A 49,638-nucleotide genomic window follows, 5' to 3' on the forward strand; every position below is an offset into this window, starting at 1 on the left:
GATGTCGATGGTGCACTCGCGCAGCGCCCAGCGCTTGCCGTACTTCTTGCCCAGTTGCTGGGCCTGCAGGACAGCGGTCACGCTATGTCCTCCTGTGCAGTGGTGCGAAAGGTGGTCAGGAACAGGGCCTCGATGCTTTCCTCGTCGAGGCCGGCCCGGCGGGCCTTGGCCAGCCAGCGCTGCAGCTCCAGCCGCAGCGGGCCGTGCGCCGCCAGCGAGGTGCCGGTGAGCGTCGCCGTCACGAACGTGCCCACCCCCGGCCGGGCGGCGGCCAGGCCCTCGTGCTCGAGCTCGCGGTAGGCCTTGAGCACGGTGTTGGCGTTGATCGCCAGGTGCGCCACGACCTCCTTGACCGTCGGCAACTGGTCGCCCTCGCGCAGCAGGCCGAGGCGCAGCGCATGCCGTACCTGCTGGACCAGCTGCAGGTAGGGCGAGAGGCCGGACTTCGCATCCAGATGGAACTCGATCACCGATGTCTCCATTTATCTAGCTTCCTAGTACTTTAGATCGTCCCATGTATGGCGCTGGTTAAGAAGCTCCCGGCGGGAAGCTCCGGCGGCGGCCTGCGTGCGGCGAAAAATGACACAAATACGATTCGCCGTCGAGAAAGTCATGCACTTCACGTCCGTAGGGTGAAAGAACTCGCAGGTGATCGTGGACGGGGCAGGATCGGCATGCTGGGGGAGGACACGCCGTACCCGATGCTGGTGACGGACGCCTCAGGCATCATCGAGCAGGCGAACGGGGCCGCCCGGTCGCTGTTCCACCGCGCGGCCGGTGACACGTCGCCGGCGTGGGTCGCCCCGGCGTGGTTCGCACCTGGCCGGCGCGGGCCGATCGGCGAGCGGGTGTTCGAGGCGCATTCGGTGTACGCGGACGCCGGGCGCGTCACCTGGTGGCTGGTCGACGTCACCGGACAGCAGCAGGCCATGGAAGCGCTGCGGGTCGAGCGGGACTCCGCCGTCTCCATGGTGGAGGTCGCCAGCGAGCTGCTGTCCTCACTCAACCTCGACCGCTGCCTGGAGGCGACCGCGCGCCTGGCCGTGCGGCATCTCGCCGACGCCGCGTGGGTCGTCATGCCGGTGTCAAGCCGCCGGTACCAGGTCACCTGCTGCGATTCGGGCGGCGAGGCCGTACACACGAGCCTGAACGTCGACCCGCGGACACTGCCAGGGCTCCTCGAGGCCCTGCAGGGGATCCCGCCGAGGCCGCCCCGCTGGATCGAGCCCGCGCAGGCCCCCGGCTGGGTGGTGCGTGACGGGAACGGCGAGGTCGGCTCCGTGGTGGTGATCGCGCTCCCCGGATACGGGTTGCCCGTGGGCGCGCTCGTCCTGTCGCGCCGCTCGGCCGCCGGCTTCTCCCCGCGCGAGGAGGTGTTCGCGCGCCTGTTCGCCGGGCGGGCGGGCACCGCGATCTCGATCGCCCGCGTGTACGCCGAGCAGGCGGCCGTCGCCGAGACGCTGATGGCCGACCTGCTGCCGCCGGTGACGCCGCACCTGGACGGCGCCGAGGTGGCGGCCCGCTACCGGGCGGCGGGCGACAGCGCGCGGGTCGGCGGGGACTTCTACGACGTGCATCCCGCCGTCGGCTCGGGCCGGGAATCCCTGGTGGTGCTGGGCGACGTCTCCGGCAAGGGGCTGGAGGCCGCCGTGATCACCGGCAAGATCCGCAACACGCTGCGCGCCCTGCTGCCGCTGGCCGACGACCACCAGCGCGTGCTCGAGCAGCTCAACGACGTGCTGCTCGCCGGTGACGGCCTGCGCTTCGTCACCCTGGTGCTGGCCGCGGTCGAACGCCGCGGCACGCGGCTCGCGCTGCGGCTGACCAGCGCCGGGCACCCGCCGCCGATGATCGTGCGCAACGACGGCCGGGTGGACGTCGCCCGTACCGAGGGGACCTTGATCGGCATCCTGGAGCAGGTCAGCAGCGTCACCGAGACGGTGCTCCTGCGGCCGGGAGAGATGTGCCTGCTCTACAGCGACGGCGTCATCGAGGCCAGGGGCGGGCCGCTCGGCGACGAGATGTTCGGCGACGAGCGGCTGCGGGAGGAGCTGCGGCAGTGCGCCGGCATGCCGCCGGACGCCCTGGCGGAGCGCGTGCAGATGCTCGCGTCGCAGTGGGCGGGCGAGGGGGAGCAGGACGACATCGCGATCGTCGCCATCGGGGCGCCGCGCGCGGCCCCCGCGGCAGGAGGGCGGCCGGTGTGAAGGACGACATCGAGCGGTACGTCGGAGCGCTGGAGGAGGCGGCGACGGCCGGCGACGAGTACACCGCGATCGACACGGCCCGGGCCGCGCTCGACGCCGACGTCCCGGCGGAGACCGTGCTCCTCGACGTCGTCGCCGTCGCGCAGGCCCGCATCGGCCAGGACTGGGCGGCCAACCGCCTCACGGTCGCCCAGGAACACACGGCCACCGCCGTCAACGAGCGCGTCCTCACCGTCGTGGCCCACCATCCGGCCGCACGGGACCACCGTTCCGAGCCGTCCAAGGGGCGGATCACCGTGGCGTGCGTGGCCGGCGAGTGGCACACGTTCCCCGCCCGGCTGCTGACCGAGGTGCTGCGGCTGCGCGGCTGGCGGGTCGACTACCTGGGCGCCCACGTGCCCACCGCGCACCTGATCGTGCACCTGCACCGGACGGCCCCCGACGTGGTCGCGCTGTCCAACTCGATCGCCACCCGCCTGCCCGCCGCGCACGCGGCGATCATCGCCTGCCAGGCGGCGGGCACGCCCGTGCTCGCCGGCGGCGCCGCCTTCGGCCCCGACGGCCGTTACGCCCAGCTGCTCGGAGCCGACGCCTGGGCACCCGACGCCCGCACCGCCGCCGACCTCCTCGACGGGCCGCTGCCGCACCGGCCCACGTCCGGGCTGAGCGTCGGCGGGCCGGCCCACCTGGCCGGCCACGAGTACAGCCAGCTCACCGCCCGCGCTCCGGACCTGGTCAGAAGCGTCATGGAAGAGCTGAGCCGGCACGTCCCTGAGGGGCAACCGGGACACACCGCCGAAGACGTCGCCTACATCGTCGACTTCCTGAGGACCGCCGCGTACGTGGACGACCCGGACCTGTTCACCACCTTCATCGGCTGGATGGCGCAGCTGCTCGGGTCGCGCGGCGTACCGGAGCGCGTGCTGGCCGCCGCCCTGGACGCGATGGACGCCCACCTCTCCGACCTGCCGCAGGCCCGCGCCACCCTGACGCGGACCCGGGCGACGCTCCGCCCGGCCGGCTAGTGGGTCGGTGACGTCAGCCCGTAACGGGCCACGACGTCGTCGAGCCGGCCTGGTCGCCGTAGGTGAGGCCGTACCTCGTCGCGAGTTCGGTGAATTCGGGCGTCTCGTGGAGCCCGCCGCCGGGGCCTACGACGACCTCGTCGGCGCCGGACCGGAAGCCGATCTGGCCTTCGAGCACGATGGAGTGCTCGTCCTCGCGCGTGTGGCGGGTGCGGCGCGGACCGACTCCCCGTCACCGGGATTGGACCACCCTGACGGCCGGTGTGTTGCGGAGGTTCATGACGTCCTACCCTTCTACGGCTGGTCCTGCGGTGGGGCGGGGCATCCGCTGATGAGCGGCAGCCACAGCACGAACTTCGCCCCGCGCGACGAGTCCCCGACCGTGAGGGTGCCGTGGTGGGCGTGCGCGATGTCGCGGGAGATGGCCAGGCCGAGACCGCTGCCCCCGGGGTCGCGGCGGCGGCCGTCGTCGAGGCGGACGAACCGTTCGAAGATACGTTCGCGGTGGGCGGGCGGGACGCCGGGTCCGTCGTCGGCCACGGTGACCACGACCCCCTCGTCGGCCGGCGCGACGCTGACCTCGACGGACGATTCGGCGTGCCGCTGAGCGTTGGACAGGAGGTTGTCCAGCACGCGGATCAGCTGCATGCGGGAGCCGCGGATCTCCAGCCCGGCGGGCGCGTGGACGGCGATCGGCACGCTCCCGGACTGCGCGCGCACCTCCGCGGTGACGAGTTCGCCGAGATCGATCCTCTCCGGGGGCAGCGGATCGCTGGCCCGGAGGCGGGCGAGCAGCAGCAGGTCGTTGACGATCTCCTCCAGCCGCCCGGCGGTGACCAGCGCTCTCTGCAGCGCGTCCCGGGCGTCCACGTCCTCGGGGTAGAGCAGCGCCTCCTCCAGCTGCGTGCGCAGCCCGGCGATCGGGGTGCGCAGCTCGTGGCTGGTCGTGGAGGCGAACTGGCGGAGCTGTTCCACCGCGCCCTCCAGCTGGCTGAGGGTCTGGTTGGCGGTGGTGGCGAGCCGGGCGATCTCGTCGTTGCCCTGCGGTTCGGGCACGCGCATGCTGAGGTCGCTCACCGTGATCTGCGACATCCTGGCCCTGATCGCCTCGACGGGGCCCAGCGCGCGGCCCACCAGCACCCATGCGGTCCAGGCCGCGATGCCGGTGATCAGGGCGATCCCGGCCGCGATGGCGTATTCGAGGCGGTGGGTGGCCAGCAGGTCCGGTTCCGGGGTGCCGGCGTAGACGACGCTCGCGTTCTCGTCCGGGGTCAGGCGGATGGCCTGCAGCAGGATGCAACGGTCGTTCGGCGGGCACTCGGTGTGCGGCTGGAAGCGGGCGTCGGGCGGTGGCCGGAGCCGGCTGAGCGGGACCGTTGACGACGCCTCCCGGCTGGAGTTCGTGACCCGGTGGTGCACGTCCACGACCTGGATGAGGTCGACGGGCGGGTTGGCCGGGATCGGGTGCGGCACCAAGCCGCTGCGGGCCACCGGGCTCCACTGGCTCGCCACCCGTTCTGCCAGGCGGAAGGAGTCGGACTGGACCCGGTAGCGGATCGCGAGGTCAAGGGTCGCGCCGAGCACCACCAGCACACTCATCGCGAACAGAGCCGCGATGAATGTGCACCGACCCCGGACGGAACGCGGGCGTGGAAGGAGTGACATGTCATCTCCGTACGGACAGAAGTTGTCGAACCGATGTATGTGCCACCACGTCAGCCACTCGCCTCCACCAGCCGCTCGGCCACGGTGTCGAGCAGTTCCCGCGAGGACCTGGCGAACCTGCCGACGCCCTCGTCCTCGAGCACCTGGAACGTTCCGGCCAGGTCGACACCCGCTTCGGCGAGCCGGTCGAAGACCTCCCGCGCGCGTGCGGCGGTGCCGGTGCCGATGGCGTCGAGCCGCCGGTCGACCTCGGTGTCCACCCTGGAGACGAAGAACGAGGCCACCGACGAGATGTGGCCGAGGCGAAGGCGATGGGCCCTGGCCTGTTCGAGGCCGGTGAGGAGGGCGTTGACCACGGCGCGGTACCGCTCGGGCGAGAAGACCAGCGTGACGTTGACGCTGATGCCCTCGGCCAGCGCTGCGGTGACGGCCGGCAGCCCTTCCCGGGTCGCCGGGATCTTCACGAAGATGTTGGGCCGGTCCACGGCCTGCCACAGCTGCCGCGCCTCGGTCACCGTCCCCTCGGTGTCCCGGGCCAGGCGGGGGCCCACCTCGATGGACACCCGGCCGTCCCGGCCGTCCGTCGCGTCGTGGACGCCACGGAGGAGGCCGGCGGCCTCGCGCACGTCGGAGGTGGTCAGCTCCCGGGCGGCGGTGTCCGGGTCGGCGCCGGCGTCGGCCAGGCGGCGCAGGTGCTTGCCGTAGTCGTCGCCGCTCGACAGCGCGGTGGCGAAGATCGTCGGGTTCGTCGTGACCCCGACGACGTGGTGGTCGCGGATGAGCCTGGCGAGACTGCCCGAGTCCAGCCGTTGCCTCGACAGGTCGTCCAGCCAGATGGACACCCCGGCCGCGGCCAGCTCGGCAAGTCGGTCATTACAGGTCATAACTCTTTTCCTTCCCCTTTGGCGACACCAGCTCTCGCCTGGTGACGAATGCGTAGTTTCGTTACAGTCAATGGGTGTAACGAAACTGCGAGCTTCGGCCATTCCCGCTTGTGTTACAGTTACTTGCTGTAACGTATCTCGAGGCGGAGGCGACCATGGACGCGCAGCGGGCGAGCTCCGGGGGCCGGCCGCGTGACGCGGCCATCGACGAGGCCATCATCCTGGCCACCCGTAAGCGGCTCGTGCGCGACGGCTACGCCAGGATGACGATCGGCGACATCGTCGCCGACGCCAAGGTGACCCGGCCCACGCTCTATCGCCGCTGGAAGAACAAGTTCGACCTGGTCGTCGACGCGCTCGACTACGGCTTCCGCAAGCAGCGCGACATGCACGCCGTCGACCTCTCCGGCCTGGAGCCTCGCGAGGCCCTCGTCGAGGCCGTCCGGCGACTCGACCCGGCCTGCTACAACCCCGACGCCATGGTGCTGATGGGCAACTTCGCCGGCGAGCTGCCCCGCACCCCCGAGCTGCTCGAGATCCTGCGCACGCACGCCGTCGAGCCCCGTCTCGCGCTGGTGGAGGAGGTGCTGCGGCAGCTGCGGGACCGTCAGGTGTTCCAGGCCGCCATCGACGTCCGGACGATCGCGATGATGTGCTTCGGCAGCTACTTCGCCGCGTTCTACGCGGGGGAGCCGAGGGAGGAGATTCCCGAACGTGTCGTGGCCGTGCTGTGGCCGGCCATGGCTCGTGCGTGAACCCGTAGGTCGGGCGGCGCGGGCAGGCGCGCTCGGGCGCGCGGTGAAATTGACCTCTTGTCACGGGCCGGCTCTCGAATAATGATGTGAGCAATCGGAAATTTGTCAAAAGCTCCTCATATATCGGGGAGCATGCGGCAGCGTCTCCGAACCCTTCCGTCCCACGTCAACCCCCATGCGGCGGGTCAACGGCGGCCCGCAGCAGGCTTCTGCCAGCCACGTATCTCGGAGGTTTCCTGGTCATGCCTGCCCTCCTTCTGCCATCGCGGCGGCTTCGCCGGGCCTTGCTCGCGGCGCTCGCCGCCGTCGCGCTGGCCCTGTTCCCAGCCGCCCAGGCGTGGGCGGCCGCGCCGGTCCCGGGCGGCGTGCCGCCCCGGCCGCCGGCCCCCGTGGCGCCCGACCCGTCGCTCCAGGCGCATCCGCTGGCGGCCGCACCCGGGCCCCTGGACAACCCGCTCAAGGGCTTCGCCCGCTTCTACTGGCCAGGGGCCGACCAGAACACCGGCTACCCGCACTCCCTCACGTGGAGCTATTTCGGCCTGTCAGAGCTGATGACCGACCCGGCCGACTGCTCGAAGTACAACTGGTCGATCCTCGACAGCGCGCTGAACGAGATCGCGTCGTACGGCAACCAGGCCGCCGTGCGGTTCTACCTGGAGTATCCCGGCGGCTCCGGGACCCACCCGGCCAACGCCATCCCGCGCTGCTTCGACGGGCACGTCACGTACCGGACCAACACCTACTGGGGCACCACCAGCCCGGACTACGACAGCCCGTACCTGCTCGACGCACTGGGCGACTTCATCGCGGCCTTCGGCGCCCGGTACGACGGCGACCCCCGCATCGGGTTCATCCACCTGGGCCTGATCGGGCTGTGGGGCGAGTGGCACACCTGGCCGTTCGACACCGACACCAGCGGCGACACCCATCCGAACTTCATGCCGACCGACGCGCACGCCGCGCAGATCCTCCAGGCGTACGACAACGCGTTCAACCGGACCAAGCTGGAGATGCGCTACCCCGATTCGGCGGCCGGCGCGGGGACGAACCGGGACATCGGCTACCACGACGACTCCTTCTGCTACAAGGAAGGCTCCCCGCTGGCCGGCGTCACGCTGCCGCGGTCGCTCGGCGGGGCCAGTTACGCCCAGCTCGAACGGGCCCTCAGCCACGGCGCGGAGAACAAGTGGATCACGGCTTCGATGGGCGGCGAGGTCCGGCCCGAGATCCAGTCCTCGGCGTTCGCCTCCTGGCCCGGCGGCTCCGGGCAGGTCGACAACATGAAGGCGTGCATCGAGCTGGAGCACACCACCTGGAAGATCAACGAACAGAGCCAGAGTTACGCGGCCGGCGACCCGAACGTCGCGGCGGCCGTCCGCCTCATGGGGTACGACCTCACCGTCGACAACGCGTACTTCAAGGACACCGCGAGCGGCACCACGAACGTGGGCGTACGGATCAGGAACAACGGGGTGGCGCCGTTCTACTACCCGTGGACGGTCACCCTCGGCCTGAAGAACAGCGCCGGGACCGTGGTCAGGACCTTCGACACGTCCTGGGACCTCCGCACGGTCATGCCGCTCAAGATCCGCGCGTTCCCCGACTGGGGTGTGGGCCCGGACCCGACCTATCTGGACCACGGCTACCCGCAGTACTTCCAGACCGGCGTCAACCTCTCCGGCGTCCCCAACGGCGGCTACCAGTGGGTCCTCCGGGTGAAGAACCCGCTGGAGACCGTCTCCGCGAACGCCAAGAGGCTTCGCTTCGCCAACGCCACCCAGGGCGCCGACGGCTGGCTCGGCCTCGGCCCGGTCACCGTCGGCAGCGGCGGCGGCCAGGACACCACGGCGCCGACCGCGCTCACCGGGCTGACCTCCCCGTCACGCACCGCGAACTCGGTCACCCTGTCCTGGACGGCGGCCACGGACAACGTCGGCGTGGCCGGATACCGCATCTACCGCGGCACCACCCAGGCCGGGACGTCGGCGACGACCTCCTTCACCGAGACCGGGCTGAACCCCGCGACCTCCTACACCTACACCGTCAGGGCCTACGACGCCGCGGGCAACACCTCCGCCGCGTCGGCGCCGGTCACCGTCGTCACCCTCCCGGCGACGTCCGCGGGCCTGGTCGTGGACGACTTCGACGGCAACCCGGCGTACCCGTCCGCCGCCCGCAACGACCTCGGCAGGTGGACCGGCGGGAACTGCTTCCTCAACGGCGGCGGCTCCGGCGCCGTGTCCGGCGGGGCGCTCAGCCTGCGGTACGACAACTGCGGCTGGTTCGGCAGTGACGTGTACACCGACCTGTCCGCGTACACGCATCTCGTCGTCCGGATCAAGGGCGCGGCAGGGGGCGAGCAGGCCCACTTCCACCTCAGTCTCGGCGGGGCGACCAAGGCCTTCGGCGACTTCACGCTCGACGGCGGCGGCCATCCGGCCATCACCACCGCGTACAAGGACATCAGGCTTCCGATGTCCGCGAACGGGATCAACCGCGCGTCCCCCGGACAGCTCGCGATGGGCTTCTGGTACGGCGGCGACAGCACCGTCACCATCGACTCCCTCTCGTTCGAGTGACCCACCGGGAGGCCGGGATCGGGCTGCCGCTCCCGGCCTTCCGGGCCGCCCCGACCGTCTCAGCGGGCCGGCGTACCGTTCGCGGCGACGCGCTGCCCGGCCCCGCCCCGGCCTCGCTCGCCACCGCCCTGCTCTTCGGCTCTGCGGCGCTGGTTCCGCGGCGGGTGCCCCCCGGGCGGCAGGGAGGGCCTGACGCCGGTCAGGCGGCGCGCCTGCCCAGGTCGCGCAGCTGGTCGGGGGTCAGCGCGGAGACGTTCTGGTCGATGGGGGAGTCGGTGTACTGGTGGATGGTCCAGGACTTCCAGTCGGCGGGCGGGGTGAGCGCGCCCTTGGCCCTGCTGTAGTGGGCGACCCACAGGGGGTAGTCGGCCAGGCCCTTGCCGTACGTGTCGGCGAAGTTCCAGCCGCTGTAGAACATCGGGGTGATCCCGGTCCTGGCCTTCACGTGTGCCAGCCACGCCTTGGCCCAGGCGTTCACCTGGGCGACGGACCTGTCGTCGGTCGTCTCCAGGTCCAGGACCAGCAGGTCGCCGCCCTTGGCGGGCTGGGCGTTCACCACGGACAGGAAGTGCTCGGCCTCGGCGATGGGGTCGTTGCCGGGGTGGCCGAAGTGGTACGCGCCGCGCACGATGCCCTTGTCGCCCAGCTCACGCCAGTGACGGGCGAACGAGGCGTCGCGGAAGCCGGTGCCCTCGGTGGCCTTGATGATGCCGAACTGGGCGGGGCTGGCGGCCCAGTCGTACTGGGGCTCGTAGTTGGAGATGTCCAGGCCGTACGTGAGCTGCTGGGTCCTGTGCTGGGCTGCCTGCACGGTGGCGCCGTGATCGGTGGGCGAGGCGAGCACCGTACCGGTCGCGCCGGTGACGGCGGTGGTAGCGGCCAGGATCACGCCTCCGACGGCCAGTGCGAAGAGCTCGGCGGGGCGGCGGTTCCTGACGATCGCGGCGAGCTGAGGCTTGAGCATGGGGATGTCGACTCCTTCTTCCATGCCGCCTACCGGGTTAGCTGACGGGTTCGGGACTGGAAGTCGCCCCTACGGGCGCGGCTCGGGCCGGCGTCCGATTCACCCCGGAAAGTGGATCCCCGGCTCCGCGGGGTCGCGGATTCGGCGGGCGCGGCGGACCGCGCCCAGTAAAGGTACAGATCTCCCTAAAGTGGGAGCAAGTACGGCAAAGCGAAGGCCCATGTTCGTCGGCGGGAACCAGCCCGAAAAGCCGCGCCGGCAAGGGTTTCCGGGGCTGGGTAAAGTTTCCGGCGCCGCCCTGGTCGCCGCCCCGGAACGGCTGTGACTTGTGATACTCGTGATGCGACCGCTTTTGCCCTCCTAAACCCCGTCCACCATGCTGCTTGGGTAAAGAATTCTGTCGCGATCGCCTATGTCGCAGGGGATCCTGTTGCCTTTCCCAGGGCCCGGCTTGCATCTTTCTATGCGATTCGCTTACCTTTGAGGACTCAAGGCGTACGACCTGACGACAAGCACTTGTCGCGTGACGCCGTTCATTTGTCGAGACCGCGTCTCACCAGCACGTACGTGCAGGGATGTGTGACGCGGCCCGCCGAATCCGTGAATGCAGCGGAACCGGGGACCCACTTTTTTCTGGGGTGAATCGGCGCGCTCTGATCCGAGCGCACCGTAGGGCACTTCCACGCCCGAACCCGTCAGCTAACCCGGTAGGCGGCATGGAAGCGAGGAGCAATCCAAGTAATGGCCAAGTACACCCTTTCCCGTGCCCTGAAGCCCGCGAGCCTCACCCGGTTCGCCGTCGGGGCGGCCGTGGCGGCCGGTGCCGTTCTCGCCGCCGGTCCGGCCTTCGCCGCCGACGACTCCTCCCAGGCGCAGAAGTCCGCGGGTCAGGTGTCCGCGCAGTCGGTGCTGAAGGTCGCCGAGTCGCAGATCGGCGTGGCCGAGAACGCCGCGGGCGGTGGCACCCCGTTCCACAGCTGGTACATGTCCTCGCCCCGGGCGCAGGAGACCATCACCCGTGACGGCGGAAGTGTACGGGCCTACGCCAACGCTCCGTGGTGCGCCATGTTCGTCTCCTGGGTCGGCGAGAAGGCCGGCGTCCGCCCCACCATGGGCTGGGACGCCTACACCGTCACCTACGCCAAGTGGTTCCAGACCAACCAGCACTGGGGCACGATCGCCAAGCCCGGCGCCGTCGTCTTCTTCGACTGGAACGGCAAGAGCACCACGGGCATCGACCACGTGGGCCTGGTCAAGCAGGACAACGGCAACGGCACGATCACCACGATCGAGGGCAACACCGGCAACGGCAAGGTCGAGCAGCGCATCCGGCCCAAGTCCCAGGTCGTCGGCTACGGCTACCCCCAGTACAAGGCCTGATCCCAGGTAGGCCGCACGCTCCTTGCCAGGTGCGATGGCCAAGGGACACCGGGTGGTGCAGGAGAGATCCTGCGCCACCCGTTGTGTTTGCTCCGGGAGAGCCGGGCTACGCGTGCTGCCGATACCAGTCGAGCGTCGCGGCCCCCCTGCGGAGTGCGGGATGACGTCGGAGGTAGGGCAGACTCCTACCCGTGGACGCGACGGTACGGAAGATCATCCAGGACCTGAACGAGGCCGCGGCCCGGCACGACGCCGCCCAGCAGGACAGGCTGGACCGGTGGCGGGTCCTGGAGCCCGACGCCGGGGAGTTCCTCTGGTTCCTCGCCCAGAGCATCGATGCGCGCACCATCGTCGAGATCGGCACCTCCCGCGGCGTGTCCACGCTGTGGCTGGCCGACGCGGCCCGGGCGGCCGGCGGTCACGTCCTCAGCCTCGACACCGACGCCCAGGCCCAGGCCCACGCCCGGCGTACGACGGCCGAGGCGGGCCTGGCCGACCACGTGGAGTTCCGGGTCGCCGACGGCGGCGCCGTCCTCGCGGACCTGCCGGACGGGGCGGTGGACCTGCTCTTCCTCGACGCCGAACGCCCCGAGTACCCGTCCTGGTGGCCCCATCCGTACCGCGTCCTGCGCCGGGGCGGCATCCTCGTGGCCGACAACGCCCTGTCCCACCCCGAGGAGATCGCCCCCCTGCACGACCTGCTCCGGCAGGAGCCCGGCCTGACGGTCAGCACGATCAACGTCGGCAAGGGCGAACTGGTCGCGCTACGACGCTGAGGGTGCCGCGTACGTCCGCTCGTGCGTCAGAGGGCCAGTGCGGTCATGAAGGCCATGCTGGCCGCCATGCCGGCCGAGCACGCGTTCTGGCTGAGCGTCCTGCGGTCCGGGCTTCGCCCGGGGAGAAGGTGGAGGAGCCGGGCGCACGTCCAGGCCACCCCGATGACCAGGGCCACCGCGGTCAGCGATCCGCCTCCGTGGGAGTGCGCCGGTGAGGAGGCGCCGGCGGGCGTGGGGTCGTTGAACGCCGTCAGGACCAGGAGGAGGGACATGACCACGAAGTCCTGGATGTGGTGACCGGTTTCCGCGCGGCGGGAGGGGGAGCCGCAGAGCCAGCCGGCGGTCAGCAGGGCGAGCACCCCGGCGGGGAGGAACAGGCCGCCCAGGTGCCCGAGCGCCATGCCGAGCGCCATGACGACGTGCGGCCATCTCCTGGCGGGCCGGGCGAAGGGCAGCAGGGCCGGGGCCAGGGCCAGGGCGCAGCCGACCGCTATCCCCACCGTGTGGAGGACGGCATGCATCAGGAGGTCTCGCCCAAGAGGTACGCGCGGGTGTCCATGATGCACTCCTTGCCGTCGTCGGATGGTTACACCCCTCTGGACAGGACAGGTAGGCGAGCTGTGACAGGAATGCGCTCCCCGGGTGACCCCGACGCGTTCGGGGAGGGCCGCAGCGAGCGTCGCGGCCGGCCCTCCCCGTGCTCGGTGGCTTCCTGAGGCTCAGCGGTTGACGGCGCAGGCGTCCCTGTTGAGGGAGAACCGGCTCGGCAGGGACGTGTCGCCCGTGTGGCGGGCGAGGTAACCCATGGTGACGCTGCCGCCGGGGGCGATGGCGCCGTTGTGGGTGGCGTTGACCGCGGTGATCATGTCACCGCTCTGGGTGAGGTCGGTGTTCCAGTCAGAGATGACGGTCTGTCCCCGGGAGAGGGGGAACCTCAGCGTCCAGCCGTTGATCGGCGTGCTGCCGGTGTTGGTGATGGTGAGGTCGACGGTCATCCCGCCACCCCAGGTCTGCGTGGTGTACGCGATCCGGCAGGTCGGCTTGGCGTGTTCGAACGTGATGCGGTGCAGGCCGCCGGGAAGGTCGTTGACGACGTAGAGCTCGCCCTCCGGTGTCGCGCCGAACGCCGTGACCTGCGTGGGCGTCTGGCCGATCTCGGCCTGGTCGTAGCCGCCGGCACCGTTCGCGCGCAGCGCCCACACGGTGGAGTAGCAGTAGTCGGTGGCGATGTAGGTGCCGCCGACCAGGTGGGCGAACTGCTCGCCGTGGTACACCTGCCCGCCGATGACCGCGCAGCCGCCGGTGTGCGGGGAGTAGGTGAAGACGGGCTTGGTGTACGCGGCGCCGGAGCGGCACTGGGCCTGGTCGAACACCTCGAGCCCTTCGTAGCAGGACCAGCCGAGGTTCGCGCCCGCCTGCCGTCCGGCCGGGATGTGGTTGATCTCCTCCCATCTGCCCTGGCCGACGTCGGCGATCCACAGCGAGCCGTCCGCGGGGTCGACGGAGAAGCGCCAGGGGTTGCGCCCGCCGTACATCCAGATCTCTTCCCGGGCGCCCGCCACGCCGACGAACGGGTTGTCCTCCGGTACGCAGTAGGCCAGGTCGCCGCAGCTCCGGCTGACGTCCACGCGCAGGATCTTGCCCAGCAGCGTGTCCAGGCGCTGCCCGCTGTCCAAGGGGTCCCCGGCGCCGCCGCCGTCGCCGATGCTCATGTACAGGTTGCCGTCGTTGCCGAAGGTGATCTGGCCGCCGTTGTGGTTGTCGAACTCGGCGTGCTCCTGGGAGAGCAGCGGTTCGAGGCGGGCCTCGTCCAGCCGGTACCGGGCCAGCGTCACCGCGCCGTCCGGCAGCGCGGTGTAGGCGAGGTACAGGTCCTGGCTCTCGGCGAAGTCGGGCGCGAGGGTCATGCCGAGCAGCCCCCGCTCGTTGCCGGATTCGTCCACCGACGCGGTGATGTCGATGATCGGGGTCTGCCCGAGGCCGGTGTCCGGGTGGTAGACGCGTACGGTCCCGCGCTTCTCCGTGATGAACAGCCTGTTCGTGCCGTCGTCGGGCGCGGCGATGGCGGTGGGGCGGCGTAGCCCGAAGGCGACCTGGGTGCTGGTCGCGTTGATCTCTTCCAGTGGCACCTGGGCCGAGCTGTCCACGACGGATGGGGAGGTGGCGGCGGCGACGGGTGGGGTGAGTGCGTTCACGGGGGCGAGCAGTGGCAGGGACAAGGCGAGCAGCACGGGGGCTGCCCAGCGTTTTCCTGGCATGTCGGACTCCAGAGGCCGGGGCTGCGTCCCGACCGGACGGTATCCGCTCGCCCGCCGGCCCATCCAGCGCGGCTCCGGCCGCGGAAACGGCACCAGGCTGCCGCGGCCGCAGGCGTACCCTCTGACCGGCGGCGATGCGAGAGAGCCCCGGCCAGGCCCCGGCCCCGGCCGATGAAACGTACATTTGCCCGGACCGCGAGGCGCTCGCGGTCCGGGGTGCGGTCAGCGTCAGCGGGAGGCGCGCGGCTGACCGGCGGCGTGGGCTTCGGCGGTGGTCTTGAGGTCGCGCAGCCACGCTTCGAGGCCCCCGCCGAGGGCCGCGGTCGCCGTGGGGATGTCCGCTTCGACCTGCGCGCCCGTTCAGGTCTCCGCGGTGTGTACGCGGACCCCGCCCTTGACCCTGGTGAAGGTCCACAGGTGGACCCCCTCGTCGATGCGCAGCCCCGCACCGATCGCGGGTCCGCTCCACAGGATGCAGGAGTTGTGCTTGAGCTGCCGGACGGTGGAGGTGATCTCCAAGGTGGTGGCGGGGGTCGTGGGCGTGGCGGGCGCGGGGGTGGTCCACCGGAACTGCGAGCCCTTCCGCAGCGGGCCGGGGGTGAGGCGCTTCATCGTCAGGACGGGGGCCTGCCAGGCCGGCCAGCGCTCGACGTCCGTCTGCAGCTTGAAGACGGTGCTGAGCGGCGCCTTGATCACGATGTCGGACTCGTAGCGGATGCGGGCGGTGGCGTCGACGCCGTGCCCGCGGCACTGGGACGCGCTGCCGGGGGAGGTGGCGGCCTGGGCGGCCGGGACGGTGCCGGCCAGGACGCCGGCGAGGGTCAGGGAGATCGTCAGTGCGGCGGCGCCGGCGCGGGTCCGCTGGACGGACGGCTTCGGCGAGCTGTGCTTCGACATGGTGTGCCTCTTTCGTTTCGCTACAAGCTCTCGTGTTCGTTAGAAGTTGTAACGCATCGGCGTGGAGAGTGTCAATAAGGTTCGTGATAGCTTCTAACTGAACTTGGAAGCTGTAGCAGCGTGGGAGCTGAAAGGTGGCGGACCATGGGCGAAACGGGCACGAAGGCCCCGCGTGAGCGTTACCGCGATCAGGTGCGCGCGGAGATCAAGGAACGCGCGTGGGAGCAGATCGCCGAGGCGGGGGCGTCCGCGCTGTCCCTCAACGCGATCGCCAAGCGGATGGGCATGAGCGGGCCCGCGCTCTACCGGTACTTCGCCGGCCGCGACGAGCTGATCACCGCGCTCATCAGGGACGCCTACCGGAGCCTGGCCGACACCCTCCGAGCGACCGCCGCCTCCGGCGCCGACGTGGCGGGGCTGGCACGTGCCCTGCGCGCATGGGCGCTCGACGATCCCCAGCGCTACCTGCTCATCTACGGCACGCCGGTGCCCGGCTACCACGCGCCCGACGAGATCACCGGCATCTCGTCCGAGATCATGGCGACCCTGCTCGACGCCTGCGTCGCACTGCCCGTCGAAAGCCCGGCGACGCCCTTCGACGAGCACATCGAAGATCATCGGCAGTGGGCGGACGGGCACCCCGCCCCGCCCGCGGTCCTGCACCGGGCCCTGTCCTGCTGGACCCGGCTGCACGGCGTGCTGTCCCTGGAACTGGCCGGCCACTTCGCCGGGATGGGCTTCGACCCCGCGCTCTACTTCGAGGCCGAGCTGGACGATCTGCTGACCGGCTGACCCGCGCCGGTGGGCCGGAGCGCGGGCTGCCCGTCTACTGCCGGGTCGAGGACATTCCCGGTTACGAGACCGCCTGATCCGCCGCGGGCGCCGCGTCCGTCAAGGGTCAGGCGGAGTCGCGGACGACGAGGACCGGCTCGAAGATGCGCGAGGTCACCGGCCGTCCCGGTTGCTCGATGTGGGTCAGCAGCATGCGGGCCATCTCGGCGGCCATGTCCTCCACCGGGTGGCGGATGGTCGTGAGCGGGGGGCTGCAGGCGGTCGCCGCGCTGCTGTCGTCGAAGCCGACCACGGCCACGTCGTCCGGCACCCGGCGGCCGTGCTGCCGAAGGGCGAGCAGGGCGCCCTGGGCCATCAGGTCGTTGGCGGCGAAGACGCCGTCGAGGTCGGGATGCTCGGCCAGCAGGCGTTCCATGGCCGCCTCGCCGCTGTGATGGGTGAAGCCGCCCTCGGCGCAGGGGATGTAGGGGTGGCCGTGCACGGCCATCGCGTCCCGGAAGCCGGTCAGGCGGGACTGGCTGGCCGGCACGTCGAGGGGGCCGGAGATCGTCGCGACGCGCCGGCGGCCGCGCGCGACGAGACGGCCGGCCGCGAGCTCGGCCCCGGCCCGGTGGTCGACGTCGACGTAGCTGATCGGGATCGGCTCGGCGGGCCTGGCGAAGAGCACGGCCGGCAGCCCGGCCTCGACGAGGAGCCGGGGGAGCGGGTCCGCCGCGTGGGTGGAGACCAGGAGGGCCCCGTCGGCGTTGCCGTGCCGCAGGTGGGTGAGGACCTGGGCCTGGATCTCGGCGGTCTCGGCGAACATCAGGATCGGATGGATGCCGCGCGGCCGCAGGAAGCTGACGATGCCGCCGACGACGCGGCCGAAGAACGGGTCGGTGAAGACCTGGCTCGGAAAGGGGGCGTCCTCGCCCTCACCGCCCGCCCCGGAGACGACGAGGGCGATGGCCCCGGTGCGGCGCGTGACGAGGGAGCGGGCCGCGTGGTTGGGGACGTATCCGGTGGTGGCGATGGCCCGCCTGACGGTCTCCTGGATCGCGGGATCGACGTTGCGGATGCCGTTGATCACACGGGAGACCGTGGCACGGGAGACTCCCGCCGCGCGGGCCACGTCCTCCAGGGTGATGGACGAGCCCGATGCCGGCGAGGGATCTTGCCTCATCAGCCCTTTATAGCACAGAGGCTGGAGAGCGCTCTCCAGCCTCTGTGGCGGCTCCGGACCTCAAGGCCGGGGAAGCTCGAAGTCCTCCGTGAGGGCGGCGCCCCGGTGCGGCTTGTACAGGTCGTAGCCGCGCGGGTTGCACTGGAGGCCGCCGTTGATGCAGTGGGTCACCAGCGCGTCGAGGATCGCCGGGTCGTCCCAGGCGTTGAAGAAGTCGTAGTGCCAGGTGTAACCACGCCCGCTGGACAGGCGCGCCTGGGACAGGTCGCCGTCGGCCGGGAAGGCGATCTTGAATTCCAGCATCGGCACCGCCACCGGGTGACTGGCCGGGCAGTAGCCGCCGGTGGGGTAGGACATGTGGCCCTTGTGGTCGGCGCTGTCCAGGCGGACCCCGTCCCAGCAACTCGGCGCCTGGTAGCGGACGTTCACCTGGGTGCCCGGTACGCACGAGCGCGGGATGTCCCAGCTGCGCGAGATGTCCCCGCACTCGAAGCCCTCCACGGCGCCGGGGGAGTCGCGGAACTCCTCCAGGGTCGCGGCCGGGTTGCCGACGACGAAGCGCAGACCCTGGGGGAAGGGCTGCACGCGCCAGTACTCCAGGATGCCCGACTTGTAGTAGATGACCTGGTGGCCGGTCGGCTGGATCAACTGGTCGCCCTTGTAGAAGCTCGGGAACCAGTAGGCCGACCGGTCGTGCGGGTTGGTGCACGAGGTCCCACCGGCGAGGAGCGAGGAGGCCGTGCTGCTCGCGTTGGTCGTGCGGTTGCCGACGAAGGTGTGCATGTGCGAGGCGCCGGGCAGCCCCGGATAGACGATCGGGTCGTCGGGCCGGTTCGCCGTCCACGAGCAGTTGGCCTGGAACTCGTGATGGGTCACCTCGTCGGTGAACGTGGGTTTGGGCCTCGGCGTGGTCGTGGCGCCGCCGCTGCCGTAGATCTGCATCTCCCACAGGGAGTAGCCGTAGCCGGTGCCGCGGGTGGTGCCGTACATGCGGACGTAGCGGCCGGTGCCGGTCACGTCGAGGGTCTGGGTGCCGCCGGTGCCGGTCGTGGTGGTGTAGGCGTCGGTCCAGGTGGTGCCGTCGCCGGAGGTCTGGATCCTGAATGCTCTCGCGTACGCGTTCTCCCAGGTCAGTACGACCCGGTTGATGGTCGCAGGGGCGCCGAGGTCGACCTGCAGCCATTGCGGATCGGCGGCGGCGCTCGACCAGCGGGTGCCAGGGAGGCCGTCCACGGCGGCGCCGGCACCGTGACCGCCGCCCTCGACGGAGGAGGCGGTCGCCGGCCGGCCCTGCGAGAGCAGGCTGTCCGCCGCGACGGCGGGGACGACGGCGGCCAGACCGGCCGCGGTCATCGCGACCGTGGCGGCCAGTGTGGTGAACACCGCCCGCAGGCGGAGCCTGGCGGGACTTCGGGAAGGGTGCATGGTCTCTCCTCCGACGGGGGCCGACAGGTCGGAGAGCGCTCTCCTGAAGACTGACCGCTCGGGTGAGCCCCTGTCAAGCGCGCGACGACGGCCGGGCCGGCCGGTTGGCTGCGTTTCGCGCTTGTGAGCTGGACGTTTCGGGTCGGTGAAGAAATGGGCCTTGACGTCGTTTCATGGCGGGAGGACTCTCCTCTACGGAGAGCGCTCTCCCGCAACACCCCCTGTCGCTAGGAGAGGTCGTGCGTCCAACTCGCAGTTCCCTGATCATCGCCGTGCTGCTGGGCCTGGTCGTGTCCGTGTCGGCCTTTCCCCATCCGGCGGCGGCCGACAGCCTGCTCTCGCAGGGCAAGCAGGCAACGGCCTCGTCGGTGGAAGGGGCCGCCCACGGCGCCGCGGCGGCGGTCGACGGAGATCTGACGGGCACCCGGTGGTCCAGCTCGTTCAGCGATCCACAGTGGTTGCAGGTCGACCTGGGCGCCCCAGCGACCATCAGCCGGGTCGTCCTCGTCTGGGAGAGCGCGTACGGCAAGGCGTTCAGGATCCAGACCTCCGGCGACGGCACCACCTGGACCGACGCCTACACCACCACGACCGGCACCGGCGGCACCCAGACCCTCGACGTGACCGGCACCGGCCGCTACGTCCGCATGTACGGCACCACCCGCGGCACCGGCTACGGCTACTCCCTGTGGGAGATGCAGATCTACGGCGGCGGAGCGGACCCTGACCCCGACCCGGATCCCGGCACCTGGACCGAGGTGTGGAAGGACGACTTCACCGGCCCCGCGGGCACCTCCCCGTCGGCCGCGCACTGGATCCTGCGCACCGGCACCTCCTACCCCGGCGGAGCCGCGAACTGGGGCACCGGCGAGGTCGAGACCATGAGCGCCGCCACTGCCAACGTCTCCCTCGACGGCAACGGCCACCTGAACATCAAGGCGATCAAGGACGGCGCGGGCCGCTGGACCTCCGGCCGGATCGAGACCCAGCGCACCGACTTCGAGCCGAGGCCGGGCGAGCTGCTGCGGTTCAGCGCCCGGCTCAAGCAGCCCGACGTCGTGAACCCCCTCGGCTACTGGCCCGGGTTCCGCGCCACCGGCGCCGCCTACCGGGGCGACTACACCAACTGGCCGGGCGTCGGCGAGACCGACATCATGACCGGTGTCAACGGCCGCGACCAGCTCGCCAACACCCTGCACTGCGGCACCGCCCCCGACGGCGTGTGCAACGAGTACACCGGCCGCAGCAGCGGCTTCGCCACCTGCGGGGGCTGCCAGACCGGCTACCACGAGTACACGCAGGTCATCGACCGGACCCAGACCGACGAGGAGATCCGCTTCTACCTCGACGGGCGGCAGACCTGGGTCGTGCGCGAGAGCCAGGTCGGCGTCACCGCCTGGCGGGCCGCCGTGCACCACGGCTTCTACCTCCGCCTCGACCTGGCCATCGGCGGCTCCCTGCCGAACGCGATCGCGGGCGTCACGACGCCGGCCGCCGACACGTCCTCCGGCGGCGTGCTGAGCGTGGACTGGATCGCGGTCTCCCGGCAGACCGGCTCCGTCGCCGCCGCGATGACCGACCCGCCCGTCCCCGCCGGGCCGAGCGTGGTCGCGGTGGCCGGTGCCCAGGGCGACTGGCGGCTGACGGTGAACGGCGCACCGTACCTGATCAAGGGGATGACGTACGGCCCGCCGCAGGCCGCCGCCGGCGGCTACCTGCGTGACCTGAAGGCCATGGGGGTCAACACGATCCGCACCTGGGGCGTCGACGACACCCACACCCCGACGCTGCTGGACACCGCCGCTCGGCACGGCATCAAGGTCATCGTCGGGCACTGGCTGAACCAGGGCGCCGACTACGTCAACGACACCGCGTACAAGACCAGCGTGAAGAACGAGATCGTGGCCCGCGTCAACGCCCTGAAGAACCGCCAGGGCGTGCTGATGTGGGACGTCGGCAACGAGGTCATCCTCACCATGCAGGACCACGGCCTGCCGGCCGACGTGGTCGAGCAGCGGCGGGTCGCGTACGCCAGGTTCGTCAACGAGGTGGCGCAGGCGATCCACGCCGCCGACCCGAACCACCCGGTGACCTCGACCGACGCCTACACCCACGCCTGGACCTACTACAAGGCGCACTCCCCGGCGCTGGACCTGCTCGCCGTCAACTCCTACGGCGCCATCCACACCGTCAGGCAGGACTGGATCAACGGCGGGCACACCAGGCCGTACATCGTCACCGAGGCCGGCCCGGACGGCGAGTGGGAGGTGCCCGCCGACGTCAACGGCGTGCCGGACGAGCCGGGCGACCTGGAGAAGCGGGACATGTACACCGCGAGCTGGAACGCCGTACGCGGCCACGCCGGGGTCGCGCTCGGCGCCACCGAGTTCCACTACGGCCTGGAGAACGACTTCGGCGGCGTCTGGCTCAACACCACGCCCGGAGGCTGGCGCCGGCACGGCTACCACGCGCTCAAGCAGGCCTACACCGGCCAGGCCACGGGCAACACGCCGCCGGAGATAGCCTCGATGACGGTCGGCTCGCAGACCGCCGTGCCGGCCGGCCGCACGTTCACCGTCGAGGTCGCCGCGTCCGACCGGGACGGCGACCTGATCCGCTACAACGTGATGCTCAGCGACAAGCACATCACCGGCAACCGCGGCTTCGCCGCCGCGCGGTTCACCCAGACCGGCCCCGGGAGGTTCTCGGTGACGGCGCCGGAGCGGATGGGCGTGTGGAAGGTGTACGTCTACGCCTTCGACGGCCACGGGAACGTCGGCATCGAGCAGCGGTCGGTCCGGGTGGTGCCGCCGGTCGTCGCCGGGACCAACCTCGCCCGCGGCAAGCCGGCCACCGCCTCCACCTACCAGCAGACCGGCGACGGCGGCCCCTTCACCCCCGATCGGGCCACCGACGGCAGCTTCACCTCCCGCTGGGCCAGCGAGTGGGCCGACCCGCAGTGGATCCAGGTCGACCTGGGGCAGACCAGCGCGATCAAGCACGTCCAGCTCGGCTGGGAGGGCGCGTACGCCACGTCGTACCAGCTCCAGACCTCGGTCAACGGCACGGACTGGACGAACGCCGTCACCACGGCCGGTGGTGACGGCGGCTTCGACGAGATCGACCTGAACGCGTCCGCCCGATACGTCCGGCTGAACCTCACCCGGCGCGGCACCGCCTACGGCTACTCGTTGTGGGAGTTCGGCGTCTACGGCTGACGGCCTGGACCGAAGCCCCTAGCTCTCCGGGACGTCCTTGACGAACACGAGCCCGTCGAAACCGTCCAGGTGGGCCGGGTCCAGCGAGGCGTAGCCGAACCAGGGGGACACGCGCGGGGCGGGCCTCGGGTCGCCGAGGGCGGCGGCCAGCCGGTGGGCGTCGACGACGTGGCGGTCCTCCGGGAGGGCGTACAGGAGACCTTCGAGGGTGTCCGGTGGCGGGGTGTCCACTCCCTGGTGCCGGATCGTGCCGAGGGCCGTGGGAACGAAGGCGTACCCCTCGCCCAGGTGGGAGCTCACGATCGCGCCGGCGCCCCACCACTCCAGCATGTGGTCGCCCATCCGCATCGTGCTCGGTTCCCGCTGGAGATGGGTGTTGTGGGCGTGCACCAGCGCCGGGCCGCGCTCGGCGATGGCGAGGAGGTTGGCGGCCATCATCGAGTCCCGCACGCTCGCCAGCCGCGACCAGCGAACCGGTGTGGTGTCGGTCATCCAGAAGTGGTAGCGCAGCAGGCCGGTGGCGGTCCGCCCGTACAGGCGGGCCCGGTCCCACTCGTCCGGCGCGGAGGTCGCGACCAGGTGCGGCCGGTGCGCGTCGAGCAGCGCCGCCAGATCGTCGGCGAGCAGCCGCAGCTCCCTGGCCTCGGCCGACCGCCCGACCGACTGGGACGGGTCCATGGCCGCGGCGGGATTCGTCCACGGGTCGTCGGCGCCGAGCAGGCGGTCGAGCGTTTCCGCGGTGCAGGGAAGCAGGTCCGCGTCCACCCGGGCGGCGAGGTAGCCGTGGAGCGCGGTGAGGACCTGGCGAGGGCTCGCGGCGGCGCTGATCTCCAGCGGCCCGTCGAAGCCGGCGAACCGCACCTGCTCGCTCGCGGGCCGGCCCTCGTTGTACGCGCGCATCCAGCGTACGAGCTCGCGGTTGCCCGCGTGCGCGCCCCACTCGTGGCTGAAGCCGCGCTCCATGACCTCGTCGAGGGTGCCCGTGCCCGAGGTGACGTAGTCGTCCACGACCAGGCCCATCATGCAGTCGCTCTCGATCGCGATCGACCGGTAGCCCTCCTGCTCGACGAGTTGCCGGAAGAGCTGATTCCGCAGGTCGAGCAGGATCTCCGCGCTGTGGGTGGGCTCGCCCAGGCCGAGCAGCCGTGGCCGGGCCGGGAGCAGCCTCAGGAGGGAGGCGGCCTCGACGGCATGGGTGATGTCCTTGATGTCAGCATCCATGCCTTCAACGGTATCGTTGAACTCTCGGTTGATACTTTTCCGTCGTCATGGCGTAGATCTTCGGGTAGAACCCTCAAACGATGGTTCGGCTATCTGGTGGCCAGGGCGTCGGTGACCAGCCGGCTCACCCGCTCCACCGCGTGCACGCCCGCGCCCATCGTGTCGTGCCGGTGGGAGATGACGGCGATCAGGTACGTGTGCCCCCGATCCCGTACCCGCCCGATGCTGTTGACCGTCCACCGCCCGCCGTGCCGCTCGCGTGGCAGCCAGCCGTTCTTCAGCGCGACGTCCGCGCCCCCGCGCCCCGACGCGCTGACGCCCCACGCCTGCTCCGGCGCCACCCCGGCCATCAGCCCGAGCAGGTAGCGGCGGTTCTTCGCGGACAGCGGGCTCCGGGGCGAGGCGAGCGAGGTCAGCAGCCGGACCTGGTCGGCGGCGCTGGTGGTGGTCGCGCCCCACGCCCCGCCGGGGTCGGGCGCCGTCTCGCGCAGGCCGAACCTCGTGTTCGCGGCGGATAAGCCGGGCCCGCCGCCGATGGCCGACCACAGTGCCGTGGTGGCGGCGTTGTCGCTGACCCGGATGGCCCGGTCGGTGGTGCGCCGCTCCCAGGCGGTCAGGTCGCGCCCCTCGCGCTGGGCCTTGAGCAGCAGCGCCATCACGACGTCGACCTTGACGATGCTGGCCGCGGCCGTCCTGAGCCCGCCGTTGTAGGAGTAGGACAGCCCGGTCGACAGATCCCGCACCGACACCGAGACCTGGCCGGGGACGCCGTCGAGGTAGCGGTCGAGCGTGCGGGTCAGCGGCCTGCGGAAGGAGGACGCCTGCGGCGTGGTCAGGGCGATGAGGTCCTGCCCGGCCGCGAGGGTCCGGCTCAGGACGGACGGGTACGCGGCGACGTTCCGCCCCACGACGATGGCCTTCGCCGCGCAGGCCGCGAGCCCGCGCAGCAGCACTCCCGGATCCGTGCCGGGCCCGCCGTCCGCCGCCCCTGTCGTGCCAGGGGCGACCGCTGCCTGGACCGTTCCAGAGCTGAGGGTCCCGGTGACCGCCAGTGCCAGGGCGGCCGTGGCGAGCATGCGCGCCGCTCCCCGTTTCGCGCCGATCCGGAGGTCCGGGCGCGTTCTCGTACCGACGATGGTCATTCATCCCCCCTGCGCGCACCGCCCCCGGCGCGTCCCCCCGGCGGTCCCGGCCCCCGAGACCGCCTCAGTCGTTTGCCGTTGGTTCGTGAGAGGCCGCTTTCCGGATGGGGGATTGATGGCCCGTTTTCGGGCGCGGGCGCGGGCGCGGGCGCGGACGTCGTCACCGTGACGGCCGCGATCGCCGCCGGGTGACCTGTTCGGCTACGACGCATCCCCCGCCGGTGCGAAGCGGGCGGCCAGGCCGTCGAGGACGCACTGCAGCCCGGCGTCGAAGTCGTCGTCGCGGGTGGCGCTCGAGTGCTCGTCTCGCTGGGCGGCGTACAGCTTCCGCAGCCGCGGGTAGTCCTGCGCGGCCCGTTCGGCGGCCGGCCACAGGCTTTCGGCCCACTCCTGCTCGCTCCGGCCGCTGCGCGCGAGCCGGGTCAACCAGGCGGCCTCGCTGGTCGACACCCCGATGACGTACGCCACGACCGTGTTCAGGGCCCGATCGGCCGCCGCCAGCGTGAAGCCCTCCTGCTCGAACACGGCGAGGACGGCCTCGTTCTGCCGCATCACGTTCGGCCCCAGGTAGGCCACGCCGGCCTCGCCGAGCACGGAGACGATCCAGGGGTGGCGCAGGAGCGCGGCCCGCATGCTGTGCGCGTAGCGCGTGACGGCCGCGCGCCAGCCCGCCGGATCGCCGGCGACCGGCACCTCGACCTCGCCGTAGACCTGGTCGACGACCAGTTCGAGCAGCTCGTCCTTGTTGGTCACGTGCGTGTACATCGAGGTGGCCCCGGCGTTCAGGCGGGCGCCGAGCTTGCGCATGCTCAGGGCGTCGATGCCCTCGGCGTCCAGCAGTTCGAGCGCCGTGGACACGATCTGCTCCCGGCTCAGCGGCGGCTGCTCGCGCCGGGTCCGCTGCGGGCGGGCCCACACCGACGGGTACGGCTGCTGGTCGGCCGGCATGCGCGTCTCCTTCACGACGATCCCTTCCGCACAGTGTACGGCTTGCGAACACTGTGCGACGACCGTACAGTGTGCGGAGATGCCGCACGCTGTGCGGCTCATTGGGTGAAAGGGGCTGTCCTCATGCCGTCATCGCCATTCGACGCCGACCGCTGGCAGGCCAGGCTGGACGCGTTGCGCGCCGCTCACCACGTGCCGGGGGCCGCACTGGCGGTGCTGGCCGGCGGGAGGATCCATGAGCTGGCCAGCGGGGTGCTGCACCGGGGGACCGGCGTGGAGGTGACCACGGACTCGGTGTTCCAGTCGGGTTCGATCGCCAAGGTGTACACGGCGACGTTGGTGATGCAGCTCGTCGACTCCGGTGACCTGCGGCTCGACACCAGGGTCGCCGACGTCCTGCCGGGTTTCGCGGTCGCCGACGACGAGGTCACGAAGACCGTGACGATCGGGCGGCTGCTCAGCCACACCAGCGGGATCGCCGGGGACTTCACCCACGACACCGGCCGCGGCGACGACTGCCTCGCCCGGTACGTGGCGGCGTGCGCGGACGTGGGCCAGGACTGCCCGCCGGGGACCGTCGTCTCCTACTGCAGCACCGGGTACGCGATCCTCGGCCGGGTCGTGGAGGTGATCACCGGCCGGACCTGGGACGACGCGCTGCGCGACCGGCTGCTGGCACCGCTCGGCCTCGAGCATTCGATGACCTTGCCGGAGGAGGCGCTGCGCTTCCGGGCGGCGATGGGTCATCTCGGCGAGCCGGGCGCAGACCCGGACCCGGCGCCCGCGTGGGACATGTTGCCGCGCTCCGCCGGGCCGTACGGGCGCGTCCTCATCACCGCCGCCGACGTCGTCCGCTTCGCGCGGATGCACCTCGACGGCGGCACCGCGCCCGACGGCACGCGCGTGCTGTCCGCCGAGTCGGCGGCGACGATGCGGCGCCGCGTGGCCGGCTGCCCGGACAGGTGGTCGTTCATGGCGGACGGCTGGGGCCACGGGTGGGCGCTGTACGACTGGGACGGTGTCGCCGGCTACGGCCACGACGGCGCCGCGGTCGGGCAGTTCTCGTACCTGCGCGTCGTGCCCGCCAGCGGCGTCGTCGCCGCCCTGCTGACCAACGGCGGCGGCGCGACCGGCCTGTTCGTCGACCTGTTCCAGGAACTGCTAGGAGAGCTGGCCGGAGTACGGATGCCCGACGCCTTCGCCCCGGCCCCGGAATCGCGGCGGCCGGTCGACGTCGCGGGGCTCGCGGGCACGTACGAACGCGAGGGGGTACGCCTCACGATCGGCGAGCGCGACGGCGTGCCGCGCCTGCGGTTGCAGCTGACGGGCGGGATGGCCGCCTACTCACCGCCGATCGAGACCGACCTGGTGCCGGTGTCCGAGACGGTGCTCGCGATGCCGGGCCTCGGCCCCGTCAGCGCGCCCTGGCTGCCCCTGGTGTTCGGGACGCTTCCGGACGGCACGCCGTACGTCTATTTCGGCATGCGAGCGACACCGAAGGTCGCCGTCTCAACGGCCTGATCCGGCCGCCCGTCAGCTCCTCGGGCTCATCGCTTCTTCCGGCGCTTCCGCTTGCTCCGTGCCGGTGGCCGGGGGAAGGGCACGGCATCGGGTGGTGCCGGCGCGGCGGCGGGCGGTGCCTGCGCGGCCGGCGCGGGGGCGGGCAGGCGGACCCGGTCGAGTCTCAGGTCGATCCTTCTCCGGACGGCCGCGGCGACGAGACCCAGCAGGGCGAGGACGACGAGCCAGGCCCACACCGAGTGCCGGACCTCCAGCACCGTGGCTATGGTCGATTCCCGCAGCGCCGTGGCGCGGACGTCGACCGTCACCGCGTGGTCGTCGTAGGCGTCGGGTTCGCTGACGTCGATGGTGCGTTCCTCGCGCCCGCCCGACATGGCGACGGGTTCGGAGGTCGGAGTCGTGGCCTCGACGGAGAGGCGAGGATGCCTGAGGACGACCTTGGATCCCTCGCCGGGGATGAGGAAGACCGGCAACGGCCTGCCGATCAACTCTCTCGTGCGCCGCAGGTCGGCGGCATTCACCATCATCACGTTCTCGCTGGTCCCGCGGACGACTCCCATGCTCTCCCGGCCTTCGACCACGGCCGGGATCGGGATGCGGTGGGTGATGGTGACCGGAAAGCCGGTGGGGGTGGCAGGTTGGGGGAGGTGCACCGTACGGGTGAACGCCTGGGCGCGAGTCTTGCCGAATCGCGCGGGCGTCGGCGCGCTCACCCACCCCCTTCCCGACAATGCGCCGGCCACGCTGCTCAGTTCCGGTACCTGCGCCGGCAGCTCGAGAGTGATCGTTTCCGTGCCGGACCAGACGGTGCAGGCGTCATGGCAGCTCAGATGGCTCGAATAGGTGACCCCGAGATGGATTTCCGGCCGCTCGCCCGGCTGGCTTCTCGTGGTGATCAGGGCCAGGAGCCCGGTGACGACTATCGGGGTGAGCCAGAGGGCGATGCGGAAGAGCCAGGACGCCGCGGCGGATCTGGTCCGGCGGCTCGGGCCCGACCACCACGCGTCGTAATATCCGCCGTACGGCGGCTGGCCCGATGGAGTCGGCTGCCCCTCTGGGCGAGGTGGCGGAGCATCGTGATCCACGGGAGCCTCCGGCCGCATGACGGGCGTCGTGCTTCTCCCGCAAGTATGGGTCGGAAAGGCGGTCGCTCGCGCGGGTTCGGCCATTCGCCCGCGGCGAGGCCCGCACGGTGCTCATCCGCCGGCGTGCGGCTTCAGGGGCCGGCTGAGCAGCCGGCGGCCCTCGTCGCGGAAACCGCGCTTGCGGTAGAAGTCGAAGAGGTGGCTCACGTCCTGCCCGTTCGGGGCGATCACGATCTCCAGCTGACCGCATCCCCGGCCGGCGGACCAGCTCAGGCTGTCCTCGATGAGCCGCTGGGCCTCGCCGCGCCGGCGCGCGCCGGGGGCGACGTAGAGGTCCTCGAGCTCGGCGATCAACCCGGACTCGAGCCCGAACGTGGTCGTGGTGATGGCGAACGCGACCAGGCGCCCGCCCTCCTCGCTCACCGCGACGCGCGCCGCGGTGGAGGCGATCAGCGTGGTCAGGTTGGTGCGCAGATCGGCTTCGGCGGTGGTGAACCCGTCCTCCGCGTAGAAGTCCACGGCGAGGGCGAGCAGGGAGGGCAGATCATCGGGAACGGCGGTTCTGATCGACATGCAGGCCATGATGGCCGAAGGCCGCCCTCCGGTGTACGGCGTGGTGCCGCCGACCGGGCCGGGGCGACCGCGACCAAGGCGTCACACCCGGGAACGTCTGCCGCTCATGCGGGCAGGGTCCACTTCTGGTTGGCGTTCGTCGTGCAGGTCCAGATCTGCAGCGGGGTCCCGCCGGCCGAGCTCTGCCCGGTGGCGTCCAGGCACCTGCCGGTGGCCGGGTTGACCAGGCGCTGGGTCGCGCCGTCGTGGCGCCACTGCTGGTTGGGGTTACCGCCGGTGCAGTCCCAGATCTGCACCTTGGTGCCGTCGGCGTTCCCGCCGCCCGCCACGTCCAGGCATTTGCCCAGGGCACGCAGCGTGCCGTCGGCGCCGACCGTCCACGCCTGGGCGGTGCCGTCGGCGTCACACGTGTAGAGCTGCACCTGGGTGCCGTTGGCCGGATCGGCGCCGGCGACGTCCACACACTTGCCGCCGATGCCCCTGATCTTGCCCGTACGGGAGCCCCGCCCACGGTGAACTCGCCCCGGTTGAGCACGCGCGGCCCGAAGTAGCCGGCCTGCACGCTCGCGCTGGTGTTGTAGGCGGGGTCGGTCAGCCACTCCGCCCACACCATGAATCAGGTCCAGCGCGGCTGGGCGTCGAGCAGCGCGGGGCTGGGGGCGCGGCCCACCTCGGCCAGCGAGATCGGCTTGCCGCCGGCCACGGCGAGCATCGCCTGGTAGTCGGAGGCGGAGGGCTCCATCTTCGCCCAGACATCGAGGGAGGCCACGTCGGCGTAGGCCGCGCCGGGCCAGTACTCGCCCACGGAGCCCATGGAGACGTCCTTGACGTTCCAGACCCAGACGAGGTTCGTCAGGCCCTGGGCCCGGTGGTAGTCGTAGGTGATCTGGTAGAGCCGGCGGCTGCCGTTCGCGCCCGGCCGGCCGGCCCACCAGGACCAGCCGTCGTTCATCTCGTGGATCGGCCGCCACAGCACCGGCACGCCGGCGTTCTGGAGCTGCCGCAGGTAGGGCACGGCCTCGGCGAGCCGGTTCCTGAAGGCGGCGTTGAGGCTCGTGCCGCCGGTGACGAGCCGGCTCCACTGGCTGTCGGACAGGCGGCCGAGCACGCCGTACAGCGACGCCGGCGTCAAGCTCATCGAGATGGAGACCGACCAGCGGATCCTGGTGGACAACATCGACAAGGAGTCCGAGGTCGGGATCAAGTCGCCCGACTACCGGCAGAAGCTCATCGACGTCGCCCGGGGTGCCGCCAAGGGCGATCTGAACAGCGTGCTCGCCGACCTGTCCGCCAAGTGGGAGGCCGGGCGGCAGTCCGCCGCCTGACGCTCCCGCCCGCGGTGCCGGCGCGATCCGCCGGCACCGGGCCCGACCTACGGAAAGGCAGAGATGACGTCAACCCTGAGGCGCGGCGCCGCGGGAGGTACGCGACCACGGGACGCGGCACGCCACTCCAGGAGCCGCCGCGACTGGAGGCAGGGCCTGGCCCCGTGGCTGTTCCTGCTCGTGCCGCTGGCGCTGCTGGTCACCTTCTCCTACGTGCCGATCATCAACATGGTCGTGTACAGCTTCACCGACTGGGACGGCGTCAGCCCCGACTACACCTTCACGGGGCTGGAGAACTACGCCGAGATCTTCACCCGGCCCGAGCTGTTCAAGGTCTTCGTCGCCAGCGCCTACTACCTCGGCGCCGCCGTCCTGGTCAACTTCTCGCTGGCCGGGGTGTCGGTGTGGCGCTTTTTCGGGCTGAACTTCGTGCTGTTCCTCGGCGCCATCCAGTCGATCCCGCCGGAGCTGTACGAGGCCGCCGAGCTCGACGGGGCGGGCCGGTGGCAGTAGTTCCGCTACATCATCGCGCCCAGCCCGCGGCCGATCATCGGGCTGACCGCGATCCTGGCGATCTCCGGCTGCCTGTCGGTCTCCGAGATCCCGTACATCATGACCGGCGGCGCCGGCGCCAGCGAGACCTTCGTGATCCAGACCGTCAAGCTCGCCTTCCGCTTCGACAAGACCGGGCTCGCCTCGGCCGCCGCGGTGGTGCTGATCGTCATCATCCTGCTGGTGGCCTGGCTGCAGCGCCGGCTCGTACCCGAAGAAAGGGTGACCCCGTCATGACCGCCGCCCGCGCCCGGGTAGCGAGCGCGCTCAAGTACCTGTCACTGATCGCGGCGAGCGTGGTCGTGCTCCTGCCGCTCGGCGTGGTGCTGCTCACCTCGCTGAAGACCTCCGACGAGCTGGCGGCCGGCAGCGGCCCGCTGGCGCCGCCGTCCGACTGGCTGAACCTCGCCAACTACGTCACCGCCTTCGACAAGGGGCGGATGGCGGAGGCCGCGGTGAACACCTTCGTCATCCTGGTGGTGTCGATCGCCGGGACCGTGTTCATCGGCTCGGCGGCCGCGTACGCCATCGACCGGTTCACCTTCCGGTTCAGGAGGCTTGTCGTCGGCCTGTTCCTCTTCGCCACGCTCGTGCCGAGCATCACCACGCAGGTAACGACATTTCAGGTGATCGACCAGCTTGGGCTGTTCAACACCCGGCTGGCGCCGATCATGCTCTACCTCGGCACCGACATCGTCGCCATCTACATCTTCCTGCAGTTCATCCGGAGCATCCCGGTCTCGGTGGACGAGGCCGCCCGCCTGGACGGCGCCTCCGCGTTCGCCATCTACCGGAAGATCATCCTGCCGCTGCTCAAGCCGGCGATCGCGACGGTCGTCATCGTCAAGGGCATCGCCGTCTACAACGACTTCTACATCCCCTTCCTCTACATGCCCGACCAGAGCCTCGGCACGATCTCGACGTCGCTGTTCCGCTTCAAGGGGCCCTTCGGCGCGCATTGGGAGAACATCTCGGCGGGCGCCATCCTGGTGATCGTCCCGACGCTGGCCGCCTTCCTGCTGCTGCAGCGCTTCATCTACAACGGCCTGACGCGGGGCGCGGCGAAGTAGGGGCTCTCGCACCCGGCCTCGGGGGCGCCCGCTGGCCGGGCGAGTCAGCGGGGCGGGCCCGCGGCGATGGTCCGCCGGGCGTCCTCGACGCCGCCGCGCCACCAGCCCATCGCCTCCACCCACCAGGTCATTCCCGCCGCCGCGTACCCGTCGACCAGCCCGTCCGCGGCGCGCCCCTCCAGCGCGATGTCGAACCCGTCGAGCGACCCCCGCTCCGCGGCCAGGAAGTCCACCACCCGGGCGAACTCGGCGACGGGCACCGGCCGCTCCTGGCCGTAGTCGTGGAAGGTCGGCATCGCGCCGTCCCACCGGACCGCCCGCCGGAACCCCGCCCGGGTCGGCCACCGGCCCGGGCACCAGATCGGGATCCGGGGCCGCTGCACCGGCGCCGGCCGGAGCTCGGCCCAGAGCCGCGTCAGCTCCTCCAAACCGCGGTCCAGCTTGGCGGCGCGCACCTTCAGATCGGGGTCCTCACCGAAGTCCGCGTATTCCGCGTCCATCGACCCCAGACCGCCGCCGAACACCAGCCGCCCGCCGGACAGCGCATCCAGCGTCGCGGTCTCCTTCGCCACCGTCTGCACGCGCCGCCGCGGCAGGGCCATCATCAGCACGCCCATCCGGATCCGGCGGGTACGGGCCGCGAGCGCCGACAACACCACCGTCGGGCTCGCGACCGGCCAGCCACGATCGTGGTAGAGCAGGTGATCCCACACGTATACCCCGTCCCAGCCGTGCTCCTCGGCCGCGACACCCAACTCGACCAGGACCTGAGGATCCCCGAACGCGCCGACATTCGGCAGCCCCACCGCGAAGTGCACCATGATCCAAGGCTATGCCCGCGCACGTGGGGCAGCGCCTCCAGGCCCGCTCTTCCGCGCGTCCCGCCCCTGGGAGGGACGGGTCTGCGATCAGGAGGTACGGGCTCAGGTGAGGTCGAAGGCGACGGGCCCGCGCTGCGGCACCTCGGCGGCGGCAAGGCCACGACGCCGAAATGGAGTCGACATGAAGCCATCGGTTGCTTCACTGGATTTTGGAAACGGCTCCTTCCCGGCCAGCGGAATCGGACCCGATCAAACATCGCCAGAACGGAAGACGGTGCAGGTAATGCGGACAAAGAGCATGCGGATGGTGCCGGCGGTCATTTCTGCGACCGCGTTGACCCTGGCCGTAACCGCCTCCCCCGCGCAGGCACACGGATTCAGAATAGGAACTGAGGTCGGTTTCGCAGACCTCAGCGCCAACCACTCTCATCTGGATGTCTGCAGGATCCTTGGGACCGGTCCCGGTGTAGGCGCCTGGGCCACAGTGAAATACGCCAGCCCAGGCGGGCCCGGCGGTATATCCCTGGTACGTTATGACGCTTCGAACCGCACCGGCGTTTGTCAGGGCTACGGCTTGTACGCCAATGTTCTCGCTGTCAGGGCCTGCCATTCGTACTCTGCAGGGAACAACTACTGCACAGCATGGAGGAATGCTTAAGTCTCCGGCGACATCGCCAAGATCCCCCGGCGCGTGTCGAGACGTTCAGGACAGTCCTCTACCGGACCGCCATCGAGGTCAGCCCCGCGCGGGCCTCCTCGGAGCGGCCGGGACCGCTAGAGCAGGTCGGACCGCACGGTTCCGGTCAGGTCGCGGCCCTGGGCGTGCGCGGGCGGCCGGGTGCCGAGCAGGGCCGCGATGGTGGGGGCGACGTCGATCAGGCGCGGACGGTGCAGGCGCGTGCCGGGCCGGATCCCCGCCCCCGACAGCAGCAGGGGCACCCTGCTCTCGCTCAGGCTGCCGTGCGCCCCGCGCCACTGCCCGGCCGGCGGCTCGGGGAGGGCGAAACCCCACGGCGGCCGCGCCTCGGCCACCAGGTCGCCGAGCTTGTCGCCGGCGTGCAGGGAGCGCAGGTCGCGGTCGTCGAGCACCCGGCCGATCTCCGGCAGCCGGCGGAGTGCCGCCCGGATCCTGGCCTTGGCCTTCGGATCGGACGCCCCGCCGCGCAGCGTGATGTCGCCCACCCGGACCGCGTTGGGCACGATGACGACCTCGGTGCCGGCAGCCGGAGCGGCGCCCGACGGAACGACCTCGACGCTGTGCCCGAGAGCTTCGACGGCCCCGATGACCTGCGGGAGCAACGTACGGTTCCAGGCCGTCATGCCGTGGTCGCCGGTGAGCAGGAAGGCGGTGTCCCGGTGGATGCCGACGTCCTCGGTGGCCCGCACCAGCCGGCCGAGCTGGCGGTCGTGCTCCGCCAGCAGCGCGGCGATGCCCGGGCTGTCCGGCCCCTCGTTGTGGCCCAGCCCGTCGAGGTCGGAGCTGTAGACGGCGAGCAGGTCGGGGATCTTCGGTACGGTCACCGGCTGCCCGTTCGACAGCACCGGCCGCCGGTTGAGGATGTCGATCGCCACGTCCACCCGCTGCCCGAACCCGCCGCCGGGCTGGACGTACAGGTGCTCCGGGTCGCCGTACCGCACGCCGTGGTCCTGGATCATGTACCACTGCACGGAGGCGACGGTGCGCCCCTCCGCGGCCAGGGCCTCGGCGATCGTCTCGGCCGCCAGGAAGCGGCTCTGCCCCTGCGCCCTGCCGCTCACCGGGTCGTACACGTAGGCGACGTTGCCGTGCACCTCCGGGTAGGCGCCCGTGCTCATGGACGCGCGGCAGGGGTTGGAGACCGTGTGGAACGTCGCCTCGGCGGTCGCTAGGACACCCCGGGCCATCAGCCGGTCCAGGTTGGGGGTCGCCACGCGGCCCAGGTAACGCGGGTCGAACCCGTCCCAGTCCACCAGGACGACATGCTTGGCCGGCTGCGCGGCCCACGCCGCGGGCGCCGCGACCCCGACGGCGCCGACCGCCGCGAGGCCGCTCAGAACGGTACGTCGAGAGATCGACATCGATGCTCCCCTGCTTCCCGTGTTGGTCGTGACCACCGTAGAGATCAGTGGCGAACGATCACACCGGCATCAGGGTGACAGCCGCGTGAACGCCCGGCTGCGCCGGCGTACGCGGAGTGGCCGGGCCTGGTGCGGCGGCACTTTCCGCGGCAGACCCGGTCGGCAGCGGCTCCGGGGCGATCACCGTCCGGCGAGCCGTGGGCCGATCGTTGCCGGCCCGTCGCAGGAGATGGTGCGGCTCACTTGATCGGCTGGATGATCCAGGTGCGCCAGTCGGCCGGCGCCGGCCACTTCGCCGGGTCCGGGTCGTCGGCCAGGTCGAACCACTCGTAGACCTCCCAGGCCGGCCCCTCCGCCTGGCCGTGCTCCGACAGCCACTGCTCGATCCGGCCGTACGCCTCGCTCAGGCGGTCGTGTCCGCCCTGGTGGAAGGTGGCGACGGCACGACCGCCGGGCAGCTCTCCCCGCTCGACCCGGCCCGAGACCTCGATCTCGACGTCCACGGGGACGCCGGTCTCGACGTCGGTCTCGCCCTCGGCGAAGGTGTGGTAGCGGACGAAGGGGAAGCCGGCCGGCGCCACCCCGCGCTCGCGCAGCAGGCGCGACAGTTCGAGCAGGCTCTCCCCTTGCGCCTCGGTCAGCCGCGCGATGGGGATGGTCCGCCGGACGCTGATGATCCGCTGTGGCTCACGGTCCTGGATCTCGACGCTGCTCATGCCGGGCACCCTCTCTCGTGGGCCGCTTCGGACGGGTTCGAGGTGCTGCCGTCCCAGCATGGTCGTTCGTACGGCCGGGGTCCAGCGCCCGTTCAGGGCCGCAACGTCATTCGCCACCACCCCCGCCGCCCCCGCAGCCGCCCCCGCCTCCGTCGCCGCCCGAGGAGCCGCCCGAGGAGCCGCCGCCGTCCCAGCCGCCCCCGCCGGACGTGCCCGAACTCCCGCCGTACGGGATTCCGGGGTTGCCGGATCCCCTCCGCATGGTGCGCCCGCCGGTCAGCAGCGACCGCAACACCGCGATGATGATGATCGCGACCGCGATCACGAAACCGGCCGCCATGATGGTTGACATCGTCACAAGACCACCCCCGCAAGTCCCGGAGAACACCTTTCCTAGCCCTTGCCCTGTTCACGGTAGACGCGGCTCCTGCGTCCAGAAGGGTTCTGCTCCTTTTGCCAGCGACTCTGGTTCTGTCGGAGCCGATCCCTACGGTGTGCGGCATGACGACACAACCCCCCACGGGCGGGGCCTGGCCGGGCGTGCGCGCGGCCGTCACCGCCGGCGACCCGGCCCTGGTCGCGGACGCGGTGCTGGCCCTCGACGAGGCCGGGCGCCGCGAGGTGGCCCGCGAGCTGCCCGGCCACATCGGCGTCGCCAGGAAGGAGAGCGCCGAACGCGACCGGCGCAGGGGTCACTGGACCGACGGAGAAGACTGGATCGAGCCCATGCGGGTCGCCGGCGCGGGCGTGCTCGGCGGGGCGGCGGCCGTCGCGACCTGGCTCTACCGGCGCGACTTCACCCGCTGGCGGCGGCCGCTCGACTCCGGGCCGCTGCTGCGGTGATCGCCGCACGGCCGCCGCTCAGGCGCGGGAGCGGGGTCAGACGTTGCGGAGGACCGAGACCACGATGCCCAGCACCACGGCCTCGTCGCCGTCGATCACGTCGTAGGCGGGGTTGCGCGGTTCGAGAAGTACGTGCCCGTCACGGCGGCGGAACACCTTGACGGTGGCCTCGCCGTCGATCATCGCGGCGACGATCTGGCCCGAGTGCGCCTCCGGCTGCTGCCGTACCACGACCATGTCGCCGTCGCAGATGGCGGCGTCGATCATCGAGTCGCCCCGCACCCGGAGCGCGAAGACGTTGCCCCGCCCCGTGAGGTCGCGGGGCAGGGTCAGCAGGTCGTCCACGCGCTCGTCGGCCGGGATGGGGATGCCCGCGGCGATGTCCCCGACCACGGGCACGGTCACCAGGTCCGCGGCCGGCTCCGGCGCCGGGGCCCGCAGGAACAGGCGCACGTCGATCGGCCGGGTCATCGTCGTGCCGCGGCGCAGGAACCCCTTCTCCTCCAGGCTCTTCAGGTGCTTCGACACCGACGAGGACGACCGCAGCCCGACCGCGTGGCCTAGCTCGCGGGTGCTCGGCGGGTAGCCGTGTCTGACCACCCAGTCCCGGATCGTGGCCAGGATCCGCTGCTGGCGTTGCGGAAGGGCCGAGAAGTCCAGGTAGTCGAACGCGTCATGATCGTCGTAGGTGGTCACGTGCGACATGCTAGAGGCTACGGTGCCGGGCGCTCCCACGGCGCGCGATATGACGGCCGGTGGGCGCGCAGCCGCAGCCGCAGGGTCAGCGTGACGGTGGTGCCCGCCGGCAGCCGCACGGTCAGGTGCGGCCCGCCCACCGCGTGCTCGGTGGTCGAGACGACCGGTTCGTGGTGGATGTACTCGGAGTCGTGCCCGGTCCAGCCGGGCTCGGCCGCGGTCGCCGCGGCGGTGACGATCTCGTGCTCGCCGAACGCCCCGGCCTGTACGACGATCGTCCGGTCCGCGGTCGCCGACAGGTTGACCAGGGTGACCACCGTGGCCTCCGGCTCGATCGCGCTCACCAGGGCCGCCACCTGGTCCGGCACTCCGGGACGGCGGCGCTCGGCGTCGAAGTAGCGGACCCTGGCCTGCTGCAGGCCCCCGTTGTAGACGACCTGCGGGCCGCCCCACATGAGCTGGGTCAGCGCCTCGGTCACCACCGGGTTGACGTTCTGCCACAGGTGGATGGCCTCCTCCGGCAGGTCCCGGTCGGCGTTGGCGAGCAGCAGCGCGATGCGGCGGCGGGCCTGGGCGTGCGCGGCGGCCAGCATCCGCTCGGGGTAGCCGGGGTTGTCGCCGCACAGGTACGCGTACCAGGGCTCCTCGTGCCCGGCCTCCTCCTTGTCCCGGAACGGCCGCACGGTCGCCCAGTCGTACCCGGCGGCCGAGCGCAGCGCGTCGAGGCGGGCCCGGTCCTCGGCGGCGCCGGTGTGGTGCCAGAGCGCGAGCGGCACGGAGGTCTGGATCGGGTTGTAGTCGAACCAGCCCTTGTCGCTGTGCCGGTAGGGCACCAGCAGCGTCGGGACGTACGCGTCGGGGCCCAGGTGGGCGCGCCAGCGGCCCTGGTTGGCCGAGTCGCTCTCGTCGAAGGGCAGCTTGACGCCGCGCTCGATGACCGCGTCCAGCAGGGAGCGGACGAAGCCGAGATACCGGTCGTCGCCGGTGGCGAGGGCGGCAGAGAGAGCGCCGACGGCCGCCGCCTGGCCGATGCTGTACAGGCCGTGCGGCCAGGTCCAGCCGTAGTGGGCGCCGTACCAGCGGCCGTCGAGCGCGCTGCCGACCACGCCGTCGAGGCCGACGTTGTCGGGTACGACGCCGCCGTTCTCCTCGGCCCGGCGCTGCCAGGCGCCGACGTACTCGCGCAGCCACTCGGCGTACCGCTCCTCGCCCGAGACGAGGTAGGCGTTGCAGACCAGGCCGGCCACGCTCAGGTTGCCGACCGCGTCGCCCCGGCCGAGCCGCCGCTGCATCTCCGCGCCCAGCCGGGGGTCCTCGCTCGGGGGCGGGACGGGCGCGCCGGGCGGGAGCAGCCAGTCCAGCGGGTAGCCGTACTGGGCGGCCTCGGCCTCGGTCCACGGGTAGGCGGGGGAGTCGGCCACGCCCTCCCTGGCGCCGCCGCTGCCGTTGTGCGGGGCCTTGATGATGCGGCGTTCCGGGTCGTAGTTGCCCTTGGCCGGGTCGAGGTAGAGGTCGGCGAACCGGGTGGCCCGCCCGGCCCAGGCGGCCGGGTCGGCGGCGGTCAGGAAATACGTGAACAGCAGGCTTTCGCCCTGGTGGAACCAGTCGTAGCCGATCTCGAACTCGTCGGCGAACATGCCCAGCCCGGTCATCTGGGCCACCACGCCGCGCCAGTGACGCGCGCAGGTCTCCAGCAGGTCGTCCGCGCCGCCCAGCAGGTAGAGCTGGGGCCAGTTGAAGAACGGCTCGAAGAAGTCGTCGGCGCCGTCACGCGAGGACAGCCGGCCGCCGTACCGCAGCGAGCCGTCGGGCCTGGTGTAGCGGGAGGAGAACAGCCGCCATCCGCTGTCGAGCAGGTCCAGCAGGGCGCGCTGGGACAGCGCCCACGCCGGGGGGTCGAGGACGGGGACGCTGGCCGTGACGGTGGTCATGCGGGGGAGACTCCTCAAGGTCAGCCCTTGGTCGCGCCGGCGGTCAGTCCGGCGACCAGGAAACGCTGCGAGAACAGGAAGACGAGCAGCACGGGGGTGATCGACAGCAGGGTGGCCAGGACCAGCTCCGGCGGCTGCACCTCGGCGTTGGCGCCGACGACGGGGTTGAAGGTGGGGGTCGCGGCCAGCATCTGGGTCAGCCCCACCTGCATGGGGTAGTTGCCGCTGCTCGGCAGCATCACGTACGGCAGGAAGAAGTTGTTCCAGTTCTGTACGAAGCTGAAGAAGCCGACCAGCGCGACGACCGGCTTGGCCAGCGGCAGCGCCACCCGGGCGAACGTCGCCGCCTCGCCGCAGCCGTCGAGCCGGGCCGAGTCCAGCAACTCGGCGGGGACGCTGGTGGAGAAGTAGATGTAGGTCAGGTACACGCCGAACGGGAAGAACGACATCGGCAGCACCACCGAGGCCGTCGTGTTGACCAGCCCCATGTAGCTGAACTCCAGGAAGATCGGCAGCACCAGGGCCGTGGCCGGCATCAGCATGACCACGAGGGTGACGACGAGCAGCAGGCGGCGGCCCCTGAAGCTCATGAGGGCGAGGGCGTACCCGGCCGGGACGCTCACCAGCAGGGTGAGGAGCACCGACAGCGCGGCGTAGAGCACGGAGTTGCCCATCCAGGTCGCCACGGCGCCGTCCTGGAAGGACATGAGGTTCCGCCAGTTGTCCAGCAGCGCGGCCAGGGAGCCGGGCGAGAGCGGCGCGTCCTGGATGAGGCCGGCCGGGGTCTTGGTGGCGGCCAGCACCAGCCACACCATGGGCAGCACGAAGAACAGCGCGAACCCCGTCAGCAGGGCGGCGATCAGCGCCTTCAGCACGGCGCGGGCGGCCCGGTCAGTCCGCATCGAACAGCCCTCCCCGAGCGACGAAGAGGCCGGCGGCGCACAGCGCCACGATGAGCAGGTCGATGGCGATGGCGGCCGAGCCGTTGAAGTCGTTCTGGTCGAAGGCGTACAGGTAGGCGAGCTGGTTGAGCGAGTAGTCGGTGCCGACGACGCCGAAGCTGGCCTGCGAGATGAGCTGCGGCTCGACGAAGAGCTGGGTGCCGGCCGCGAGGGAGAGGATCAGCATGTAGACGATCCACTTGCGCAGCATCGGCAGCTGCACCCGCAGGGCGGTGCGTACGGGCCCGGCGCCGTCCACCCGCGCGGCCTCGATGACCTCGTGCGGGATGCTGTTCAGGGCGCCGTACATGACCACGATCCAGCCGCCCGCGCCGGTCCAGAACGCGATGATGGTGAAGATCCACGGCAGGTGGCCCGGGGCGACCACGGCCACGAACGTCGACCCCCACAGCGTGCGGACGATGCCGTCGACCGGGCTCACCGATGGGTCCAACATGAACAGCCACAGCAGCACGCTGGAGGCGCCGGCCAGCGCCCCCGGTACGTAATACACGAACCGCAGCACGGCCCTCGACCAGGTCGCGGTGAGCCGGTGCACCAGCAGCGCCAGCACCAGGACCAGCACGGTCAGGGTGACCAGCCACAACACCAGGTACGTCGCCACGTGCCCGACGGCGGCCAGGAACCGGTAGTCCTGGGCGGTGCGCACGAAGTTGGCGACCCCGGCGAAGCGCCCGCCGGCGTCGGTGAAGGCCAGGTTGAGCGCGTACACCGTCGGGACGATGCCGAAGGCCACCAGCAGCACCACGTAGCCGGAGACGAAGACGTGCCCCGCCGCCGGCCGCCAGGAGCGCGGACGGCTCCTGTCGCGGACGCCGGCGGCGGTCAGCGCGGGTGCGCTCATTTGGCGACCTGGTAGCCGAACACCTGGGCCTGCTGCTCGATCGCGGTCTGCCACTCGGGGAGCAGGGACTCGACGGTCTTGCCCGCGGTCTGGCCGGGGATGACCGTCTTGGCCCACACCGCCTCCTGGCTGAACTCCGGCGAGCCCCAGCCGGGCCACACCTGAGCGGCCGCGGCGGTGATCGGAGCGGCGATGTCACCGGCGTAGTAGCCGCTCTCCTGCTGCCTGGCGATCCACTTGGCCGCCGCGGGGGAGTGGGCGGGGTAGCCGGGCGACTTCTCCACCTGGTACTCGTCGGAGGTGGTGACCCAGGTGACGAAGTCCTTGGCGGCGTCCAGGCGGGCGCTGTGCCGGGAGACCCACCAGGCGCCGCCGCCGACGTTGCCCGTCACCGGCGGGTTCTGGTCCGCCCAGTGGAGCGCGTCGCCGACCGCGAGCTCGCCCTTGGGGGTCTTGAGCGCGCCCTGGAACACCGCGCCGCCGTACCACGCGGGGCCGGGGAGCATGAGGACCTTGTCGCCGAGGTTCTTGGCGAAGTCGGGGCCGAAGAGCGGCAACAGGGACATGGTCTTGCCGGCGACGAGCTTGTCGATCAGCTGCGCGGCGCGTACGCACGCGGGGTCGGTGGCCTTGACGGTGATCGCCTTGGCGGCGGTGACCTGGTTGGCCGGGCACTGCGCGCCCCACATGTAGATCTCGGGCGCCCACGCGTCGCCGGCCGTGCCGATGATGTGGCCCGGGTGCTCGGCGGCCACCTTCTCGCCCAGCGCCTGGTATTCCTCCCAGGTCCTGGGCACCTCGTAGCCGAACTTGTCCAGCAGCTTCTTGTTGTACCAGAGCACCACCTGGGCCAGGTCGTTGCGCAGGCAGTAGACGGCCCCGTCGACGGTGCACACGTCGAGCGCCCCCTTGGCGAACCCGCTCAGCGTGCCCTGGTCGATCAGCCCCTTGTTCAGCGGGGCGACGAAGGCGTCGTCTCCCTGGGAGGCCCACGAGGCGGTGTTGTTGTCGGTGGTGAACACCACGTCCGGCCAGCCCTCACCGGCCCGGTTGAAGAGCTGGACCTTGGTCTTGAGCGAATTGGAGCCGTTGGCGTTGCCGTCGTAGGTGACGATGTCCAGCTGCTTGTCCGGGTGCGCGGCCTGGTACGCCTTCGCCGCGTCCAGCCGGGTCGAGTCCACCCAGACCACGAGCTTGCCGTCCTTCTGCGGGGCCGGGGCGAAGCCGTACGGGGAGGCGGCGGCGGGCGTGCCCGCGTCGGTCTTTGCGGTGCCGGCGGGGCTGGGCGGGGCACAGGCCGTGAGGGCGAGTAGAACCGCCGCCGCGGTGATCGCCGGCGCCGCCCGGCGGCGGGAGGCGTGACTGCATCGTCTCATTGGTGTTCCTCGTTGACGGGGGAGTGAGGTACGTAAACGCCGCGTTTCGGAGTATGACATCATACGTGTGATGTCATTGACAATGGCCTATACTCAAGGCGGTCCGAGATCAGGACCATCAGTGCTCGGGAGGGCACGTTGACTCAGCACGCTCCGGCAGGCCCGTCGACCGGCGACGCGGCGCAGCCCGCCCCGCCCGGTCCCCGACCGCGCCGCGTGCGCCCCGCCAAACTGGGCACCACCGTGGTCGAGCAACTCGTCGACGACATCGTCCGGGGCGCGCTCCGGCCCGGTTCGGCGCTGCCGTCCGAGGGCGACCTGTGCGAGGAGTTCGGCGTCAGCCGGACCGTGATCCGCGAGTCGGTGAAGGTCGTGCAGGAGAAGGGCCTGGTCAGGATCGAGCACGGCCGCGGCACCCAGGTCACCGACCCGCGCCAGTGGAACCTGCTCGACGACGTCGTGCTGACGTCGGTCATCACCCACGACGAGAACGCGACGTTCCTGGACGAGCTGGTCTCGGTCCGCATGGCGCTGGAGGTGGACATGGCGGCCGCCGCGGCCCGCCTCCACACCGCGCAGGACGACGAGCGGATCGCGGCGGAGCTGGGCGTCATGCGCGCCAACCTCGGCTCAGCCCCCGACTTCGGCGCCGCCGACGTGCGATTCCACGACATGATCATGGCGGCGTCCCGCAACCGCCTCGGCCGCGCGATCGTCAACAGCATCCACGACAAGGCCCGCACCAGCATGCGTTACCACGGGGACTACAACGAGCCCGTGATGCGCCAGACGCTGGACGAGCACCAGGCGATCAGCGACGCGATCGCCGCCGGCGACCCGGACGCGGCGGCGGCCGCCATGCGCCGCCACATCCTCGACTCCTGGAGCCGCCGCCGCCCCGGCCGCTAGCGCCGGACCCGGTAGCGCAGGTGCAGCACCCGGTCGCCCTGGACCACCACGTGCGGGTCCTCCAGCAGGTGCTGGGTGTCGACCGTCCCGAAATAGCGCTTGCCGGAGCCGAAGACCACCGGCACCACGTCCATCGCCACCTCGTCCACCAGCCCGAGGGCGAGGGCCTGGCCGCCGACCTCGCCCGCCGCCACGGCGACGTCGCGGTCGCCCGCGAGCTCCCTGGCCTTGGCGACCGCCTGGGCCACGTCGGCGACGAAGTGGTACGACGCCTCAGGGTGCCACCCCTCGGGCTTGGGCCGGTGCGACACCACGACCACGTGGTCGCCCGTCGGGGGCTTGGCCTCCCAGCCGTTGGTCATGTCGAACAGGTGGCGCCCGATCACCATGGACCCGATCCGGGCCCACACCGGCTTGACGTACGCGGCCGAGACCTGCGAGACCTTGATCCCGATGTTCTCGTCGAGCGCGACGTCGCCGTTGAAGTACCACTCGAACAGCGGGCCGACGTCGTCCTTGCCGTCGGCGATGAAGCCGTCCACCGACACGACGTTGTGCATCACCACGTTGCTCATCACAGCTCCCAGATGTCTTTCGCGGGCTTGCCTGACCTTTCACCAACGCGTCGAGCTGAGGGCAGGCGGATCGACATCCGCGCGAAGATTTTTCCGGCAGTCCCCGAGCGGCCTGTTTGACGCCGGCCGCCTCGGCCCGAAAGATCGTCGGCATGGCCGGCGAACGTACGGAACACGCCCTGAAGCTCGCGGCGGGCGCGGCACGGCGGCTCGGGCTGACCGTGGAGGAGCCGCGCGTCCTCTACGCGGGGTTCAACGTGCTGGTCCACCTCGCGCCCGCCCCGGTCGTGGCGCGCGTGCCGGCCCTGACCCTCGCCCCCGCCGACGAGCAGGCGGCCAGGCAGCGGCGGGAGCTCGACGTGGTGGGCTGGCTGGCCGGCAACGGCGCGCCGGTCGTGCCGCCCAGCCCGCTCGTCCCCCGCGAGCCGGTCGTCCGGGAGGACAGGTCGCTGACGTTCTGGCAGTACGTCGACGAACGCGACTCCATCCGGGACACCCCTCCGGAGCAGCTGGAGGACCGTTTCACCGAGCAGACGGCCTGGGTCGCCGAGCTGCACCGCCTGATGGCCGGCTACCCCGGCGAGCTGCCGGCGTTCGCCCCGCTGGTGCCGCAGGCCGGGCGGCTCCTGGCCGACCTGCGCGCGCGCCGCCCCGAGTCGCTCACCGTGGCCGACCTGGACCGGGCGGAGCAGGAGTACGCCGTGGTCGAGCGGGCCGCCGCGGACCTGCCCCGCCATTTCCCCGGGTCCCGGCCGCAGCCGATCCACGGGGACTCGCCGCCGTACAACGTGCTGCGGACGGCCCGCGGGCACCTGTTCGGCGATTTCGAGGACGTCACGCTGGGCCCCATCGAATGGGACCTGGTCGGATCGGGGCCGCGCGCCGTCGAGGCGTACGAGCGGGCCGGCGGCACGCGGGTGGACCGGGAGCTGCTGGACTGGATGGAGGGGGCGAGAATGCTCCAGGTGATCGCCGCCCTGGCGGTCACCCGCCAGGACCCCGAGCTGGACCGGATGCTCCAGCCGATGGTCGGGCAGTGGCGCGAGCGCCCACCGCTGACGCTGCCGTTGCCGGCCGCTGGAGGGCCCACGATCACCGGCACCGACGCGCTCGGCACGGCTCAGTAGGACCAGTCCAGGTCGCCGTCCGGGGTGACGGTGTGGGGCGAGTCGCGCAGCGGTTCGCCGCTTTCCAGCGCGTCCGCCACGTCCTCCAGGAAGTCCGCGTAGGAAGGCCAGGCCCAGCTGCTCGTGAAGCTCAGGCCGTCCTCGTGGAAGAAGTGACCGACCCGCCCCTTGCCGTCCAGCACCAGGTTGTCGCCGCCCCCGTCCATGGCGAACGGGATGGCGCTGCCGTGCCACCAGAAGCCTTCGGGATCCACGTATCCCTTGGGCTCCTTGGCGCCCGACGGCATCACGTCCTCGGCCACCTCACAGCTGATCCGCCAGTCGTTCACGATCTCCTTGACCGGGGTCAGGCGGTAGACGAAGAAGAACGACCCCTTGCCGAACTTCGCGCCGTCGTGGCGCAGCAGTGACGCCTTGAGGTCGTCGGGGAAGCGTACGCCCATCCTGGCTTCGGCCCGGGCGATGTCCGTCGGCTCGGCGGGCGGGTTGAGCTCCCTGTACGTGCGCGGCGCGTTCCTGGCCAGCCACCGGTCCAGGCGGGCCCAGGCGGCGTCGACCCGGGTGGTGACCCGGCGAGCCGGCCGGCGGACCACGGGCCGGCGCGGGCGGGGACGGCAGCCGATGCTCTCTGTCTCGGGTTCGGCCGTCTGGACGGGCCGATCCGGCAGCAGCACGGGGGGCGGCTGCTCCACGACGGGTGGCGGCGCCTCGCCGGTGGCGAGGATCAGGACCAGGAACGTGGTGAACGTGACCTTGGTACGGCGGGCCGGCCGGTACGGGACGGGCAACGAGGCGATGCCCCGGGCCTCGCGGACCCCCGCCCAGGTGGCGACCGTGATGAGCAGCGGCGGGCCGTAGAACCAGACGAGCCCGGCGAGGTCGTACCCGTGGACGAGCGGGGACCCGGTGCGGAGGCTGTCGAGGATCGTGTCGGCCTCGGTGAAGGCCAGCTCGGCGAGCACGATGGAGAACGCGGCCGTACCGATCCGCAGCTGCGCCCGGGCCCACGGCCGGCGCGGCGCCAGCCAGGCCAGCACCCACAACATGAACCCGACGGGCCAGAAGGAGATGTCGGAGACGTCGTCGACGAAGCGGTGGACCGGCGACATGGGGGCGTACGCGGCGGGGACGACGCTGAAGTCCGCTCCCGAATACCGAGGCGGGAGCAACAGAGCTGTGATGATCTCCGCCGGCACCCAGGCGAGATACGTGACCACGGCGATGGGCCACCATGGCCACGACGACAGGGAGGGACGCACCGCAGGACAATATCCTGCGAATCGGACGTGACCGTGTGGCTCATGTGGCCTCTGTGTCAGCGGAGGGGCCGCTGGGATGACGGTCGCGCCAGATCAGGAAGACGACGCACGACACCAGCCCCCAGGCGGCCAGCACCAGGAACGGCGTCACCCGCTGATGGCCCCCGAAGTAGACGGCGGTGTGCTGGGCGTTGATCGAGGCGCCGGGCGGCAGCCAGCGTCCGATGGTGCCCAGCGGCGACGGCAGCAGCGGCCAGGACACGGCCCCGCCCGAGGACGGATTGCCGAGCAGCACCATCAGCCCCCAGGTGGGCACCATCGCCCACCGCCGGACGAGCGTGTTGAACATGGTGAACACCATTCCGGAGGCGAACATGGTCAGCGCCAGGATGAACCAGGACTCCAGCAGCGGCAGGTCGAGGGCGCCGAGTCCCCAGTCCACGACGGCGACGATGGACAGCGCGCCGAGCGCCGCGTACGCCACGGTGAACGCGATGCGATGCGCGGGCGAGAGCACACCGGCATTGACGCTGAGCTGCACGGCCCCGATGAACCCGATGACCACCGCGGCGAGCGTGATGTAGAACAGCGCCAGGCCGCGCGGATCGCCCCGCTGGAGCGGCTTCATGTCCCGCACCGTCAGCCGTACCCCGAGCTGCTGCGCCACCTTCGGCGCCGCCTCGCTGAGCACCTGCGCGACCGACGCGCCCGAGGCACCCGACACGTACAGCGTGACGTCCGCCCCGTGCACCACCAGCACCCCGAAGACGCGTTGCTCCTCGACCTCCTGGGCGGCCTGCTCGAACGAGCGCTCGTACCGCAGGGCGAGCGAGGCGTTCAGCTGCCGCTCCATTCCGGCGGCGAAGGCCTTGCCGCGTACGGTCTCGTGGCTGACCCCGACCACCGCGACCGGGATGCGATGCGGGGTCGGGTCGGCCATGGCGTAGGTGTAGGACCCGGCGAACAGCCCCGCCGCCGCGCCGAGGATCAGCACTATCACGGTCGCGGGAAAGTACGGCGACCCTTTGAGGGCCGCCCAGCGGCCGGTCCGGTCGTCCATGCTGACACGCTAGGCAAGCGCTCGCCGCCGTCGGCCTCTGACACGCGCCCCTGATGGAGGTTTGATCTCCTGAAGGCATATTCGACCCGGTAATCTCGCTGTCCCCCACCGCCACCAGGAGGCCTCCCGCCATGAACGACCGTGTGCCCGCCGATCTGCTGGAGATCGCCGACGCCCTGTTGCCAGGAGCGCCGCTGAATCAGGCGCGGCTCGCTCGCGGCGGGGTGCACGACGTCGTGCTGCTCCCGGGGGTGGCGGCGGTCCGGGTGAGCCGGCGTCCGCTCGGGGCGCGGGTCATGCCGCGCAACGCCGAGATCCTGCGCGCGATCGGGGCGGCCGGGCTGCCGTTCGCGGTGCCGGAGCCGCTGACGCCGGTGACGGGGTTCGGGGAGCGCGCGGCCATGGCCGTCTCCTGGATCGACGGTACGGGGCTGGCGGAGGGCGAGGGCGATCCCGGGCAGATAGCCGAGGTGCTCACCGCACTGCGGGAGCTGCCGGTCACGCCGGAGCTGCGCGGCCTGCTGCCGGCACCGCGGGCGTACGACGGGCATTGGGCGCGCGTGCTGGCGGAGGACGTGCTGCCCCGGCTGCCTGACCGCTGGCGGCCCGAGGCCGAGCGCCGGCTGGCGGCGGCGACGGCCCTGGAGGCGGTGCCCGACGTGCTCGTCCACGGCGACCTCGCCGGGGACAACGTGCACTGGGGCGAGGACGGCAAGCTGGTCGGGGTGCTCGACTGGGACCGGGCGCACCTGTTCGACCCGGCGGTGGACGCCGCGTTCATGGGGTGGCACGGCTGGGACAACGTGCGGCGGGCGGTGGACGGGGCGACCTGTCGCCGGGCGCGCGTCTGGGACCGGCTGTTCGGCGTCAACATCCTCTGCGCGGTGTTCGTCCTCGACGGCGGGCCGATACCCCTCGTCGACAGCTACGTGAAGCACATCGTGGCCTGGCTGGAGGAGCAGGCCGGCGACTCGGCAGCCCTTTTTACGTCGTGAATTCGACGTCAAAGTTAAGCGAAATCGACGAATATAGCGCTGTTTGTGGTGTTTTAGGGGTTAATGTCGGAATTAAGGAGTGATCGCACGGGGGGAGGAGCGATGTTCGAAGCGATTGACTACCACGAAGGCGGAGGTTGCCGGCGTCGCCGCTGGCGTCGTCGCTGCCGCCGGCGTCGCCGCTGGTGGGGCGGCTGGGGCGGCCCCTGGGGCGGCGGTTGGGATTGGTGGTGACAGAGGCCGTCGCCATGTGACCGAGCAGGCGTAGCGGGCAACGGGGCGGTCCGGCCGGATGGCCGTGCGGGCCACCCCCGGACAGGAGCCATCGCTCAACCCCGTCTCGCTACGCCGGCGCCCGGGAAGGACCGCTCCGTCACACCTCCCAGGTGACGGGCAGGCTGTGGACGCCGTAGATGAGCGTGTCGGTACGCAGGGGAACGTCCGTGGCGGGGATCGCGAGGCGCAGCGTGGGGAACCTGGCGATCAGCGCGGGCAGCGCCACCTGCAGCTCCACGCGGGCCAGCTGCTGGCCGAGGCACTGGTGGATGCCGTGCCCGAAGGCCACGTGCCCGGCCGTGGAGCGGAGCAGGTCGAGCGTGTCGGGATCGGCGAACTGGGCGGGGTCGCGGTTGGCCGCCGGGACCGACACGGTGACGGCCTCGCCGGCCTTGATCTGCTCACCGGCCAGCTCCAGATCCTCCAGCGCGGTGCGCACCGTGAACGGGATGATGCTCAGATAGCGCAGCAGCTCCTCGATGGCGCGGTCCGCGGTGCTCGGGTCCCGACGCAGGAGTTCGAGCTGGCCGGGGTGGCTGAGCAGGGCGAAGGTGCCGAGCGCCAGCATGTTCGCGGTGGTGTCGAGGCCGGCGCCCAGCAGGGCGAAGCCGATGTTGACCAGCTCCTCGTCGGTGAGGTCGCCGGCTGTCAGGCCGCTGAGCAGGTCGTCCGTGGGGTCGGCGCGCTTGTCGCGCACCAGCTCGCCCATGAAACCGTGCACGGCCGCGTACGCCGCCGCCATCTCCCCGGGCGTGGCGTCCAGCCGGAAGAGCTCGAACACGTGGTCCTGGAAACGGGCGCGGGCTGCGTACGGCACACCGAGCAGCTCGCAGATCACCTGCGCGGGGACGGGTTGCGCGAGCGCGGTGACCAGGTCGGCGGCTGGCCCGGCCTGCTCCATGGCGTCGAGGTGTTCGGCGGTGATGTCCTGGATCTGCTGGGTGAGCAGCCGCATGCGCCGGACGGTGAACTGGCCGGTGAGCAGGTGCCGGTAGCGCGTGTGCTCCGGGGGGTCCATGGCGACGAACAACCCGGGCGGCGCCGGCCGGTCGCTGCCGGGGGTGGCTGTGGGGACGGGCAGGTGCCGCAGCTCGGGCCGGATGCTGAAGCGCGGATCGGCCAGCACCTCGCGCACCAGGGCGTGGCTGGTGACCAGCCACCCCTCGTGCCCGTCTGGATAGCTCAGCCGGCTCAGCGGGCCGCGCTCGCGCAGCCCGGCGGGCGGATCGAACGGCCGCTCAACTGATCGTCCGGTCGGTAGCGACGAGGTCATGCCGGTTTCCTCTCGTACGTTCATGACGTGCCGCACGTTAGGCGCGGGTTTCCGGCATCACCAACGTGCAATCCCTGTCAGGCCAGGTAGAAGCGTTATCGTGGGTGCAATGACATTGAGGCTGAATGCACCATGCCGGGGGAGAGGATGCCGGGAGGCCGTCTGAGCTACGAGGACCGGCAGCGCATCGCGGCGGGGCTGGCGGCCGGGCACGGCTACGCCGAGATCGCCAGGAGCCTGGGGCGTCCCCGATCGACGATCAGCCGCGAGGTGACCCGCAACGGCGGGGCCGGCCACTATCGGGCCAACCTGGCGCAACAGGCGACCAGCTGGCGCGCGCGCCGCAAGCCTGGCCTGCATCCGCCGGCCCCGGCCGCCGGCGGCCGGGGCCGTGACCCCGAGGCGGGGGCCGACTTCGAGCCGCCCTGCGCCGGCATGATTATACAGACCAGCCGGCCCGCCATGGGGGCCAGGGTCCTACCCACCCGGGTCA

General features: G+C 71.4%; 49 protein-coding genes and 2 riboswitches. Of the genes, 18 read left to right on the forward strand and 31 right to left on the reverse strand.

Annotated elements, in window-relative coordinates; translation table 11 throughout:
- Window positions 1-77: 77 nt before the first annotated feature.
- A complete protein-coding gene (locus AB0J69_RS49820; RefSeq protein WP_364133206.1) occupies window positions 78-470 on the reverse strand; it encodes a GntR family transcriptional regulator in 393 nt (130 codons plus the stop codon).
- 204 nt (window positions 471-674) lie between these two features.
- On the opposite strand from AB0J69_RS49820, the gene AB0J69_RS49825 reads away from it, so the two are divergent.
- Both AB0J69_RS49825 and AB0J69_RS49830 read left to right on the forward strand, forming a co-directional pair.
- Window positions 675-2,207 carry a PP2C family protein-serine/threonine phosphatase gene (locus AB0J69_RS49825; RefSeq protein ID WP_364133209.1) on the forward strand — a complete coding sequence of 511 codons (1,533 nt, stop codon included), beginning with the start codon at window positions 675-677 and terminating at the stop codon, window positions 2,205-2,207.
- Complete coding sequence (locus AB0J69_RS49830; RefSeq protein ID WP_364133212.1) at window positions 2,204-3,232, forward strand: cobalamin-dependent protein; 1,029 nt, start codon at window positions 2,204-2,206, stop codon at window positions 3,230-3,232. The genes AB0J69_RS49825 and AB0J69_RS49830 overlap by 4 nt, the downstream gene beginning before the upstream one ends.
- Window positions 3,233-3,245: 13 nt before the next feature.
- Here AB0J69_RS49830 and AB0J69_RS49835 read toward each other — a convergent pair whose 3' ends face one another.
- From AB0J69_RS49835 to tal, 3 genes are all read right to left on the reverse strand, one after another.
- Window positions 3,246-3,410 carry a hypothetical protein gene (locus AB0J69_RS49835; protein WP_364133214.1) on the reverse strand — a complete coding sequence of 55 codons (165 nt, stop codon included), beginning with the start codon at window positions 3,408-3,410 and terminating at the stop codon, window positions 3,246-3,248.
- Window positions 3,411-3,526: 116 nt separating this feature from the next.
- Window positions 3,527-4,831, reverse strand: coding sequence for a HAMP domain-containing sensor histidine kinase (locus AB0J69_RS49840; protein WP_364133217.1), 1,305 nt, complete (start codon window positions 4,829-4,831; stop codon window positions 3,527-3,529).
- Window positions 4,832-4,947: 116 nt separating this feature from the next.
- The gene (gene tal, locus AB0J69_RS49845) at window positions 4,948-5,781 is read right to left on the reverse strand and encodes a transaldolase (RefSeq protein ID WP_364133220.1); all 834 of its coding nucleotides are present in this window, start codon (window positions 5,779-5,781) and stop codon (window positions 4,948-4,950) included.
- A gap of 155 nt (window positions 5,782-5,936) precedes the next feature.
- Between tal and AB0J69_RS49850 the strand changes: the two genes are divergently transcribed.
- Together AB0J69_RS49850 and AB0J69_RS49855 are read left to right on the forward strand one after the other, a co-directional pair.
- A complete protein-coding gene (locus AB0J69_RS49850; RefSeq protein ID WP_364133223.1) occupies window positions 5,937-6,536 on the forward strand; it encodes a TetR/AcrR family transcriptional regulator in 600 nt (199 codons plus the stop codon).
- 242 nt (window positions 6,537-6,778) lie between these two features.
- Entirely contained in the window at window positions 6,779-9,115 is a 2,337-nt protein-coding gene (locus AB0J69_RS49855) for a DUF4832 domain-containing protein (RefSeq protein ID WP_364133226.1), read from the forward strand.
- Between the two features lie 199 nt (window positions 9,116-9,314).
- Here the strand turns inward: AB0J69_RS49855 and AB0J69_RS49860 are convergent, their stop codons facing one another.
- The gene (locus AB0J69_RS49860; RefSeq protein WP_364133227.1) at window positions 9,315-10,079 is read right to left on the reverse strand and encodes a GH25 family lysozyme; all 765 of its coding nucleotides are present in this window, start codon (window positions 10,077-10,079) and stop codon (window positions 9,315-9,317) included.
- Between the two features lie 12 nt (window positions 10,080-10,091).
- A riboswitch (cyclic di-AMP (ydaO/yuaA leader) is annotated at window positions 10,092-10,236 on the reverse strand.
- Between the two features lie 423 nt (window positions 10,237-10,659).
- Window positions 10,660-10,808: riboswitch (cyclic di-AMP (ydaO/yuaA leader) on the forward strand.
- 12 nt (window positions 10,809-10,820) lie between these two features.
- Between AB0J69_RS49860 and AB0J69_RS49865 the strand changes: the two genes are divergently transcribed.
- Both AB0J69_RS49865 and AB0J69_RS49870 read left to right on the forward strand, forming a co-directional pair.
- Window positions 10,821-11,459, forward strand: a complete 639-nt coding sequence (locus tag AB0J69_RS49865; RefSeq protein WP_364133230.1) for a CHAP domain-containing protein — start codon at window positions 10,821-10,823, stop codon at window positions 11,457-11,459.
- Between the two features lie 191 nt (window positions 11,460-11,650).
- Window positions 11,651-12,235 carry a class I SAM-dependent methyltransferase gene (locus AB0J69_RS49870; protein WP_364133232.1) on the forward strand — a complete coding sequence of 195 codons (585 nt, stop codon included), beginning with the start codon at window positions 11,651-11,653 and terminating at the stop codon, window positions 12,233-12,235.
- Between the two features lie 26 nt (window positions 12,236-12,261).
- Here AB0J69_RS49870 and AB0J69_RS49875 read toward each other — a convergent pair whose 3' ends face one another.
- The 3 genes from AB0J69_RS49875 to AB0J69_RS49885 all read right to left on the reverse strand — a co-directional run bounded on the left by AB0J69_RS49875 (window position 12,262) and on the right by AB0J69_RS49885 (window position 15,390).
- On the reverse strand, window positions 12,262-12,756 hold the full coding sequence (locus AB0J69_RS49875; RefSeq protein WP_364133234.1) for a hypothetical protein: 495 nt from the start codon (window positions 12,754-12,756) through the stop codon (window positions 12,262-12,264).
- Window positions 12,757-12,954: 198 nt separating this feature from the next.
- Window positions 12,955-14,493, reverse strand: coding sequence for a PQQ-dependent sugar dehydrogenase (locus AB0J69_RS49880; protein ID WP_364133236.1), 1,539 nt, complete (start codon window positions 14,491-14,493; stop codon window positions 12,955-12,957).
- A gap of 360 nt (window positions 14,494-14,853) precedes the next feature.
- The gene (locus AB0J69_RS49885) at window positions 14,854-15,390 is read right to left on the reverse strand and encodes an SRPBCC family protein (protein ID WP_364133238.1); all 537 of its coding nucleotides are present in this window, start codon (window positions 15,388-15,390) and stop codon (window positions 14,854-14,856) included.
- Between the two features lie 144 nt (window positions 15,391-15,534).
- Between AB0J69_RS49885 and AB0J69_RS49890 the strand changes: the two genes are divergently transcribed.
- Window positions 15,535-16,182, forward strand: coding sequence for a TetR/AcrR family transcriptional regulator (locus AB0J69_RS49890; RefSeq protein ID WP_364133241.1), 648 nt, complete (start codon window positions 15,535-15,537; stop codon window positions 16,180-16,182).
- A gap of 106 nt (window positions 16,183-16,288) precedes the next feature.
- On the opposite strand, the gene AB0J69_RS49895 is transcribed toward AB0J69_RS49890, so the two are convergent.
- A complete protein-coding gene (locus AB0J69_RS49895; RefSeq protein ID WP_364133243.1) occupies window positions 16,289-17,344 on the reverse strand; it encodes a LacI family DNA-binding transcriptional regulator in 1,056 nt (351 codons plus the stop codon).
- A 60-nt stretch (window positions 17,345-17,404) separates the two neighbouring features.
- Window positions 17,405-18,769 carry a DUF1996 domain-containing protein gene (locus AB0J69_RS49900; protein WP_364133246.1) on the reverse strand — a complete coding sequence of 455 codons (1,365 nt, stop codon included), beginning with the start codon at window positions 18,767-18,769 and terminating at the stop codon, window positions 17,405-17,407.
- 239 nt (window positions 18,770-19,008) lie between these two features.
- On the opposite strand from AB0J69_RS49900, the gene AB0J69_RS49905 reads away from it, so the two are divergent.
- Window positions 19,009-21,987 carry a discoidin domain-containing protein gene (locus AB0J69_RS49905; protein WP_364133248.1) on the forward strand — a complete coding sequence of 993 codons (2,979 nt, stop codon included), beginning with the start codon at window positions 19,009-19,011 and terminating at the stop codon, window positions 21,985-21,987.
- Window positions 21,988-22,005: 18 nt separating this feature from the next.
- Here AB0J69_RS49905 and AB0J69_RS49910 read toward each other — a convergent pair whose 3' ends face one another.
- From AB0J69_RS49910 to AB0J69_RS49920, 3 genes are all read right to left on the reverse strand, one after another.
- A complete protein-coding gene (locus tag AB0J69_RS49910) occupies window positions 22,006-23,208 on the reverse strand; it encodes an erythromycin esterase family protein (RefSeq protein WP_364133250.1) in 1,203 nt (400 codons plus the stop codon).
- A gap of 89 nt (window positions 23,209-23,297) precedes the next feature.
- Window positions 23,298-24,284 (reverse strand): serine hydrolase, encoded by a 987-nt coding sequence (locus tag AB0J69_RS49915; protein WP_364133253.1) that lies wholly within the window; start codon window positions 24,282-24,284, stop codon window positions 23,298-23,300.
- 267 nt (window positions 24,285-24,551) lie between these two features.
- Window positions 24,552-25,298, reverse strand: coding sequence for a TetR/AcrR family transcriptional regulator (locus AB0J69_RS49920; protein ID WP_364133256.1), 747 nt, complete (start codon window positions 25,296-25,298; stop codon window positions 24,552-24,554).
- A 123-nt stretch (window positions 25,299-25,421) separates the two neighbouring features.
- On the opposite strand from AB0J69_RS49920, the gene AB0J69_RS49925 reads away from it, so the two are divergent.
- A complete protein-coding gene (locus AB0J69_RS49925) occupies window positions 25,422-26,819 on the forward strand; it encodes a serine hydrolase domain-containing protein (RefSeq protein ID WP_364133258.1) in 1,398 nt (465 codons plus the stop codon).
- A 26-nt stretch (window positions 26,820-26,845) separates the two neighbouring features.
- On the opposite strand, the gene AB0J69_RS49930 is transcribed toward AB0J69_RS49925, so the two are convergent.
- From AB0J69_RS49930 to AB0J69_RS49945, 4 genes are all read right to left on the reverse strand, one after another.
- Window positions 26,846-27,904: a hypothetical protein gene (locus AB0J69_RS49930; protein WP_364133261.1), complete on the reverse strand. Its 1,059-nt coding sequence runs from the start codon at window positions 27,902-27,904 to the stop codon at window positions 26,846-26,848.
- Window positions 27,905-28,015: 111 nt separating this feature from the next.
- Entirely contained in the window at window positions 28,016-28,477 is a 462-nt protein-coding gene (locus tag AB0J69_RS49935; protein WP_364133264.1) for a GNAT family N-acetyltransferase, read from the reverse strand.
- A gap of 104 nt (window positions 28,478-28,581) precedes the next feature.
- Window positions 28,582-29,085 (reverse strand): RICIN domain-containing protein, encoded by a 504-nt coding sequence (locus AB0J69_RS49940; protein WP_364133266.1) that lies wholly within the window; start codon window positions 29,083-29,085, stop codon window positions 28,582-28,584.
- 8 nt (window positions 29,086-29,093) lie between these two features.
- A complete protein-coding gene (locus AB0J69_RS49945; protein ID WP_364133269.1) occupies window positions 29,094-29,615 on the reverse strand; it encodes a glycosyl hydrolase in 522 nt (173 codons plus the stop codon).
- A gap of 4 nt (window positions 29,616-29,619) precedes the next feature.
- Here AB0J69_RS49945 and AB0J69_RS49950 point away from each other — a divergent pair, with 4 nt between their 5' ends.
- Together AB0J69_RS49950 and AB0J69_RS49955 are read left to right on the forward strand one after the other, a co-directional pair.
- Window positions 29,620-29,802, forward strand: coding sequence for a hypothetical protein (locus AB0J69_RS49950; protein WP_364133271.1), 183 nt, complete (start codon window positions 29,620-29,622; stop codon window positions 29,800-29,802).
- 63 nt (window positions 29,803-29,865) lie between these two features.
- Window positions 29,866-30,315, forward strand: coding sequence for an ABC transporter permease subunit (locus AB0J69_RS49955; RefSeq protein WP_364133274.1), 450 nt, complete (start codon window positions 29,866-29,868; stop codon window positions 30,313-30,315).
- A gap of 5 nt (window positions 30,316-30,320) precedes the next feature.
- On the opposite strand, the gene AB0J69_RS49960 is transcribed toward AB0J69_RS49955, so the two are convergent.
- Window positions 30,321-30,464, reverse strand: coding sequence for a hypothetical protein (locus AB0J69_RS49960; protein WP_364133276.1), 144 nt, complete (start codon window positions 30,462-30,464; stop codon window positions 30,321-30,323).
- Between AB0J69_RS49960 and AB0J69_RS49965 the strand changes: the two genes are divergently transcribed.
- Entirely contained in the window at window positions 30,448-30,591 is a 144-nt protein-coding gene (locus tag AB0J69_RS49965; protein ID WP_364133279.1) for a hypothetical protein, read from the forward strand. The genes AB0J69_RS49960 and AB0J69_RS49965 overlap by 17 nt on opposite strands.
- The gene (locus AB0J69_RS49970) at window positions 30,588-31,424 is read left to right on the forward strand and encodes a carbohydrate ABC transporter permease (RefSeq protein WP_364133281.1); all 837 of its coding nucleotides are present in this window, start codon (window positions 30,588-30,590) and stop codon (window positions 31,422-31,424) included. The genes AB0J69_RS49965 and AB0J69_RS49970 overlap by 4 nt, the downstream gene beginning before the upstream one ends.
- 44 nt (window positions 31,425-31,468) lie before the next feature.
- On the opposite strand, the gene AB0J69_RS49975 is transcribed toward AB0J69_RS49970, so the two are convergent.
- The 4 genes from AB0J69_RS49975 to AB0J69_RS49990 form a co-directional block, all read right to left on the reverse strand.
- The gene (locus AB0J69_RS49975; RefSeq protein WP_364133284.1) at window positions 31,469-32,245 is read right to left on the reverse strand and encodes an LLM class flavin-dependent oxidoreductase; all 777 of its coding nucleotides are present in this window, start codon (window positions 32,243-32,245) and stop codon (window positions 31,469-31,471) included.
- 774 nt (window positions 32,246-33,019) lie between these two features.
- The gene (locus AB0J69_RS49980; RefSeq protein WP_364133286.1) at window positions 33,020-34,303 is read right to left on the reverse strand and encodes an alkaline phosphatase family protein; all 1,284 of its coding nucleotides are present in this window, start codon (window positions 34,301-34,303) and stop codon (window positions 33,020-33,022) included.
- A gap of 239 nt (window positions 34,304-34,542) precedes the next feature.
- Window positions 34,543-35,019 carry a GyrI-like domain-containing protein gene (locus AB0J69_RS49985; protein ID WP_364133289.1) on the reverse strand — a complete coding sequence of 159 codons (477 nt, stop codon included), beginning with the start codon at window positions 35,017-35,019 and terminating at the stop codon, window positions 34,543-34,545.
- A 106-nt stretch (window positions 35,020-35,125) separates the two neighbouring features.
- On the reverse strand, window positions 35,126-35,371 hold the full coding sequence (locus AB0J69_RS49990) for a hypothetical protein (RefSeq protein ID WP_364133291.1): 246 nt from the start codon (window positions 35,369-35,371) through the stop codon (window positions 35,126-35,128).
- A 149-nt stretch (window positions 35,372-35,520) separates the two neighbouring features.
- Between AB0J69_RS49990 and AB0J69_RS49995 the strand changes: the two genes are divergently transcribed.
- Window positions 35,521-35,862 (forward strand): hypothetical protein, encoded by a 342-nt coding sequence (locus tag AB0J69_RS49995; protein WP_364133294.1) that lies wholly within the window; start codon window positions 35,521-35,523, stop codon window positions 35,860-35,862.
- A 36-nt stretch (window positions 35,863-35,898) separates the two neighbouring features.
- Here AB0J69_RS49995 and lexA read toward each other — a convergent pair whose 3' ends face one another.
- From lexA to AB0J69_RS50020, 5 genes are read right to left on the reverse strand one after another with little or no spacing between them, the layout of a single operon-like run.
- Window positions 35,899-36,567 (reverse strand): transcriptional repressor LexA, encoded by a 669-nt coding sequence (lexA, locus tag AB0J69_RS50000; protein WP_364133296.1) that lies wholly within the window; start codon window positions 36,565-36,567, stop codon window positions 35,899-35,901.
- 8 nt (window positions 36,568-36,575) lie between these two features.
- A complete protein-coding gene (locus AB0J69_RS50005) occupies window positions 36,576-38,489 on the reverse strand; it encodes a hypothetical protein (protein WP_364133298.1) in 1,914 nt (637 codons plus the stop codon).
- 20 nt (window positions 38,490-38,509) lie between these two features.
- Window positions 38,510-39,391: a carbohydrate ABC transporter permease gene (locus tag AB0J69_RS50010; protein WP_364133300.1), complete on the reverse strand. Its 882-nt coding sequence runs from the start codon at window positions 39,389-39,391 to the stop codon at window positions 38,510-38,512.
- Window positions 39,381-40,295, reverse strand: coding sequence for a sugar ABC transporter permease (locus AB0J69_RS50015; protein WP_364133302.1), 915 nt, complete (start codon window positions 40,293-40,295; stop codon window positions 39,381-39,383). Before AB0J69_RS50015 ends, AB0J69_RS50010 begins: the two co-directional genes overlap by 11 nt.
- Entirely contained in the window at window positions 40,292-41,671 is a 1,380-nt protein-coding gene (locus AB0J69_RS50020) for an extracellular solute-binding protein (protein ID WP_364133305.1), read from the reverse strand. Before AB0J69_RS50020 ends, AB0J69_RS50015 begins: the two co-directional genes overlap by 4 nt.
- Window positions 41,672-41,809: 138 nt before the next feature.
- Between AB0J69_RS50020 and AB0J69_RS50025 the strand changes: the two genes are divergently transcribed.
- Window positions 41,810-42,580, forward strand: coding sequence for a FadR/GntR family transcriptional regulator (locus AB0J69_RS50025; protein WP_364133308.1), 771 nt, complete (start codon window positions 41,810-41,812; stop codon window positions 42,578-42,580).
- On the opposite strand, the gene AB0J69_RS50030 is transcribed toward AB0J69_RS50025, so the two are convergent.
- The gene (locus tag AB0J69_RS50030) at window positions 42,577-43,155 is read right to left on the reverse strand and encodes a dihydrofolate reductase family protein (RefSeq protein ID WP_364133311.1); all 579 of its coding nucleotides are present in this window, start codon (window positions 43,153-43,155) and stop codon (window positions 42,577-42,579) included. The two genes, AB0J69_RS50025 and AB0J69_RS50030, sit on opposite strands and share 4 nt — an antisense overlap.
- Before the next feature lie 152 nt (window positions 43,156-43,307).
- On the opposite strand from AB0J69_RS50030, the gene AB0J69_RS50035 reads away from it, so the two are divergent.
- The gene (locus tag AB0J69_RS50035) at window positions 43,308-44,282 is read left to right on the forward strand and encodes an aminoglycoside phosphotransferase family protein (RefSeq protein ID WP_364133313.1); all 975 of its coding nucleotides are present in this window, start codon (window positions 43,308-43,310) and stop codon (window positions 44,280-44,282) included.
- Here the strand turns inward: AB0J69_RS50035 and AB0J69_RS50040 are convergent.
- Together AB0J69_RS50040 and AB0J69_RS50045 are read right to left on the reverse strand one after the other, a co-directional pair.
- Window positions 44,276-45,541 (reverse strand): SMI1/KNR4 family protein, encoded by a 1,266-nt coding sequence (locus tag AB0J69_RS50040; protein ID WP_364133315.1) that lies wholly within the window; start codon window positions 45,539-45,541, stop codon window positions 44,276-44,278. The genes AB0J69_RS50035 and AB0J69_RS50040 overlap by 7 nt on opposite strands.
- Window positions 45,542-45,581: 40 nt before the next feature.
- Window positions 45,582-46,601, reverse strand: coding sequence for an ABC transporter permease (locus AB0J69_RS50045; protein WP_364133318.1), 1,020 nt, complete (start codon window positions 46,599-46,601; stop codon window positions 45,582-45,584).
- Window positions 46,602-46,732: 131 nt separating this feature from the next.
- Between AB0J69_RS50045 and AB0J69_RS50050 the strand changes: the two genes are divergently transcribed.
- Window positions 46,733-47,596, forward strand: coding sequence for an aminoglycoside phosphotransferase family protein (locus AB0J69_RS50050; protein ID WP_364133321.1), 864 nt, complete (start codon window positions 46,733-46,735; stop codon window positions 47,594-47,596).
- A gap of 373 nt (window positions 47,597-47,969) precedes the next feature.
- Here the strand turns inward: AB0J69_RS50050 and AB0J69_RS50055 are convergent, their stop codons facing one another.
- The gene (locus AB0J69_RS50055; protein ID WP_364133323.1) at window positions 47,970-49,145 is read right to left on the reverse strand and encodes a cytochrome P450; all 1,176 of its coding nucleotides are present in this window, start codon (window positions 49,143-49,145) and stop codon (window positions 47,970-47,972) included.
- A gap of 147 nt (window positions 49,146-49,292) precedes the next feature.
- Here AB0J69_RS50055 and AB0J69_RS50060 point away from each other — a divergent pair.
- Window positions 49,293-49,638: helix-turn-helix domain-containing protein (locus AB0J69_RS50060; protein ID WP_364133324.1), on the forward strand; the 346-nt coding region annotated here is incomplete at its 3' end.

Origin of the sequence: Nonomuraea sp. NPDC049709, assembly GCF_040674815.1 — a bacterium.
Taxonomy (GTDB): domain Bacteria; phylum Actinomycetota; class Actinomycetes; order Streptosporangiales; family Streptosporangiaceae; genus Nonomuraea.

Bases quoted from the DNA above. Each gene is read 5' to 3' on its own strand.
- AB0J69_RS49935 (WP_364133264.1), bottom strand. From the start codon at position 28,477: ATGTCGATCAGAACCGCCGTTCCCGATGATCTGCCCTCCCTGCTCGCC.
- AB0J69_RS49895 (WP_364133243.1), bottom strand. From the start codon at position 17,344: ATGAGGCAAGATCCCTCGCCGGCATCGGGCTCGTCCATCACCCTGGAG.
- AB0J69_RS49900 (WP_364133246.1), bottom strand. From the start codon at position 18,769: ATGCACCCTTCCCGAAGTCCCGCCAGGCTCCGCCTGCGGGCGGTGTTC.
- AB0J69_RS49970 (WP_364133281.1), top strand. From the start codon at position 30,588: ATGACCGCCGCCCGCGCCCGGGTAGCGAGCGCGCTCAAGTACCTGTCA.
- AB0J69_RS49985 (WP_364133289.1), bottom strand. From the start codon at position 35,019: ATGAGCAGCGTCGAGATCCAGGACCGTGAGCCACAGCGGATCATCAGC.
- AB0J69_RS50055 (WP_364133323.1), bottom strand. From the start codon at position 49,145: ATGACCTCGTCGCTACCGACCGGACGATCAGTTGAGCGGCCGTTCGAT.
- AB0J69_RS49955 (WP_364133274.1), top strand. From the start codon at position 29,866: ATGACGTCAACCCTGAGGCGCGGCGCCGCGGGAGGTACGCGACCACGG.
- AB0J69_RS49910 (WP_364133250.1), bottom strand. From the start codon at position 23,208: ATGGATGCTGACATCAAGGACATCACCCATGCCGTCGAGGCCGCCTCC.
- AB0J69_RS49825 (WP_364133209.1), top strand. From the start codon at position 675: ATGCTGGGGGAGGACACGCCGTACCCGATGCTGGTGACGGACGCCTCA.
- AB0J69_RS49995 (WP_364133294.1), top strand. From the start codon at position 35,521: ATGACGACACAACCCCCCACGGGCGGGGCCTGGCCGGGCGTGCGCGCG.
- AB0J69_RS50005 (WP_364133298.1), bottom strand. From the start codon at position 38,489: ATGACCACCGTCACGGCCAGCGTCCCCGTCCTCGACCCCCCGGCGTGG.
- AB0J69_RS49875 (WP_364133234.1), bottom strand. From the start codon at position 12,756: ATGCATGCCGTCCTCCACACGGTGGGGATAGCGGTCGGCTGCGCCCTG.
- AB0J69_RS50015 (WP_364133302.1), bottom strand. From the start codon at position 40,295: ATGAGCGCACCCGCGCTGACCGCCGCCGGCGTCCGCGACAGGAGCCGT.
- AB0J69_RS49885 (WP_364133238.1), bottom strand. From the start codon at position 15,390: ATGTCGAAGCACAGCTCGCCGAAGCCGTCCGTCCAGCGGACCCGCGCC.
- AB0J69_RS49950 (WP_364133271.1), top strand. From the start codon at position 29,620: ATGGAGACCGACCAGCGGATCCTGGTGGACAACATCGACAAGGAGTCC.
- lexA (WP_364133296.1), bottom strand. From the start codon at position 36,567: ATGTCGCACGTGACCACCTACGACGATCATGACGCGTTCGACTACCTG.
- tal (WP_364133220.1), bottom strand. From the start codon at position 5,781: ATGACCTGTAATGACCGACTTGCCGAGCTGGCCGCGGCCGGGGTGTCC.
- AB0J69_RS49880 (WP_364133236.1), bottom strand. From the start codon at position 14,493: ATGCCAGGAAAACGCTGGGCAGCCCCCGTGCTGCTCGCCTTGTCCCTG.
- AB0J69_RS49890 (WP_364133241.1), top strand. From the start codon at position 15,535: ATGGGCGAAACGGGCACGAAGGCCCCGCGTGAGCGTTACCGCGATCAG.
- AB0J69_RS49850 (WP_364133223.1), top strand. From the start codon at position 5,937: ATGGACGCGCAGCGGGCGAGCTCCGGGGGCCGGCCGCGTGACGCGGCC.
- AB0J69_RS49865 (WP_364133230.1), top strand. From the start codon at position 10,821: ATGGCCAAGTACACCCTTTCCCGTGCCCTGAAGCCCGCGAGCCTCACC.
- AB0J69_RS49855 (WP_364133226.1), top strand. From the start codon at position 6,779: ATGCCTGCCCTCCTTCTGCCATCGCGGCGGCTTCGCCGGGCCTTGCTC.
- AB0J69_RS49980 (WP_364133286.1), bottom strand. From the start codon at position 34,303: ATGTCGATCTCTCGACGTACCGTTCTGAGCGGCCTCGCGGCGGTCGGC.
- AB0J69_RS50030 (WP_364133311.1), bottom strand. From the start codon at position 43,155: ATGAGCAACGTGGTGATGCACAACGTCGTGTCGGTGGACGGCTTCATC.
- AB0J69_RS49945 (WP_364133269.1), bottom strand. From the start codon at position 29,615: ATGAGCTTGACGCCGGCGTCGCTGTACGGCGTGCTCGGCCGCCTGTCC.
- AB0J69_RS49925 (WP_364133258.1), top strand. From the start codon at position 25,422: ATGCCGTCATCGCCATTCGACGCCGACCGCTGGCAGGCCAGGCTGGAC.
- AB0J69_RS50050 (WP_364133321.1), top strand. From the start codon at position 46,733: ATGAACGACCGTGTGCCCGCCGATCTGCTGGAGATCGCCGACGCCCTG.
- AB0J69_RS49840 (WP_364133217.1), bottom strand. From the start codon at position 4,831: ATGAGTGTGCTGGTGGTGCTCGGCGCGACCCTTGACCTCGCGATCCGC.
- AB0J69_RS49990 (WP_364133291.1), bottom strand. From the start codon at position 35,371: ATGTCAACCATCATGGCGGCCGGTTTCGTGATCGCGGTCGCGATCATC.
- AB0J69_RS50010 (WP_364133300.1), bottom strand. From the start codon at position 39,391: ATGCGGACTGACCGGGCCGCCCGCGCCGTGCTGAAGGCGCTGATCGCC.
- AB0J69_RS49975 (WP_364133284.1), bottom strand. From the start codon at position 32,245: ATGGTGCACTTCGCGGTGGGGCTGCCGAATGTCGGCGCGTTCGGGGAT.
- AB0J69_RS49920 (WP_364133256.1), bottom strand. From the start codon at position 25,298: ATGCCGGCCGACCAGCAGCCGTACCCGTCGGTGTGGGCCCGCCCGCAG.
- AB0J69_RS50035 (WP_364133313.1), top strand. From the start codon at position 43,308: ATGGCCGGCGAACGTACGGAACACGCCCTGAAGCTCGCGGCGGGCGCG.
- AB0J69_RS49860 (WP_364133227.1), bottom strand. From the start codon at position 10,079: ATGCTCAAGCCTCAGCTCGCCGCGATCGTCAGGAACCGCCGCCCCGCC.
- AB0J69_RS50020 (WP_364133305.1), bottom strand. From the start codon at position 41,671: ATGAGACGATGCAGTCACGCCTCCCGCCGCCGGGCGGCGCCGGCGATC.
- AB0J69_RS49915 (WP_364133253.1), bottom strand. From the start codon at position 24,284: ATGCTCGCCACGGCCGCCCTGGCACTGGCGGTCACCGGGACCCTCAGC.
- AB0J69_RS50045 (WP_364133318.1), bottom strand. From the start codon at position 46,601: ATGGACGACCGGACCGGCCGCTGGGCGGCCCTCAAAGGGTCGCCGTAC.